Genomic DNA, 57671 nt, shown 5'->3' with positions numbered 1-57671 from the left:
CCTCATGGCCTCCCGCGCCCTGGCCGCCGCCGCCCGCGGGCCGGACGACTACCTCGCGGTCTACGGCGACCTGCTGCGCCAGGCCGCGCGCCCCGTCATCGTCCACTGGCTGGGCCCGATGTTCGACCCGGCGCTCACCGGCTATTGGGGAAGCGAGGACCTCGATGCCGCGACCCGTACGTTCACGGAACTCGTCGCCGCCCACCCCGGCCGGGTCGACGGCGTCAAGGTCTCGCTGCTCGACGCCGGCCGCGAAGCCGCGCTGCGCCGCCTGCTGCCGGACGGCGTCCGCGTCCACACCGGCGACGACTTCCACTACCCCGAGCTGATCGAGGGCGACCACCGCGGCTTCAGCCACGCACTGCTCGGCATCTTCGACCCGCTTGCGCCGCTCGCCGCCGAGGCCGTCCGCGTTCTGGACACCGGGGACGCCAAGGGCTTCCGTGCCCTGCTGGACCCCACCGTGCCGCTGTCCCGGCACCTGTTCGGTCCCCCGACCCGCTTCTACAAGACGGGAGTTGTGCTGCTGGCCTGGCTGGCGGGCCATCAGTCCCACTTCACCCTGGTGGGCGGTATGCAGTCGGCCCGCTCCCTGCCCCACCTCGCGCGGGCGTACGAACTGGCCGACGGGCTCGGCCTGTTCCCGGACCCGCGGCTGGCCGAGGCCCGTATGCGGTCCCTTCTCGTGCTGTACGGAGTCGACGCGTGAGCGCCGCCCCCCGCCGCGAACTGGAGCGGCTGAGCCTCAATCAGGAGACCGTCCGCCAGTGGTCCCTCCCCGAACTCGCCGACGGCTGCGCGAGGGCCGGCGTCCCGGGCGTCGGGCTGTGGCGCGCACCGGTGGCGGAATACGGGGCCGGGCGTGCGGCCCGGCTCGTACGGGACGCGGGCCTGGCCGTGACGAGCCTGTGCCGCGGAGGGTTCTTCACCGCCGAGGACCCGGCCGCGCGGGCGGCCGCCCTGGAGGACAACCGGGCCGCCGTCGACGAGGCCGCCACGCTCGGCACCGGAACCCTGGTCCTGGTGTCGGGCGGCCTGCCCCGGGGGAGCCGCGATCTGGCGGGCGCCCGGCAGCGGATCGCCGACGCACTGGGCGAGTTGGCGCCGTACGCGGCGGTGCGGGGGGTCCGGCTGGCGATCGAACCGCTGCATCCGATGTACGCGGCCGACCGCTGCGTCGTGTCGACCTTGGCACAGGCCCTGGACCTCGCCGAGCGCTTCCCGGCGGAACAGGTCGGCGTGGTCGTGGACACGTACCACTTGTGGTGGGACGACACGGTGGCCGGCCAGATCGAACGTGCCGGGCGCGGCGGCCGGATCGCGTCCCTCCAGCTCGCGGACTGGGTGACGCCGCTGCCCGAGGGGGTGCTTCTGGGGCGGGGCCAACTGGGGGACGGCTGCGTGGATCTGCGCTGGTTCCGGGAGCGGACCGATGCGGCCGGGTACGACGGTCCGATCGAGGTCGAGATCTTCAACCCGGGGCTGTGGGCACGCGACGGGAGTGAGGTCCTCACCGAGGTCGCGGAGCGCTACGTACGGCACGTCCTGCGGACGCCCGCCGATGCGTCGGTGCCTGCCGACGCGCGCGGCGACGCCGTGGAACCGGGACCCGCCGACGGGTGAGGAGCCGCCGTGGAACCGGGACCCGTCGACGGGTGAAGAGCCGCCGTCACTTCCGGGCCCTGCGGTGGTCGGCGATGACCGACAGGACGACGGGGAGCAGGAGTTCGAGGGCGCGGGACACGGACTCGACCGGGAACCCGGTCCGTTCCGCCACGGCGTCGGCGGTGGAGGCGGAGATCCTGCTGATGACTCCGGCCAGCGTGTCCTCCCCGGTCGAGGCGGGCACGGCCGAGACGGTGGCCTCGACGGCCGTCTGCGCGCCGCGGACGTCGGTGCCGAGCTCCCCGGCGAGCTCGCGGAGGCGGTCGTCGCCGAGCTCGGCCAGAATATCCCCCAGCAGAGATTCGTCCCTCATGGGACAAACGCTACGGGGCGCGCCTGCTGTCAGCACGTCGGGTGACAAAACAGTAACTGCCGGAAACCGTGCAACCCTTCCCGCCCCTCGTGGGTCGTACTCGGAGTCAGGCCTCCTGTGGAGGGCCCGGGGGGGAAATCTCGGGAGGCCTGGGGGTGGGGAATCACGAGGGGGCCCGGCTGACGAGCCGGGCCCCCTCGATGCTTGTCCCGGTGAGCGAGCGATGCATTTCCCGGTGTGCGAGCGTCCGCCGTCACAGGGAGACGCTGCGGCCTCGCAGAGGACCGCGCGGCTGCCCGCGTCCACTGGCCCGGGTCTACTGGCTTGCGTCCACCGGCTTGCGATGACCGGCCCCGCGTTCAGGGCGCCGACGCTGCCGGGACCTCGTCCGCCGTCGGGAACGACTCCTGCGCCCCGGCCCTCATGACCGCCGCCGCACCGACCCGTACGGCGAATCGCACGGCCGTCTCCAGGTCCTCACCGGACCCCAGCCGCCACGCGAGCGCGCCCGTGAAGGCATCGCCCGCGCCCGTGGTGTCCACGGCTTCCACGGGCGGGCTCGGCACCCGTACGGACGACCCGTCCCCGTGGGCCACGAGGGCGCCGTCCGCGCCCAGGGTGACGACGACGGAGCGGGGGCCGAGAGCCGTCAGTCCGGACGCCCACGACTCCGGCTCGCGCGAGTCGGCCTCGGGCCGACCGGCCAGCAGGACGCGCGCCTCGTGCTCGTTGACGACCAGAGGGTCGCAGGCGGCCAGGACGTCGGCGGGCAGGGGTGCGGGAGGCGAAGGATTGAGGACCACTCGGCTGCCGGCGGCCACGGCCGCACGTACCGTCGCCGTGACCGTCTCCAGCGGGATCTCGAGCTGGAGCGACACCACGGCGGCTGCCCTGAGCCTGACGGGGTCCGTCACGTCGGCCGCTGCGAGAGCGGCGTTGGCCCCGGGGGAGACCACGATGCTGTTGTCACCCGCGGGGTCCACCGTGATCAGCGCGACCCCGGTGGGCGCTCCGCCGATCATGACGGCGGCGGTGTCGACGCCCGCCGCGCGCAGCGACTCCAGCAGCAACCGGCCGTGTACGTCCTCGCCCACGCGCGCGAGCAGGGCCGTACGGGCACCGAGACGGGCGGCGGCGACGGCCTGGTTGGCCCCTTTGCCCCCCGGGTGGACGGCGAGGTCCGAGCCGAGCACGGTCTCGCCCGCGGCGGGGCGGTGGTCGACCCGGACCACCAGGTCGGCGTTGGCCGAGCCGACCACCAGCAGGTCGTACGTCTGCATCGCTGTGTCTCTCTCCGGTTGTGTCCGTCGTCCTGCACGTCGGTCCCGCGCCCGCGTCCGCGCCTATCGTCCGCGCCTCCGTCCGCGCTCATCCCGGTCGGTCGCCGTGGCCCGCTTCAGCGTTCCCGCGGAGCATCGTCGTCCGGGTTGTCCACAGGGTGGCCGCCCTGGTCGTCCACAGGGCTGACGGGCTGTCGGTGTGCGGCGATAACGTCAGGGCCATGGTGCAGCTTGCCGTGGTCGAAGGGGTCCTGGAGCGGATCACCTACGCCAACGAGGAGAACGGTTACACCGTGGCCCGTGTCGACACCGGCAGGGGCGGCGGTGATCTGCTGACCGTCGTCGGCTCGCTCCTCGGCGCGCAGCCGGGCGAGTCGCTGCGGATGGAGGGTCACTGGGGCTCCCACCCGCAGTACGGCCGCCAGTTCACGATCGACAACTACACGACGGTGCTGCCCGCCACCGTCCAGGGCATCCGCCGCTATCTGGGCTCCGGGCTCATCAAGGGGATCGGGCCGCGCATCGCCGAGCGGATCGTCGAGCACTTCGGCATCGACACGCTCGATGTCATCGAGAAGGAGCCGAAGCGGCTCATCGAGGTCCCGGGCCTCGGCCCGAAGCGGACCAAGCTGATCGGGGCGGCCTGGGAGGAGCAGAAGGCCATCAAGGAGGTCATGGTCTTCCTCCAGGGAGTGGGCGTCTCCACCTCCATCGCCGTCCGGATCTACAAGAGTTACGGCGACGCCTCCATCTCGGTCGTGCGGAACGAGCCGTACCGCCTGGCCGCGGACGTCTGGGGCATCGGCTTTCTGACCGCCGACCGGATCGCGCAGGCGGTCGGCATTCCGCACGACAGCCCCGACCGCGTCAAGGCGGGCCTGCAGTACGCCCTTTCGCAGTCGGCCGACCAGGGGAACTGCTATCTGCCCGAGGAGCAGCTCATCGCGGACGCGGTCAAGCTGCTCCAGGTCGACACAGGTCTCGTCATCGACTGCCTCGGCGAACTTGCCGAGGGGGACGAGGGCGTGGTCCGCGAGACCGTCCCGGGGCAGGGGGCCGGAGGGTCGTCCGGGGACGAGGGGGAGTGGGTGGGCGAGCCGGTCACCGCGGTCTATCTGGTGCCGTTCCACAGGGCGGAGATCTCCCTGGCGGGGCAGCTCATGCGGCTGCTGCGCACGGACGAGGACCGGCTGCCCGCGTTCCGCGACGCGGACTGGGAGAAGGCGCTGGACTGGCTGGCGCGCCGCACGGGCGCCGACCTGGCGCCGGAGCAGCAGGAGGCCGTCAAGCTGGCGCTGACGCACAAGGTCGCGGTGCTGACGGGCGGCCCGGGGTGCGGCAAGTCCTTCACGGTGCGGTCGGTGGTCGAACTGGCCCGCGCCAAGAAGGCCAAGGTGATCCTGGCGGCCCCGACGGGCCGGGCGGCCAAGCGGCTCTCGGAGCTGACGGGTGCCGAGGCGTCCACCGTCCACCGGCTGCTGGAGCTGAGGCCGGGCGGGGACGCGGCCTACGACAAGGACCGGCCGCTGGACGCCGACCTGGTGGTCGTCGACGAGGCGTCGATGCTCGATCTGCTGCTCGCCAACAAGCTGGTGAAGGCGGTGCCGCCGGGCGCCCATCTGCTGCTGGTGGGCGATGTGGACCAACTCCCGTCCGTGGGCGCGGGGGAGGTGCTGCGGGATCTGCTCGCGCCGGACAGCCCGGTGCCCGCCGTCCGGCTCACCCGCATCTTCCGGCAGTCCCAGCAGTCGGGGGTGGTCACCAACGCCCACCGCATCAACTCCGGTGTCCCGCCGATCACTCAGGGACTGCCGGACTTCTTCCTGTTCGCCGAGGACGACACGGAGGAGGCCGGCCGGCTGACCGTCGACGTGGTCGCCCGCCGGATCCCGGCGAAGTTCGGGCTCGACCCGCGCCGGGACGTCCAGGTGCTGACCCCGATGCACCGGGGACCGGCCGGGGCCGGGACGCTCAACGGGCTGCTGCAGCAGGCCGTCACCCCCGCCCGCCCGGATCTGCCGGAGCGGCGTTTCGGCGGCCGGGTGTTCCGCGTCGGCGACAAGGTCACCCAGATCCGTAACAACTATGAAAAAGGCACCAATGGCGTTTTCAACGGCACGGTCGGCGTTGTGACGTCACTCAACACGGTGGACCAGAGATTGACGGTGATGACGGACGAGGACGAGGAGGTTCCGTACGAATTCGACGAGCTGGACGAGCTCTCCCACGCCTACGCCGTGACGATCCACAGGTCGCAGGGAAGCGAATATCCCGCCGTGGTGATCCCCGTCACCACGAGTGCATGGATGATGCTGCAGCGCAACCTTCTCTACACGGCGGTGACGCGGGCGAAACGCCTGGTCGTGCTGGTCGGCTCGCGCAAAGCGCTCGGGCAGGCGGTGCGCACGGTCTCGGCCGGACGGCGCTGGACGGCTCTCGATCACCGGCTCGGCGGAGCGATAAGGATGGGGAACCGCGGCGCACGCGTTTCCTAAAACAGGCGAAGAGGAGCAGGATAGGCCCGCACGCGCGGCACTGCGTGCCATCCGTGGGCCTTGCGGCCGACCCCGAGTGCACGACCCCGTGCCAAATGGGGGAAGGTAGAGATAGTCAGGGCACCTCGAAGAAGAGGCACAACGTCGGTGAGGGATGACGTGAGCGACAACTCTGTAGTACTGCGGTACGGGGACGGCGAATACAGCTACCCGGTGGTCGACAGCACAGTCGGCGACAAGGGTTTCGACATCGGCAAGCTCCGCGCCCAGACCGGTCTGGTGACCCTGGACAGCGGTTACGGCAACACCGCTGCATACAAATCGGGTGTGACCTACCTCGACGGTGAGCAGGGCATCCTGCGCTACCGCGGCTACCCGATCGAGCAACTCGCGGAGCGCAGCACCTTTCTCGAGACCGCCTTCCTGCTGATCAACGGCGAGCTGCCGACGGTCGACGAGCTGGCGACCTTCCGCGAGGAGATCACCACCCACACGCTGCTGCACGAGGACGTCAAGCGGTTCTACGACGGCTTCCCGCGCGACGCGCACCCGATGGCGATGCTGTCCTCGGTGGTCAGCGCCCTGTCCACCTTCTACCAGGACAGCCACAACCCGTTCGACGAGACGCAGCGCCACCTCTCGACCGTCCGTCTGCTCGCCAAGCTGCCCACCATCGCCGCGTATGCCTTCAAGAAGTCGGTCGGCCACCCGTTCGTCTATCCGCGCAACGACCTCGGCTACGTCGAGAACTTCCTGCGGATGACCTTCTCCGTGCCGGCCGCCGAGTACGACCTGGACCCGGTCGTCGTCAGCGCCCTCGACAAGCTGTTCATCCTGCACGCCGACCATGAGCAGAACTGCTCCACGTCCACCGTGCGTCTCGTCGGCTCCTCGCAGGCGAACATGTTCGCCTCCATCTCCGCGGGCATCAGCGCGCTGTGGGGCCCGCTCCACGGCGGCGCCAACCAGTCGGTGCTGGAGATGCTCGAGGGGATCCGCAACTCGGGCAGCGACGTCGACACCTTCATCCGCAAGGTGAAGAACCGCGAGGACGGCGTGAAGCTCATGGGCTTCGGTCACCGCGTCTACAAGAACTTCGACCCCCGTGCGCAGATCATCAAGGCGGCGGCGCACGACGTCCTCTCGGCGCTCGGCAAGTCCGACGAGCTGCTCGACATCGCGCTCAAGCTCGAGGAGCACGCGCTGGCCGACGACTACTTCGTCGAGCGCAAGCTCTACCCGAACGTCGACTTCTACACGGGTCTGATCTACCGCGCGATGGGCTTCCCGACCGAGATGTTCACCGTGCTGTTCGCGCTCGGCCGGCTGCCCGGCTGGATCGCCCAGTGGCACGAAATGATCAAGGAGCCGGGTTCCCGGATCGGCCGCCCGCGGCAGATCTACACCGGTGTGGTCGAGCGCGACTTCGTGCCGGTGGAGAAGCGCTGACCCGTGTCCGCACCACGCGGCTGAACACGGCTCAATCCGGCTGAGCGACGGCTGAGGCCCGCCCGACGACGGGCGGGCCTCAGCCGTCGCTTCACGACCGATCACCACCGTGGGGCTCGACGGCAGGGCAACGGCGACCGCGTGATCGCCGAGGCGGCCGGAGCCGGAGATGGTTGGCCGAAGAAGGTCGGAAGGCGCCCCGCCCGATCGATCCCCCCACGGGTCGATCAGCGGGGCGCCTCCCATTCCCGGTTCGGATTCCCCCCACGGGATCCGGCCGGGCGTCTCATTCCCCCGAGCACACCATGCGGTGCGCCGTGTGCGATCTGCCGGGACCCGTACGGACGGGAGGGCCGCTCAAAGCTCCCCGCGCACGTGGCCCCGGCCACGCTGACCCGGTTCGTCCCCCAAGACTTACCTGGTCGATATCGATGCCTCACCCCGCCGGGAGTGTGGCATCGCACTGGTTAGACTCGCGACCCCCCCAGATGGTTACGTTCTATCCTCTGTGATCTGGGTCTCTTGCCATAACCGCACTAAAACGGGCAAGAGCCTCGACCTGGAGATCGAGGCCCCCTCGTAAGAGTGCTGTGACCCATGTGGGGATTATGTAAAAGTCCAAGGCCGTTGTGAAGGCGCTGGACTCATCTGAAATTTCTGAGTCTCAGACTATTGGTCACGACGAAGATCGACGAGAAGGCCATCGCGGCCCCGGCGATCATCGGATTGAGGAGCCCGGCAGCCGCCAGCGGCAGCGCGGCGATGTTGTAGCCGAAGGCCCAGAAGAGGTTCCCCCTGATCGTGGCCAGCGTCCGGCGGGAGAGCCGGATCGCGTCCGGCGCCACCCGCAGATCGCCCCGTACGAGCGTGAGGTCGCTCGCCTCGATCGCGGCGTCCGTGCCCGTCCCCATGGCCAGGCCCAGATCGGCGGCGGCCAGTGCGGCCGCGTCGTTGACCCCGTCGCCGACCATGGCGACCACGCGGCCCTCGCCCTGCATACGCCGTACGACGTCCACCTTCTCCTCGGGCAGCACCTCGGCCATGACCTGGTCGATACCCACCTCGCGCGCCACCGACTCCGCCACGGCCCGGTTGTCGCCGGTCAGCAGCACCGGGGTCAGTCCCAGTCGGCGCAGCTCGGCCACGGCATCCGCGCTCGACTCCTTCACGGCGTCCGCCACGGTGAGCACCCCCCGTGCGCGGCCGTCCCAGGCCACGGCCACCGCCGTACGGCCCCGGGCCTCGGCCTCGGCCAAGGCGGCCGACAACCGCTGGGGAATCTCGACGGCCCTCTCCTCGAGGAGCCGCACACGGCCCACGAGGACCTTCCGGCCTTCGACGAGGCCTTGGACGCCGAGTCCGGCCACGTTCTCGAAGGTCTCGGGCGCGGGCAGCGTCCCCTCCCGTTCGAGGGCGGCCGCGGCGATCGCCCGGGCGACCGGGTGCTCCGAGGCGTGCTCCAAGGAGCCCGCCAGCCGCAGCAGTTCGCGCTCCGCGGCCTCGGCCCTCTTCACCGCCTCGGCGTCACCGTCCGCGGTGACGGCGCTCGCGTCCGTGGTGACGGCGTCACCGTCCGCGGTGACGATGTCCCGCACCGCCATCCGCCCGGTGGTCACCGTGCCTGTCTTGTCCAGGACGACGGTGTCCGCGCGGCGGGTGGACTCCAGCACCTCCGGACCCTTGATCAGGATCCCGAGCTGCGCGCCACGACCCGTACCGACCATGAGCGCGGTCGGAGTCGCCAGGCCGAGGGCGCACGGGCAGGCGATGATCAGTACGGCCACGGCGGCGGTGAAGGCCGCGGTGACGCTGTCGGTGACCAGCAGCCAGGTCACCAGCGTGCCCAGCGCGACGACCAGCACGGCCGGCACGAACACTCCGGAGATGCGGTCCGCGAGACGCTGGACCTCCGCCTTGCCGTTCTGGGCGTCCTCGACGAGCCGCGCCATCCGCGCGAGCTGGGTGTCCGATCCGACGCGGGCGGCTTCGACGACCAGCCGGCCCGAGGCATTGACCGTGCCGCCGGTGACGATTCCGCCCACAGTGACGTCCACCGGCACCGATTCGCCGGTCAGCATCGAGGCGTCCACCGCCGAGGCGCCCTCGGTGACCCGGCCGTCCGCGGCGATCTTCTCGCCGGGCCGTACGACGAACCGGTCCCCGACGGCCAGTCGCGCGACGGGAATCCGCTCCTCCCGGCCATCCGTGCGGAGCAACGCCACGTCCTTGGCGCCCAGTTCGAGCAGCGCGCGCAGCGCCGCACCGGCCCGGCGCTTGGACTTCGCCTCCAAGTAGCGGCCGAGCAGCAGGAACACGGTCACCCCGGCCGCGACCTCGAGGTAGAGGGACGAGGACCCGTCCGTGCGGGCGATCGTCAGGTCGAAGCCGTGCCGCATCCCCGGCATGCCCGCATGGCCGAAGAACAGCGCCCAGAGCGACCACCCGAAGGCGGCCAGCGTCCCGACGGAGACGAGGGTGTCCATGGTGGCCGCGCCGTGCCGGGCGTTGGTCCAGGCGGCACGGTGGAACGGCAACCCGCCCCACACCACGACCGGCGCGGCCAGGGTCAGGGACAGCCACTGCCAGTTGTCGAACTGCAGGGCCGGTGCCATCGACATGAGGACGACGGGCAGCCCCAGCAGCAGTGAGACCAGGAACCGCTGCCGCAGAGCGGCCGTTTGATGGCTCCCGTCCCCGCCACCCTCGCCCCGTACGGGGGTCTCAGCGCCCGCGTACGCCCCTGGGGCGCCCCCGTTGGAGGGCGGGGGCTCCGGCTCGAGCGGAGGGGGCGGTACGGCCGTGTAGCCGGTGTTCTCCACGGTGGCGACGAGATCCGCGACCCCGAGCCCGCCGCCGTACGTCACGACGGCCTTCTCCGTGGCGAAGTTGACCGTGGCCGTGACGCCGTCCATGCGGTTGAGCTTCTTCTCCACACGCGCCGCGCAGGCCGCGCACGTCATGCCGCCGATGGCGAGCTCGACGCGCGCCGTGCCGTCGGTCTCCGGAGCGGTCCTGGGCCCAGGGGCGGGGAGGCTGGGGGAGGCGGGTGCTGTCCTGGTCATGCGCGCTCCCTTACGAGGCCGGGCCCACGAGCTCGTACCCGGCCTCGTCCACCGCCGCGCGGACGGCCTCCTCGGCGAGCGGGGCCGCGGAGACGACGGTGACCGCACCGGTGGCGGCGACGGCCTCGACCGAGGCGACGCCGTCGAGGGCGGAGAGCTCCTCGGTCACGGCTCCTTCGCAGTGGCCGCAGCTCATGCCCTTGACCTGGTATGTGGCGGTGACGGTGCCGGTCGTCGTCTCGGTGGCCATGGAAGCTCTCCTTGCTCGTGCGTGTGGTACGGGTGGTACGCGTTCCGGGTCCACTGTACCCCTAGGGGGTATCTGTCTCCGCGGGCCCCTCCGCTCTTTCCCGAGTAGTCTTTGTCCTGACTGGACTGGATCTGTCGGATTTGTCCCTCCTTGAGGCTCGGGGCAGATGCTGCGGTTCCTGCTTGAGGGGCGACCGACATGGAAGTGCTCTGGATCTACGGACTCCTCGCGCTCACCACTGCCCCGCCTCTCCTGCCCAACTCGGGCCTCCTGGTGACCGCGGGGGTTCTGGCGTCCCGCGGAAATCTGGATCTCGCGATCGTGCTCCTCGTGGTGGCGGGCAGTGCGGTGCTCGGTGATCTGCTCATGCACGCGACCGGGAGGCGGTACAGCGATCCCGTGCGGGGCTGGATGGGGCGCAGTCACCGGCGTAAGGCGCTGCTGGATTGGCTGGCCGTCCGGCTCGAACGGCGCGGAGTGCCCTTCGTGGCGGCCGTGCGATTCCTGCCCAGCGGGCGGCTGGTCGGCGGGCTGGCGGCCGGTGTGGTCGGCTACCCGGCGCGGCGCTATCTGATCGGCGCGGGCATCGCCGAGGGGATCTGGGCCACGTACTCGGTGGGGCTCGGCTATCTGGGCAGCGCGGCCTCGGGCAATCCGCTGTACGCCGCCGCCATCGGGATCGGGGTCTCGGCGGTGGTGGCCGCGGTGGGCGGTCTGGTGCAGGCGGGCGTCCGGCGGCGCCGCGTGCCGGAGCCGTCCTCGGGGCCGGGCTCCCGGGACGCGGAGCCGGTGGTGGGTGAGAGGCCGGTGCGGGGCGGGGGCCCGGCGCCGGGAGGCGGTCCGGTGGGCGAGGGCGGGGCGGCGCGGCCTCCCGGGCCTGCGGGCCCGTCCGGGGCGGCGGGTCCGTGCCGCCCGGTGGGGCCGTACCGTCCGGGGTGTGGGCCGCTGCCGGGCACGGCGCCCGGGGCGGTGCTGGGGCGTGCGACCGAACGGGGTCAGGGATGCAGGGCGGCGGGTGCGTCCGCCGTCCCTCCCGCCGGACCGCGGCATCCGGCTCCCAGGACGGGCTCCAGGTAGCGGAACATGGATGCCTTCAACTCCAGGACGTAGGCGTCCCGTTCGGCCCCCTCGTGTCCCACCACCAGCTCCAGCCCCGCCTTGAACAGGGCGAACGCCATCGCGGCCGTACGGGTCCGCTGGTCCGCGGGCATGGCCGGGACATAGACGGAGATCAGCTCGCCGACACGGGTGAGCAGGGACTCGTGCAGCGCGTCGTGATCCTCGAGGAGTCTGCCGGGGATGTCGGAACTCTTGATCAGGGCCAGCAGTGCGGGGTTGCGGCAGTTGAACTCGATGAGTGGATCGAGGACCGTCTCCAGCATCTCGGCGAGCGGCAGCGCGGCGTTGGCCTCGGTGAAGACCTGGGTGTGGGCCTCGCGCATCCGGTGGAGGAAGCGGTCGCCCAACTCGACGGCGATGGCTTCCTTGTTGGGGAAGAACTGGTAGAGCGTGCCGGGCGAGACGCCCGCCTCGCGTGCGATGGCGTTGGTGCTCGCGGCCGTGTAGCCGACCTGGCCGAACACGCTGGCAGCGGCCTCGAGGAGCTGGGTCATGCGCCGCTCGCCACGGGCCTGCCGCCGTCGTGGCCTCGCCGGCGCCCCGTCGTCGCTCGCGCCCGCTCCGTCCTCAGCCGCTTCGGCCTTCGTCACGCGCCATCCCCAGCTCTCGGTTTCGGTTGACAAACGCGAGTGGTCGCTCGCATTCTTGGCTAACGCGAGTGAGCGCTCGTGTTTGCAGTCTACGGGCTGCCAAGGGGGAAGGGGACACCTGCGTCATGCCTGCTGTCAACCGCGAGACCGGGGGGTGGACCCGGGTGGTCACCGCCCGGCCGCGGCTCTCGCTACTGCTCGCTCTGCTGTTCACGGCGCTGGCCGTGGTCGCCGGGAGCGGCGTCGCCGACCGTATGGGCAGCGGCGGCTGGGAGGCTCCGGATTCCCGGTCCTCGTATGCGACCAAGGCGCTCGAGCGGGAGTTCCCGGCGTCGCAGCCCAACCTGATCCTTCTCGTCGACAGCGGCGGAAAGCGGGTGGACGACCCGGCCGTGGCGGCAGCGGGCAAGCGCCTCGCCGAGCGGCTCGCCGAGGAGAAGTCCGTCGCGGGTGTGACGTCCTACTGGCAGACGCGGTCCCCGGGGCTGCGCGCCGAGGACGGCCGCGAGGCGTTGATCATGGCGCGGATCGCCGGCGACGAGAACGCGACGGCGGACGTCCTGGACCGCATCGCCCCCGAATTCCGGGGCGAGCAGGGCCCGGTGGAGGTCTCCCTCGGCGGACCGGTGGCCGTGCGGCACGAGCTGCAGACCACCATCCAGGACGACCTGCTGCGCGCCGAGATGATCGCCCTGCCCGTCACCCTCGTCCTGCTGGTGATGGTCTTCGGCAGCGCGGTCGCCGCCCTGCTGCCGCTGGCCGTCGGCATCGTGGCGATCCTGGGCACCAATGCCGTACTCCGCGGCCTCACCGAGTTCACCGATGTCTCGGTCTTCGCCCAGAACCTCACGACGGCGCTCGGCCTCGGACTCGCCATCGACTACGCCCTGTTCATCGTGCGGCGTTTCCGCGAGGAGCTCGCCGCCGGAGCCCTGCCGCTGCCCGCCGTCGGCGCGACGCTGCGCACCGCGGGCCGCACCGTGCTCTTCTCCGCGCTCACCGTCGCCGTATCCCTCGCCGCGATGCTCGTATTCCCGCAGTACTTCCTGCGCTCCTTCGCCTACGCCGGGATCGCCGTCGTCCTGCTGGCCGCGGCCGCGGCCCTGGTCGTCCTGCCCGCGGCGCTGGTGCTGCTGGGGGAGCGGGTCAACGCACTGGATCTGCGCAAGCTCCTGCGGCGCGGGCGCCCGGCGCCCGACCCCGGGAAGGAGAGCGGCGCGGGCTGGGCGCGCACGGCCCGGTTGGTGATGCGCCGCGCCCCGTTCTTCGCGGCGGCCACCACCGCCGGACTCGTGCTGCTCGGACTGCCGTTCCTGGGCGTGAAGTTCGGCACTGCCGACGACCGGCAGCTGCCCGAGACGGCCGAGTCCCATGTCGTGCAGCAGCACATCCGCGACGACTTCCCCGGCCGCCCGGGCGGCGCGGTGGAGGTCCTGGCCGAGGGCAATCCTTCCGCCGCACGGCTCGCCGACTTCAGCAGCCGGATCTCCGAACTGCCGGGCGTTCTGCGGGTGGACGGGCCCACGGGACAGTACGTCCGCGGAGAGCTCACCCAGAAGCCGGGACCCGCCGAGGCGGCCCGCCGCGCGGGCGGCGCGGCGCAGATCAGCGTGGCCCCGAAGAGCCAGGCGGTGGACGCCGCGAGCCAGCAACTGGTGCGGGACATCCGGGCGGTGGACTCCTCCGTCGACGCCTCGGTCACCGGCACCGCCGCCGTGCTGGTCGACTCCAAGGACGCGATAGCGGACCGGCTTCCGTGGGCGGTCGCCATCATCGTGGTGGTCACCCTGCTGCTGGTGTTCCTCCTCACGGGCAGTGTGCTGATACCCCTTCAGGCCGTGGTGCTCAACGCCCTCAGTCTCACGGCGATGTTCGGTGCCCTGGTGTGGGTCTTCCAGGACGGCCATCTGTCCGGCCTGCTGAACTTCACGTCCACCGGGGACATCGAGACCACACTGCCGGTGCTGATGTTCTGCGTCGCCTTCGGACTGTCCATGGACTACGGCGTGTTCCTCCTGTCCCGGATCAAGGAGGAGTACGACAGAACCGGTGACCACCAGGGGGCCGTCGTCTTCGGCCTCCGGCGTACCGGTGGACTCATCACCGCGGCCGCGATCATCCTCGCCGTCGTCATGGTCGCCATCGGCACGTCCCGGGTGACCAACACCAAGATGCTCGGCCTGGGTATCGCCCTCGCCGTCCTGATGGACGCCATGGTGGTGCGGAGTCTGCTGGTGCCGGCGGTCATGCGGCTCACCGGGCGGGCCACATGGTGGGCTCCGGGTCCGTTGCGCCGGCTGCACGCCCGCATAGGCCTGAGCGAGGGCGAGAGCCCCGCCGACCGTCCCTCCTCCGGTTCCGTCGCCGGCACGGAGACCGGATCCACCCCGCCCGAGGACTCCGAGAAGCGGGACCCGGTGGGCGCGGGGCACCGGTAGCCCGGTCGCGGGGACTCAGGGACCGGCGGGGCCTGCGCCCGGCACCGTCGGAACCGGGCGGGCACCGTCGGACCCGGCCGGGCACCGTCGGACCCGTCCTCGGGGTCGACGGGCCCGATCCGGCACCGTTGGGCCCGCCGCTTTCGGGACCGGTGAGCGGTCCGCCACTGGGGCCGGTGGGTCTACTCCTGGGCCCGCCGTCCCCGGTTCCCCGGTCGCCGCGACACCCAGGCGCGAATCGTGTCGGCGAACCAGTAGGGCTTGCCGGACTCGACATGGTCGGGTGGTGGCAGCAGTCCGTGTTTGCGGTAGGAGCGCACGGTGTTGGTCTGTACGCGGATGTGTGCGGCGATCTCCCTGTAGGACCACAGCCGGCGGTCGGTCATCTGAGCACCTCCTCGCGGCCGTAGCGGCGCGGCCCTTGGGGGAGCCGGTGAGGCGCCGCGACGTAACCGCTCGTGATCAGTCAGCCTGCGCTCCGTCAACGACGCGGGTCGGGGGGAAGGGTGGGGCTGTGGTCCGGCTGTGACGGGAATCGAGTGGAGTGGTGACAACCGTGGCAAAGGCGGGACCGGGAGGAGGGGGCGAGCCGGGGCAGATGGGGTCAGACGAGGTCGGCGAGATCCTTGAGCAACTCGGCGGGGCGGACCGGCCGGTGTTCCCTCCGTGACACTTCACAGGCCTCGGCGACCAGCAGGGCGTGCAGGGCGTCCGTGCCCGAGCAGGGATTGCGGGCCTCGCCGCTCGCCGCCCGTACGAAGGCGGCCAGTTCGGCGCGGTAGGCCGGTGCGAAGCGTTCGAGGAAGCCGGTCCAGGGGCGGGCCGGCGGCTCCGGGCCGTCCGGCTCGGCGGAGGTGAACGGAGTCCGGGCGTCGAGTCCGACGACGAGCTGGTCGCGCTCGCCGGCGATCTCCATGCGCACGTCGTATCCGGCGCCGTTGTAGCGGGTGGCGGTCGTGGTGACCAGGGTGCCGTCGTCGAGGGTCAGGAGGGCGGCCGCCGTGTCGACGTCACCGGCCTCCCGGAAGAACGCCGCTCCGCCGTTGGCTCCGGCCGCGAACACCTCGACGACCTCACGACCCGTCAGCCACCGTACGGCGTCGAAGTCGTGCACCAGGCAGTCCCGGATCAGCCCACCGGAGAGGGGGAGGAAGGCGGCGGGGGGCGGGGCGGGGTCGGACGTGACGGCACGGATGGTGTGCAGGCGGCCCAGCCGTCCCGTGGCGACCGCCTCCCTGGCCGCCAGGTATCCGGCGTCGAACCGCCGCTGGAAGCCCATCTGCAGCAGAGTTCCCGCCGCCTCGACCTCCTGGAGGGCGCGTACGGTCCCGGGCAGGTCCAGGGCGATCGGCTTCTCGCAGTAGGCGGGCAGCCCCGCACGGGCGGCACGGGTGATGAGTTCGGCGTGGGACGCCGTCGCGGTGGCGATGACCACGGCGTCGACACCGGCCGCGAAGACGGCGTCCACCGACTCCGCGGCCCGCGCCCCGATGCGGTGGGCGACCTCTGCCGCCCGGGCGCTGTCCACATCACCGATCAGTACGTCGTCGACACCGGTCGTGGCCTTCAGTGCTTCGGCGTGGAAGGCACCGATCCGGCCGGCACCGAGGAATCCGATCCGCATACGTCAGCTCCCATGGCGGGGTGGGTGGTTGTCGACGGGGCTCGTCCCCGGATGTTGCGGTGGAGCGGGTCAGCGGTAGAGCGCAGGCCGCTCGGTCAGCAGTGTGGGCGTTCGTTCGCCGGTGGCCTGGGCCCGTACACCCGCCTCGCAGACCACGGCGGCGGCGTAGCCGTCCCACACGCTGGGGCCCTCCACCTCGCCGCGGCGGGTGGCATCCACCCACCGCTGCACCTGCCGGTCGTAGGCGTCCTCGAAACGGGAGACGAAGTCCATGTCGATGTCACCGCCCCACCGGCCCGCGGAGTTGGTGACCATGGCGTGTCCGTCGCCGACCCGGGCGCTGCCGGACTCGCAGACGGCCTCGCACTGCACCTGGTAGCCCCAGCCGCAGTTGACGAAGATCTCCACGTCCACGACCGCGCCGCCCGAGGTCTCGAACAGTACGAGCTGCGGGTCGCTGAGCGTGTCCGGCGCGGCGCTCGACGGGCGCGGGCGGAGCACCGTCACCGCTGTGATCTCCTGCTCCAGCAGCCAGCGGGTGGTGTCGATCTCGTGCACCACCGAGTCGTTGATCATCATCTGGCTGGTGAAGCCGGGCGGCGTGGAGGCGTTGCGGTGCCGGCAGTGCAGCATCAGTGCCCGGCCGAACTGCCCGCTGTCCAGCAGCGCCTTGAGTTCCAGGTATTCGGAGTCGTAGCGGCGCATGAAGCCGACCTGTACGCGCCGGTGTCCCAGCTTCTCCTCCGCCTCCAGGACGCGCTGCGCGGAGGCGGCGTCGGGGGTGAGCGGCTTCTCGCACAGCACCGGCAGATCGTGCGCGAACGCCTGGAGGAGGGTGGCCTCGTGCGCCGGCCCCGGCGAGGCGATGAGGAGCGCGTCGACGCCGGGGGAGGTCATGGCGGCGGCCGCGTCGGTGAAGGCGGTGCAGCCCTCGATCCCGTCGGCGAGCTGCTTGGCCCGCTCGGCGTCGATGTCGACGACAGCGGCGACCCGGGCCCCGCTCGTCACGGAGTCGATCCGGCGGACGTGGTCGGCGCCCATCCTCCCGGTGCCGATGACGGCGACGCCGAGCGTTCCCTGCTTGGTCATGATGTCCCTCGAGAAAGTCGTGGCTGATCTGCAGTGTGCGGCCCATCGGGCCGTCCCGGGTGTTCCCCCGCTTCGGCTCCCCGGCGTTTCGCCCGGCCGCCGGATCCGGAGGGTCTCCGCGGGCGGGAGGCCCGGCCCATCGGGCCGGCCCATCGGGCCGACCCATCGAGCCGTTCCCTCAGGCCCGGTCCCGATCCGTCAGCCCGTCGCTACGGGTCGGCGACCTCTCCGGCGGGCGGCCTTCTCGGGTCTCCCGGGCTCCCCGACCCTCCGGCCCAATGCCTCGGCAAGCGTCCTTCAGGCGGGCGTTGCCAGCGGCGGGCCTCGCCAGCGGCGGGCGTCCCGACCGGCGAGCGCCTCCTTCCGGCACCCACCCCTCCCGGGCGGCCTCTCCCGGCCCGTCTTCCCGGACGGCGGACCCCGCCGCCCGCCCTATCCCTGCGTCCTACGCGCCGCAGCTCCGCAGGAATCGCCGGGTGCGTTCGGCGATCGGGTACGGCTGGTCCGGTGGGCACGGGTACATGTCCTGCTCGACGATCGCGAAGAGGTCGACCCCCAGAGCCTGCGCGGCCGTGAGGACGGGTTCCAACTCCGGTACGCCCCTGGGCGGCTCGCACATCACCCCGCGCTGGACGGCCGGCCCGAACGGGATCTCGTTGGCGACGACATCGGCGAGGATCTCCGGGTCGACCTGTTTGAGGTGCAGATAGCCGAGCCGTTCCCCGTACGTCTCGATGAGCTTGACGCTGTCGCCGCCGCAGTAGGCGTAGTGCCCGGTGTCCAGGCACAAGCCGACCGCGTCGGGGTCCGTCCCGTCCAGGAAGCGGGCGACGTTCTCCTCGCCGTCGATATGGGTGTCGGCATGCGGGTGGACCACGATGTCCAGCCCGTAGCGTTCGCGCACCTCGCGCCCCAGCCGCTCCATGCCCGTGGTCAGAGCGCGCCACTGCCCGGCGTCGAGCACCGGGCTCTCGATGATCTCGGCGGTCTTGTCGTCGCGCCAGAAGGACGGGATGACCACCAGGTGCCCGGCGCCCATGGCGCGGGTCAGCTCGGCCACCTGCGCGACGTGCTCCCAGGTCGCGTCCCAGACTTCCGGACCGCGGTGCAGCGAGGTGAAGACCGTCCCGGCCGAGACCTTCAGCCCGCGGCGGCCCGTCTCGTCGGTGAGCCGGGCGGGATCGGTGGGCAGATAGCCGTACGGCCCGAGTTCGATCCAGGAGTATCCGGCCTGCGCGACCTCGTCCAGGAAGCGCTGCCAGGGGACTTGCTGCTCGTCGTCGGGGAACCACACCCCCCACGAGTCGGGAGCGGAGCCGACCCGGATCCGGTCGAGGCTCGGAGCGGGGGACAGGGGCTGGCTGGCTGTCATGCCGCGTAGCCTCCACCCCGCTCCGACGCGTGTCAAGAGTTCGTCCTGACATAAGGACGTAACGTCAATCGGGATCGGAGGGCCGCTGCTCGCCGGGGGGCTTCCACTCGGCAGGTCAGTATGTAAGGACAAACTATTGACAGTGTCCGACGGTCAGGGCTAGACCTGTCATCGGGCCAGCCCAGCCCAGCCCGGCCGAGCGAGTGAAGGGGCGCGCATGCCTGAGCCAGACGAGCCGTACGACCCGTGCAGGCCCTACGACCTGATCACCATGGGACGCATCGGGGTGGATGTCTACCCGCTGCAGACCGGTGTGTCCCTGGCACAGGTCGAGACGTTCGGGAAGTTCCTCGGTGGTTCGCCGACCAACGTCGCCGTCGCCGCGGCCCGCCTCGGCCGCCGCACCGCGGTCATCAGCCGCACGGGTGACGATCCGTTCGGCCGGTACATCCACCAGGCGCTGCGCGACTTCGGCGTGGACGACCGCTGGGTGAGTGCCGTGGACCGGTACCCCACCCCCGTCACCTTCTGCGAGATCTTCCCGCCCGACGACTTCCCGCTGTACTTCTACCGGGAGCCCAAGGCGCCCGACCTGGAGATCGCCGCGGACGAACTCGACCTGGACGCCGTCCGGGCGGCGCGGGTGTTCTGGATGACGGGCACCGGGCTGTGCGAGGAGCCGAGCCGCTCCGCGACGCTCATCGCGCTGGAGGCCCGCAGCGCGGCACGCGGCACACCGCAGCCCGCCGAGGCCGCCGCCACCCGCCACGAACCGGCCCCCGTCACCCGCCACGAACCGGTCCCCGTCACCCGCCACGAACCGGTCCCCGTCACCCGCCACGAACCGGTCCCCGTCACCCGCCACGAACCGGCCGCCGCCATCACCGTGTTCGACCTCGACTGGCGCCCGATGTTCTGGCCCGACGCCGAGAACGCCCGCTCGTACTACGTCGAGGCCCTGGCCCACGCCACCGTCGCCGTCGGCAATCTCGACGAGTGCGAGGTCGCCACCGGCGAGCGCGAACCCCGCCTCGCCGCCGAGGCGCTCATCGACGGCGGAGTCGAACTCGCCGTCGTCAAGCAGGGGCCGAAGGGCGTCCTCGCCGTCCACCGCGACGGCACCTCCGCCGAAGTCCCGCCCGTCCCCGTCGAGGTGGTCAACGGCCTCGGTGCGGGCGACGCGTTCGGCGGCTCCCTGTGCCACGGACTGCTCGCGGGCTGGGACCTGAAGCGCACCATGCGCCACGCCAACGCCGCAGGCGCGATCGTCGCCTCCCGCCTCGCCTGCTCCTCCGCGATGCCCACCGAGGCCGAGGTCGAGGACCTCCTGGCCCGCTCCTGACGCACCAACGACCCCAGAGAAGGCATCCCTTGAGCATCCGTCTCGCCGACATCGTGAAGGTGCGGACCCGGCACCCGGAGGCCATCGCCGAGGCCGCGGCCCGCCGCATCCGCCGCCCCCTGATCGGGGACAGCGGGCGGCTGATGATCATCGCTGCCGACCACCCCGCGCGCGGCGCCCTCGCCATCGGCGACCACGACCTGGCCATGGCCAACCGCACCGATCTGCTGGAGCGGTTGTGCCTGGCCCTGTCGAGACCGGGCGTGGACGGGGTCCTCGCCACCGCCGACATCCTCGACGACCTGCTCCTCCTCGGCGCCCTCGACCACAAGGTCGTCATCGGCTCCATGAACCGGGGCGGACTCGCCGGCGCCGTCTTCGAGATGGACGACCGCTTCACCGGGCACCGTGCCGAGGACATCCACCGCCTCGGCTTCGACGCGGGCAAGCTCCTGCTGCGCATCGACTACGACGACCCGGGCTCGCTCACCACCCTGCTCTCCACCGCCCGCGCCATCGACGCCATGGCCGCCCACCGGCTGCCGGTCTTCGTCGAGCCGTTCATATCCCGCCGGGTGGGCGGCAAGGTGCGCAACGACCTGAGCGCCGAGGCCGTCACCAAGTCCATCGCCATCGCCTCCGGGCTCGCGGGAACCTCCGCGTACACCTGGCTGAAGGTGCCGGTCACCGAGGACCCGGACGAGATGGCGAGCGTCATGGAGGCCTCCACGCTGCCCGCCGTCCTGCTCGGCGGCGAGGCCGGCACCGACCAGGACGAGATCTACGAGAAGTGGCGCAAGGCGCTGCGGCTGCCGACCGTGCAGGGTCTGGTGGTCGGCCGCTCCCTGCTGTACCCGGCCGACGGGGACGTCGCCGGGGCCGTCGACACCGCCGTCGGCCTGCTGTGAACCGTCGCACCCCCGCAGGAGACTTGACCTCATGACCTCCACCAGCTTCCACCTCCCGGCCGGGAGCGCGGCGAGAAGCCCGTATGCCGTGGACATCGACCCGAAGAGGGCCGGCTGGGGCTATTCCGCCCTCCGCGTTCTCGAACTGGCGCCGGGTGCCTCGCACCCCTTCGACGCCGGTGACAGCGAGTGGATCGTGCTGCCGCTCAGCGGCGGCTGCACGGTCGCCGTCGACGGCGAGACCTTTGAACTGCACGGCCGGGAGAGCGTGTTCAGCGGCGTCAGCGACTTCGCGTACGTGCCGCGCGACGCAGCAGCCCGCATCACCTCGGCCGCCGGCGGACGGTTCGCGCTCACCGGCGCCCGCTGCGAGCGCCGTCTGCCCGCCCGCTACGGTCCGGCCTCCGGCGTCCCGGTCGAACTGCGCGGCTCGGGGAACTGTTCCCGCCAGGTCAACAACTTCGCCGCCGCAGGGGTCTTCGAGGCCGACCGGCTCATCGCGGTCGAGGTGCTGACCCCCGGCGGCAACTGGTCCTCCTACCCGCCGCACAAGCACGACGAGTGCCGCCCGGGGAAGGAGTCGGAGCTGGAGGAGATCTACTACTTCGAGATCGCCGCGGCCCACGGCACCGAGGGTCTGGGCTACCAGCGCGTGTCCCCCTCCGGCCCCGGCAAGGACACCGACGTGCTCGCCGAAGTCCGCGCAGGTGACGTCGTCCTCATCCCCGACGGTTGGCACGGCCCGTCCATCGCCGCCCCCGGCCACGCCATGTACTACCTCAACGTCATGGCGGGCCCCGGCGACGAGCGGGCCTGGCTGATCTGCGACCACCCCGACCACGCCTGGATCCGCGGCATCTGGGACGACCAGGCCGTCGACCCGCGGCTGCCGCTCTACGACGCCCCCGCTGGAGGAAAGCGATGACCATCCGACGGCTCACCGTCGCGCAGGCGCTGGTCGAGTTCCTGTCCCGGCAGTACACCGAGCGGGACGGTCGGCGCCACCGGCTGATCGGCGCCTGCTGGGGCATCTTCGGCCACGGCAACGTCGCCGGCATCGGGCAGGCGCTCCTGGAGTCCGGGCCCGAGCGCCTGCCGTACCTCCAGGGCCGCAACGAGCAGGCGATGGTCCACGCGGCCGTCGGCTACGCCCGCCAGTCCGGCCGGCTGTCCACCCACGCCGTCACCACCTCCATCGGCCCGGGCGCCACCAACCTGGTCACCGGCGCCGCGCTCGCCACCATCAACCGGCTGCCCGTACTGCTGCTGCCGGGCGACGTCTTCGCGACACGGCCCGCCGACCCCGTCCTCCAGCAGCTCGAAGTCCCGTACGCGGGCGATGTGTCGGTCAACGACTGCCTGCGCCCGGTGTCGAAGTACTTCGACCGCATCGTGCGGCCCGAGGCGCTCATCCCGGCCGCGCTCCAGGCCATGCGGGTCCTTGCCGACCCCGTCGACACCGGCGCCGTCACCCTCGCCCTCCCGCAGGACGTGCAGGCCGAGGCCTTCGACTGGCCCGAGGAGTTCTTCGCCGAACGGGTCTGGCACATCCGCCGCCCCGCGCCCGACGCCGACGCACTCGCCGAGGCCGCACAGCTCGTACGGGCCGCCGCCCGCCCCCTGATCGTGGCGGGCGGAGGCATCCACCACAGCGAGGCCGAGGACGCGCTGAAGGCCCTGGCCGACGCCACCGGCATCCCGGTCGCCTCCACCCAGGCCGGCAAGGGCTCGCTGCGCCACGACCACCCGGCGGACGTGGGCGGCATCGGGCACACCGGTACGGCCGTGGCCGACGATCTCGCCCGTACCGCGGACCTCGTCATCGGCGCCGGCACCCGCTGGACGGACTTCACCACGGCCTCCAACACCCTGTTCGCCGCCCCCGGTGTCCGCTTCCTCAACCTCAACATCGCGTCCTTCGACGCCCACAAGATGGCCGGTCTCTCGCTCGTCGCCGATGCCCGCGCCGGCCTCGAAGCCTTGACCGCCGCCCTGGACGGCCACCGCGTCGACCCGGCCTACGTCGCTGAGTGCACCGCGGGCAAGCAGCGCTGGGAGGAAGCCGTCGACCGCGCGTACGCGGCTCCGGACGAGGGGGCGCGGCCGACCCAGACGCAGGTGCTCGGCGCGCTGGACGCGGTCGTCGGCGACGAGGACGTGGTGATCAACGCGGCCGGGTCCCTGCCCGGCGACCTGCACAAGCTCTGGCGGGCCCGTTCCCCGCGGCAGTACCACCTCGAGTACGGCTACTCGTGCATGGGATACGAGATCCCCGGCGCCATCGGCGTACGCCTGGCCGCGCCCGACCGCCCCGTATGGGCCTTGGTAGGCGACGGCACGTACCTGATGATGCCGACGGAGATCGTCACCGCCGTGCAGGAGGGGATCAACATCAATGTGGTGCTGATCCAGAACCACGGCTACGCCTCCATCGGGGGCCTCTCCGAGCTGACCGGCGGCGAGCGCTTCGGCACCGCCTACCGCTTCCGCGCCGCCGACAGCACCTACACCGGCGACCCGCTGCCCGTCGACCTGGCCGCCAACGCCGCCAGCCTCGGCATGGATGTGATCCGCGCGAAGACCGTCGGTGAGCTGCGTGAAGCGCTGGCCGCCGCTGGGGCCTCGGACCGTCCCACATGTGTCTATGTGGAGACCGAAACAGCAGACACTCTGTCCGGCGCGCCTGCCGCCCAGGCGTGGTGGGATGTTCCTGTGGCCGAGGCCGCCACCCGCCCGGCGGCCGTGAAGGCCCGGGAGGAGTACGAACGGCACATCGCCGGCCGGCGCCGGCACCTGTAGCGCTCCGTCACGGGAGCCGTCCGGCCGTGAGCGCCGAACGACCGGCCGGTCGTCGGTCCGCGCACCATCGCCCACCCGTCGCCCACCGCCTCGCAAAGGATGACCATGAAGACCATCGACCACTGGATCAGCGGGAAGTCCGTCGAAGGCGCTTCCGGCAACTACGGCCCGGTGACCGACCCGGCGACCGGCGCGCAGACCACCCGGGTCGCGCTGGCCTCGGTCGAGGAGGTCGACACCGCGGTGGCCGCGGCCAAGGACGCGTTCGGGACGTGGGGCACCGCCTCGCTCGCGGCCCGTACGGCGGTGCTCTTCAAGTACCGCGCGCTGCTGGACGCCCACCGTGACGAGATCGCGGAGCTGATCACCGCGGAGCACGGCAAGGTGCACTCCGACGCGCTGGGCGAGGTCGCGCGCGGCCTGGAGATCGTCGAGCTGGCCTGCGGGATCACCACCCAGCTCAAGGGCGAGCTGTCCACCCAGGTGTCCAGCCGCGTGGACGTGTCCTCGATCCGGCAGCCGCTCGGCGTCGTCGCGGGCATCACCCCGTTCAACTTCCCGGCCATGGTGCCGATGTGGATGTTCCCGCTCGCCATCGCCTGCGGCAACACCTTCGTCCTCAAGCCCAGTGAGAAGGACCCGTCCGCGGCGCTCCTCCTCGCGGAGCTGGCCGCCCAGGCCGGTCTGCCGGAGGGCGTCCTCAACGTCGTCAACGGCGACAAGGTCGCCGTCGACCGTCTCCTTGAGCACCCGGACGTGGAGGCCGTCTCCTTCGTCGGCTCCACCCCGATCGCCCGCTACATCCACACCACCGCGTCCGCCAACGGCAAGCGCGTCCAGGCCCTCGGCGGCGCCAAGAACCACATGCTGGTCCTCCCCGACGCCGACCTCGACGCGGCCGCCGACGCCGCGGTCTCCGCCGCGTACGGCTCGGCCGGCGAGCGCTGCATGGCCATCTCCGCGGTCGTCGCGGTCGGCGGCATCGGCGACGAGCTGGTGGCGAAGATCCGCGACCGCGCCGAGAAGATCAAGATCGGTCCCGGCAACGACCCGACCTCCGAGATGGGCCCGCTCATCACCAAGGCCCACCGCGACAAGGTCGCCTCCTATGTCACGGGCGCCGCGGCCCAGGGCGCCGACGTCGTCCTGGACGGCACCGGCTTCACCGTCGAGGGCCACGAGGACGGCCACTGGATCGGCCTCTCGCTGCTCGACAAGGTCGCCACGGACTCCGACGCGTACAAGGACGAGATCTTCGGCCCGGTGCTGTGCGTGCTCCGCGCCGACACCTACGAGGACGGCCTCGCGCTCGTCAACGCCTCGCCGTTCGGCAACGGCACCGCCATCTTCACCCGCGACGGCGGCGCCGCCCGCCGCTTCCAGATGGAGGTCCAGGCGGGCATGGTCGGCGTGAACGTGCCGATCCCGGTGCCCGTCGGCTACCACTCCTTCGGTGGCTGGAAGGACTCGCTCTTCGGCGACCACCACATTTACGGCAACGACGGTGTGCACTTCTACACGCGCGGCAAGGTCGTCACCACCCGCTGGCCGAACCCGGAGGACGGCGGCGTGGACCTCGGCTTCCCGAAGAACCACTGATTCCCGGAGAACCACCGCTCCCGGGGAGTCCCTGACCTCCGACCGGCGGATCACGTCACACGGCCCGGCGTCATGCCGGGCCGTGTCGCGTCCCGGGACCCCGAACGCCGTGGTGAGCTGAGCGGCCGGGGGCGACCCGAGGAGGACACCCGTGACCGCATCCGCCGCATCCGGAGGCGCCGCCGCCCCGACCGCGTACGACGACCTGAAGGCCCTGTTCATCAACTGCACCCTCAAGCCGTCCCCGGCGGTGAGCAACACCCAGGGCCTGGTCGACATCAGCCGCTCGATCATGGAGCGCGAGGGCGTGCAGGTGGACGAGGTCCGCGCTGCCGACCACGACATCGCGACCGGCACCTGGCCCGACATGACCGAGCACGGCGCCGCGAGCGACGCCTGGCCCCAGCTCTACGAACGGGTGCTGGCCGCCGACATCCTCGTCCTGGCCGGTCCCATCTGGCTCGGCGACAACGGCTCGGTGACCAAGCGCGTGGTCGAGCGTCTCTACAGCTGCTCGTCCTTGCTCAACGACCGCGGCCAGTACGCGTACTACGGGCGCGTCGGAGGCTGCCTGATCACCGGGAACGAGGACGGCGTCAAGCACTGCGCCATGAACCTGCTCTACAGCCTGCAGCACCTCGGCTACGCCATCCCGCCGCAGTCCGACGCGGGCTGGATCGGGGAGGTCGGCCCCGGACCGTCCTACCTCGACGACGGATCGGGCGGTCCGCAGAACGAGTTCACCAACCGCAACACCACCTTCATGACCTGGAACCTGATGCACCTCGCACGGCTGCTGAAGGACGCGGGCGGTTTCCCGGCCTACGGCAACCAGCGCTCCGAGTGGGACGCGGGCTGCCGCTTCGACTTCGAGAACCCCGAGCACCGCTGAGTGCCCCTGATACGCCGGGCCGCCGAGTTGTGAGATCCGGTACACCGACGGGCGGGGAATTCCATACGGTTTTTACGGACTTGTGCACCATCTGGCTGACAGCGGCCGTTTCTTCCCCGAGGAACGCTGTAAGGGCCACACAGACGCTCCGTACCGCCGTTGCGGTAGGCACCGGCTCCGGCCTACCGCAACGGGATACACCTCGATTCCGTCCACCGGCCCCCCGGCATGTCCGAGAGCGTCCGTAGGATCCGGGACATGGATCTCCGACTGCCCGGACGCGTACCCCGGCCCCGGACGCCCCAGCGGCGGGGTTGGTGGATCGCGCTCCTTGCCGTGCTCGCCGTCCTTGCGGGGGGCCTGACCTGGAGCGCGGCGGCCGGGGGCGAGGAGCCCGTGCACAGCGAGGACCGGATCCTCGCTCTGCCCGAGACACCGGGTGCTTCCGAGGACGTCAGGATCGACACCACCTTCTACACGGCCGGGCCCGCCTCCGCCCGCCGTCCCGCCGTCCTCCTCGGCCACGGCTTCGGGGGCAGCAAGGAGCAGCTCCGCACCCAGGCCGAGAAGCTGGCCCGGGACGGATACGCCGTCCTGATCTGGTCCGCGCGCGGCTTCGGCAAGTCCACAGGCCGCATCGGGATCAACGACCGGGACCGCGAAGTCGCCGACGTCCGCGGGATGATCGACTGGCTGGCGAAGCGGCCGGAGGTGCGGCTGGACGCGTCCGGCGACCCGCGCGTCGGTGTCACCGGTGCCTCGTACGGGGGCGCGATCTCGCTGCTCGCCGCCGGGTACGACAAGCGCGTCGACGCGATCGCGCCGCAGAACACGTACTGGAACCTGGCCGACGCGCTGTTTCCCCACGGGGTGTTCAAGAGCCTGTGGGCCGGCATCTTCTTCTCCACCGGCTCCGCCCCGATCCCGACCGGCGGCGGCGAGGACGGCGGAACCCCCGGCGACGACGCCCAGGCCGCCGCCTCCGGCCAGGAACCGGCGGCCGGCCAGAGCCTGGGCGGAGCCGCGGGCGCCGCGCCCGGCGCGGTCCCGCCGCCCGGGCAGGAGCCGGGCTGCGGCCGGTTCGAGAAGGAGCTGTGCGCGATGTACGAACGCGTGGCGGTCGCGGGCAAGCCCGACGCCGCGGCGCGCGAACTCCTCGCCGAGCGCAGCCCGTCCGCCGTCGGCGACCGCATCAAGGTCCCCACCCTGATCCTGCAGGGCCAGACCGACTCGCTGTTCCCGCTGGACAACGCCGACCGGATCGCCCGCGCGGTCCGGGGCAACGGCGCCCCTGTCTCGGTCGACTGGCTCGCCGGCGGCCACGACGGCGGCGACCAGGAGACCGACCGGGTCAGGAGCCGCGTCACCGCGTGGTTCGACCGCTATCTGAAGGACGAGAAGGCCACCGACACCGGACCGGGCTTCCGCGTCTCCCGTACCGGAGGCATCGACTCCACGGACGGCCGCTCGCAGCTCCGCGGTGCGACCGGCGCGCGCTACCCGGGCCTGGACGGCACCGAGCGCCGAACTGTCGCCCTCGCCGGCCGTGAGCAGCGGATCGCCAACCCGGCCGGCGCCACCCCGCCCGCGATCTCCGGGCTGCCCGGCGTCGGCGGCCTGTCCCAGCTGTCCGGCCTCGGCGTCGGTGTGTCCGTCGACTTCCCCGGCCAGTACGCGAGTTTCCAGTCCCGGCCGCTGGAGTCCGGCACCCGTGTCACCGGCTCCTCGTCGGTCCGCGTGAAGGTCAGGTCCGACGCGGACGAGGCCGTGCTGTTCGCCAAGCTCTATGACGTCGGCCCGAGCGGCAGCAGGGTGCTGCCCTCGCAGCTCGTCACTCCCGTCCGCGTCACCGGCGCCGAGGACGGGAAGACGGTCCGGCTGCGGCTGCCGCCTGTCGACCACAACTTCCAGGCCGGGCACCGGATGCGGCTCGTCCTCTCCTCGACCGACCTGGCGTACGCGTCCCCGGCCGAGCCCGCGACCCACTCCGTCGCGCTCGACGGGCCCGGCGCCCTGACCGTGCCGACCGCGCCCGAGGTGCAGACCGGCTACGAGTCCCTGCCCTGGTGGACCTGGGGCCTGCCCCTCGCCGGAGCCGTCGCGGCGGCCGCCCTGCTGCTGACCGGCCGCCGCCGTACCGCCGTTGCGGCACCGGACGCGCAACTGGCCGACGTACCGCTGCAGATCACGGACCTGAGCAAGCGGTACGCCAAGTCGGCCGACCGGTACGCCGTCCGGGACCTGTCCTTCCGCGTCGAACGCGGCCAGGTGCTGGGGCTGCTCGGCCCCAACGGCGCGGGCAAGACCACCACGCTGCGGATGCTCATGGGCCTGATCCGGCCCGACGCCGGCGGGATCCGCATCTTCGGGCACGCGGTCGCCCCGGGCGCGCCCGTGCTGTCGCGGGTCGGCTCCTTCGTCGAGGGTGCCGGATTCCTGCCGCACCTGTCCGGGCGCGCCAACCTGGACCTCTACTGGCGGGCCACCGGACGCCCGGCAGCGGACGCGCACCTCGACGAGGCCCTGGAGATCGCCGGTCTCGGCGACGCCCTGGAGCGCGCCGTCCGCACGTACTCCCAGGGCATGCGGCAGCGCCTCGCCATCGCCCAGGCCATGCTCGGCCTGCCGGACCTGCTCATCCTCGACGAGCCGACCAACGGCCTGGACCCGCCGCAGATCCGCGAGATGCGCGAGGTCCTGATCCGGTACGCGGCCGCCGGGCGGACCGTCATCGTCTCCAGCCATCTGCTGGCGGAGGTCGAGCAGAGCTGCACGCACCTGGTCGTGATGGACCGCGGAGCGCTGGTCACCGCCGGCCCCGTAGCCGAGATCACGGGCAGCGGGGACACGCTCCTGGTCGGTGTCGCGGGCGGCCCGCCGTCCGGCACCGTGGCGGACCGCGTGGCCGCCCTGCCGGGGGTCGTCTCCGCCGTGCGCACCGACGAGGGCCTGCTGGTACGGCTGGACGGGCTGACCACCCCGCAACTGCTCGTCGAACTGGTCCGGTTGGAGATCCCGGTGGACCGGGTCGGGCCGCACCGCCGCCTGGAGGACGCGTTCCTCACCCTGATCGGAGGAGGCACCCCGTGACCGCGACGGACCGTCACCGCACGCTGGTGGACTCGGCGCCCGGCTACCGGGCACGGCACACGCTGCCCCTGCGCGTGGAGGCCATGCGCCAGTTGCGCCGCCGCCGCACGTTCGTGGTGGCCGGAGTGCTGGCCGCCCTGCCGTTCGTACTGATCGCCGCCTTCGCCATCGGCGGCGGCTCGGACAACGGGAACGGCCGGGTGACGCTCGTCGACACGGCCACGGCCTCGGGCGCGAACTTCGCCGCGACCTGCCTCTTCGTCTCGGCCGGCTTTCTGCTGGTCGTGCCGGTCGCGCTGTTCTGCGGCGACACGGTCGCCTCGGAGGCGAGCTGGTCATCGCTGCGCTATCTGCTGGCCGCGCCGGTGCCCCGCACCCGGCTGCTGACCGCCAAGCTGGCGGTGGGGCTGGCCTTCAGCGCGGTGGCGATGGCGCTGCTGCCGGTGGTCGCGCTCGCCGCGGGCACGGCGGCGTACGGCTGGGGTGCCCTGCAGCTCCCCACCGGTGGCTTCCTTCCACCCGGCACGGCCCTGCCGCGGCTGGCGCTCGTCGTCGCCTACATCTTCGTCGGACAGCTCGTCACCGCGGCTCTGGCCTTCTGGCTCTCGACGGTGACCGACGCCCCGCTGGGCGCGGTCGGCGGTGCGGTGGGCCTGACGATCGTGGGCAATGTGCTCGACCAGGTCACGGCGCTCGGCTCGTGGCGCGACTTCCTGCCCGCGCACTGGCAGTTCGCGTGGGCGGACGCGTTGCAGCCGCAGGTGGAGTGGGCCGGGATGATCAAGGGCACGGCGGTCTCGGTGGCGTACGCGCTGGTCCTGGCGGCGCTCGCGTTCCGCGGCTTCCGCACCAAGGACGTGGTGTCCTGACGGCGCGTCGTGTCCGGCGCTCGCCTCCGGGCGCTGCGTCGTTCCGGCGCTCCGTCGTCCGGTCGCTCGACCGTTCCGGCGCTCGCCCGTCCCGTCGCCCTGCCGTCCGGCCGCGCCGCTTCGCGGCGTCCCCTCTGCGGGCCGCGCGCTCGCCGGGCGGCCGGACCCGGGGCGCCGTACGGTGGTCGGTGCGGCGTCCGTCACGACCGAGGGAGCGAGCCCGATGACCGGTGAACCGGCCTTCTTCGAGATCGGTGTGGAGGACCCCGAGCGGGGCCGCGCCTTCTACGGAGCCCTCTTCGGCTGGACCTTCGAGCCGGGCCCCTCGGGCAGTGGGTTCGCCATCGGCACGCCGGGTCTGCCCGGCGGTATGCACGGAGGCGACCGGGACGCCTCGCCGTATCTGTTCTTCCAGGTCGAGAACATGGACGCCGCGCTCACCCGTGTCCGGGAGCTCGGCGGCACGATCGAGGAGGCGGATGTCGAGGGCGATGACGACTCCGTCCGCGCCTTCGGCCGCTTCCGGCTCTGCCGCGACGACCAGGGCTCGCCCTTCGGGCTGCACCAGCGGCCCGCCGCGTCCTGAGCGGGCGGCGGCACGCCATGGAGCTCGAACCGGCCGAGGCGCGGCGGCGCTTCGCGGCGGCCCCCGTCGCCCGGCTCGCCACCGTGAGCGGTGACGGCCGGCCGCACCTCGTGCCCGTCACCTTCGCGCTGGACGGCGACACGCTCTTCTCCGCCGTCGACCACAAGCCCAAGCGCACCCAGGACCTGCGGCGGCTGCGCAACATCCGGGCGGACGTACGCGTCGCGCTGCTGGCCGACCACTACGCGGAGGACTGGGCCGCCCTCTGGTGGGCGCGCGCCGACGGCACCGCCGAGATCGTGGAGGACGAGGCGGGCCGGGCCCGTCCGGTGGCGCTGCTGCGGGAGAAGTACGCGCAGTACCGCGAACGCCCGCCCCGCGGCCCGGTGGTGGCGATCACGGTGGAGCGCTGGTCGGGCTGGTCGTACGCCTCCTGACCGGCCCGGCCCGGCCTCGCCTGCGGCACCCGCGGGGCGGGGTGCAAAACGGGCGAATGCCTCCACGGTGAACGCCCGCCGCGCGGGTAGGGTGACGCACCGCCGGGAAGCCGGCACACCAGCGCGGCCCGAACGGCGCCGCCGGGTGCGGGAGGCCGGGGCAGCGTGGCGCGCCCGGCGGAAGGGGCGGTGCGATGGCCACGGTCACGCCTCGGACCCGGTGGTCCCGCCCGGTCACCCATCCGGCGAAAGTCGTGGTGCTGTCCTTCGCCGCAGCCATCGTCCTGGGCACCGGCCTGCTCGCCCTCCCGGTCGCCGCCCGCAGCGGCCGTGCCACCGACCCGCTGACCGCCCTGTTCACCGCCACCGGCGCGGTCACCGGCGGCCTGTCCATCGTGGGGACGGGCTCCTGGTTCGGCCCGTTCGGCGAGTGGGTCGTCCTCGCCCTCATCCAGGTCGGCGGACTGGGCATCATGACACTCGCCTCCGTGCTCGGCCTGCTGGTGTCCGGACGGCTCCGGATGCCCCTGCAGCTCACCGCCCAGGAGGAGACGGGAAGTTCGGCCGCCGGCCATCTGAGGAGCGTGCTGCTGGGCGTCGCGGCCACCACGTTCGTCATCGAACTCCTCACCGGCGCCGTGCTGTTCCTCCGGTTCCGGCTCGGCTACGGGCAGCAGGCAGGGGAAGCGCTGTTCTACGGCTGCTTCCACGCGGTCTCGGCGTTCAACAACGCCGGTTTCGGACTGCGCGACGACAACCTCGTCGGCTATGCGAACGACCCCTGGATCCTCGTCCCCGTCGCCGTGGCCTGCATCCTCGGCGGCCTCGGCTTCCCCGTGCTGCTCGAACTGCTGCGTCGCGCCCGCGCCCACCACCGCGGCGTCCTCGCGCGGCGCTGGTCGCTGCACACCCGGCTCACGCTCATCACGTACGGGATCCTGCTGGCCGCCGGGACCGTGTACATCTGCCTGCTGGAGTGGGGCAATCCGGCCACATTCGGCCCCATGTCCTGGGGCGACAAGCTGCTGAACGGCTTCTTCCTCTCCACCAGTGCCCGTACCGCGGGCTTCAACTCCGTCGACATCGGCGCCATGGAACCCGCAACGCTGCTGGGCATCAGTGTGCTGATGTTCATCGGTGCCGGCAGTGCGGGAACGGCCGGAGGCATCAAGGTGACCACCTTCGCCCTGCTGGGCGCCGCGATCGTGGCCGAGGTCCGCGGGGACTCCCAGGTGAATGTCCTGGGCCGCCGGGTCCCCGCGTCCGCCGTCCGCCAGGCCCTCACCGTCGCCCTCTTGGGCCTCGGCCTGATCCTCGCCGGGATGCTCGTGCTGCTCACGGTCACCGAGGCGTCCGTCGAGGCCGTCCTCGTCGAGACCGTCTCGGCCTTCGGCACGGTCGGCTTCACCACCGGCATCACCGGGTCCCTGCCCGCGGTGTGCCAACTGGTCGTCATCGCGCTCATGTTCGTCGGGCGGCTCGGGCCGATCACCCTCGCCTCCGCCCTGGCCCTGCGCGAGCGCGGCCGCCGCTACGAACTCCCCGAGGAGCGACCCGTCATTGGCTAGCCATCCGAAGGACCGCCGCGAACGCCGCCGCCGGCGCCTGGAGACCGTTCACGGGCGCCGGTCCGCCGAGGCCCGGGTCGCCGTCGTCGGCCTGGGACGCTTCGGCTCCTCCCTGGCCCTGGAACTCATGCGGCGCGGCTGGGACGTGCTGGGCATCGACGCCGACCCGCGCAGGGTGCAGAAGCTCAGCGACGACCTCACGCATGCGGCGGCCGCGGACTGCACCGACCCCGAGGCACTGGTCCAGCTCGGGGTCGCCGAGTTCGCCACTGTCGTGGTCGGCATCGGTACCGACCTGGAGTCCAGCATCCTGATCACCTCCAACCTCGCGGACGCCGGCGTGCCCGCCATCTGGTCGCGTGCCTCCAGCCGCCAGCACGGGGAGATCCTGCGGCGCGTCGGCGCGCACCATGTCGTGCTGCCCGAGCACGAGATGGGGGAGCGCGTCGCCCATCTCGTCACCGGCCGGATGCTGGACTTCATCGAGTTCGACGACGACTACGCCCTGGCCAAGGCGATCGCCCCGGCGGTGCTCGACGGCGTGACGCTCGGTGAGAGCCGGGTGCGCAGTCGCTACGGCGTCACCGTGGTCGGGATCAAGCGCCCCGGAGCCGACTTCACGTACGCAACGGCCGAAACAATCGTCCATTCCGGGGACGTCGTCATCGTCACCGGGCAGACCCGGGCAGTGGAGAGTTTTGCCGAATTGGCTTGATCCATGACCTCGTTGGGGTCGAGCAGGCATGCTCTACATGTGCCCTCCCTGCCGTTTCAGCTGCCCTTTCCGCGCCGGACACCGCGCGCCGGCCACATGGTCGTCTGCGGGGACAACGCGCTCGCGCACCGGCTCGTCACCGAACTGGCCACGGTCTACGGCGAGCGGGTCACGGTCGTCCTGCCGTCCGTACGCCACCGCCACGGACCCCAGATCGCCGCCCTCGCCCGCCGCTCCGAGCTGGAGGTTTCGATCGTCGAGGCGGCGGAGCCGGACGACGGCGCGCTGATCGAGGCGGGTGTGGAGGGCGCCGCGGCGCTCGCGCTGACCATCGGCAACGACCAGGACAACATCCACGCCGCGCTGCGCGCCCGCCGCCTCAACCCCGAACTGCGGATCGTCGTACGTCTCTTCAATCGCAAACTCGGTCGGCATCTGGAGGCGCTCCTGGAGCGGGCCTCGGCAGTGCGGGCGCCCATGACGGACGCCCAGACGATCGAGGCGTCGACGACCGTGCTGTCCGACGCGGACACCGCGGCCCACTCGCTCGCCGCGGCCGCCGTCACCGGCACCACCAAGATCGTCCAGGCCGACGGGCTGATGCTGCGTGCCTCCGACCGCACCGCGGGCGAACGCGACAGCCGGGGCGCGCTGTGCACCCTCGCCCTGCACGCCACCTCCGACGACGAAGAGCCCCAACTCCTGCCGGACGACGAGACCCTGGCCCGTACGCACGCGGCGCATCCCGCCGTCGTCCTGGAGGCGCTCAGCCACCGCACGGACCGGACCCCGCCCGTATCGCGGCTGGCCGGATCCCTTCCGCTGGCCTCCTTCTTCTCCCGCAGGCTGCGCATCGCGACCGCCGGGCTCACAGGGCTGGTGGCGCTGCTCGCCATCCTCACCTGGCTGGTCACCCCCGCCGACCCGCTGAGCGCGTTCTACCTGTCACTCCTCGACGTCTTCGGCATCGGCGATCCGGCCGTGGGGGATTCCACGGGCCGTCAGATCCTGCAACTCCTCGCCGGACTGGCCGGGTTGATGATGCTGCCGCTGCTCTTCGCCGTCGTGCTGGAGAGCTACGGGTCCTTCCGCGCCGCCTCCTCCGTCCGCAGACCGCCGAGCGGTCTGTCCGGGCACGTCGTCCTGCTCGGCCTCGGCAAGGTCGGGGCCCGTGTCCTGGACCGGCTCTGCGAACTCGACGTGCCCGTGGTCTGCGTCGAGCGCGACCAGAACGCCCGCGGGCTGGCCATAGCGCGCAGCCGGAGGGTGCCGGTCGTCATCGGCGACGTCACCGAGGAGGGTGTCCTGGAGGCGGCCAAGATCCGGCGCAGCCGCGTTCTGCTCGCCCTCACCAGCAGCGACAGCACCAACCTCGAAGCGGTGCTCTACGCGCGGGAGATACGGCCCGATCTGCGGGTCGTCCTGCGGCTGTACGACGACAAGTTCTCCACGACCGTCTACCGCACGCTGCGGGACTCCTACCCGGGTGCCCTCACCCGCAGCCGCAGCGTGTCGGCGCTGGCCGGGCCCTCGTTCGCGGGGGCGATGATGGGGCGCCAGATCCTCGGCGCCATCCCGGTGCAACGCCGGGTGCTGCTCTTCGCGGCGATCGAGGTCGGCGGCCATCCCGAACTCGCGGGCCGCACGGTTGCCGAAGCGTTTCGCCCCGGTGCCTGGCGGGTTCTCGCGCTCGATGTGGCCGCCCCCGAGGACCGCACCCCCGACCTCTCGCTGCCGCTCCGGATCGACGCGGTACGCCGCGGGCCGGAGCTCGAATGGGACCTGCACCCCGGTTACGTCCTGCGGCCCGAGGACCGCGTCGTCATCGCCGCCACCCGGCACGGTCTGGGCCATCTGCTGCACCGCGGCCCGGCACCGGACGCGTCGCCGGGCCGGACCTCGCGGCGTGCTGCGGATCCCTTCCGCGCGGCGGATCCGGGACGGGACCCGGAGCGCGGGCGGAACGGGCGGCGTGACGCGTCCCCGGGCGCGGGCCCGGAGCCGGACCCGGGCCCGGAGCCGGGCGGGGCGCAACCGGACAGGAACGCGGATCCCGGATCGCGCTGAACGGCGTCGCCCGGCGCGGGAGGTCCCCGGCCGGGCGGTCCGTGAGGCGGTCGGCGCGATGTCCGATGATGCGGTGGATCAGCGGCGTTCGCGCGAGTGGCCGAAGAGGATCCGGTAGCCGATCAGCAGCACCAGGGCACCGCCGATGGCCGCGACCCAGGTCTCGGGATCGTAGAAGTCCTTCGACACCTTGCGGTCGAGGAACTGCAATGACAGCCATCCGCCGACGAAGGATCCGACGATCCCGATGAGGGTCGTGCCGATCAGCCCACCCGGGTCACGGCCGGGGAGAAGGACTTTGGCGATGACTCCGGCGATGAGTCCCAGGATGATCCAGCTGACGATGCTCATGTCGGCGTCCTCTCCATACAAACGCTGTTCCTTGCCCGGAGGTCTGTCCCGAACTCTGCCCCGAGTTCATGTCCGGACACTGAAAGGACGCTTTCTGTCGTCTCTATGGTTCGCCCGGTCAAGAAACGTACGCCTCAGCGCAAAAGTTGTGACACGTGGTGGCGTGCGATGACGCCGAGTAGCGTCATATGCGGATTGCGGTTTCCTCCGCAGCGCACCGTTGCGGCTTGTCCTGGACGAGGTCGAGGTGGCGAGGCCATGAAGGCGCATGTGGCGGACTTGCGGCGGGAGCGGTTGCTGGAGCTGCTCTTCGCGGCCGAGGACGTGCCCATACTGCGGCGGCGACTCACGGAGTGCGCGGCGCGCGCCGGTCTCGGGGAGCCCCGTCGCAGTGACTTCGTCCTCGCCGTTCACGAGGTGGCGTGCAATGCCGTCGAGCACGGCGGCGGGGCTGGACGTCTCCTCCTCTACCGCTGCGACGGCACCCTGCACTGCAGGGTCTCCGACCATGGGCCCGGCTTCACCGAGGAGGCCATCCCGCCCGATCCGCCCGGGCTGTGCGGCGGGGAGGGCGGCCGCGGACTGTGGCTGACGCAGCAGCTCACCGATCGCCTGGAGATCGCGGCCGGGGCGGTCGGCGCCGTGGTCACCCTGGCCATGGGCCTGCGCTGATCGCGGGAACCGTCCCCGCACTGCCGGCGCCACCCGCGCCCACCCCCGCCCCCGCTCACCGGCTACGGAGCGTGCTGCAGCGTGCCGACCGAATGTGTCCACGTACGGGACACGGGTTGGCGCTTGCTTGTACGGATCGACGCGCTCGCGCATGACCGAACGCCCCTTCGCAGTAAGGGGGTTGACTCTGCATCGCCGTCTCCAGGAGGGGAATCAGGAGGGGGAATGTCAGCCCCGGCTGCCAGAGTGGGCCCATGGAAGGAAACCGAGCGGACCGGATGCTGCGCGCCCGCGCCCAGCTTCTCGGCGGAGGGATCAGGGAGACGACCGTCGCCGGCGTGCTCGCACGCGTCCTCGCCGTGCAGGCCCAGGACCTCACCGCCGCCGGCCTCGGGCTGCGGGTCCGCGCCCGGGGCCTGACCGCGGCGGACGTCGCGCGGGCGACCGATGCCGAGCGGACCGCCGTACGCGGCTGGTACCTGCGCGGCACGCTCCAGCTCGTCCCGGCCGCCGACGCCCGCTGGCTGCTCGCCCTGTTCGGCCCCGTCTTCCTGCGGCTCGCCGCACGCCGGTTCCGCGAACTCGGCCTGGACGAGGCCCTGTGCGAACGCGCCGAGCGGCTCATCGCCACGGCCGTCGACGCCGAGGGGCCGCTGACCCGCGCTGAGCTCACCGACCGGCTGACCACCCTCGGCGTCGACCCCACGGGCCAGTCGGCGTACCACCTCATCCGCCGCGCCGCGTTGTCCGGCCGCATCTGCCACGGCCCGGAGAGAGCGGGGGAGGCCACCTTCGTCCTGCTCGACGACTGGCTCCCGGCCACCGGCCCGCTGCCCTGGCAGGGCGAGGCCGCGGAGGCCGAGCTTGCACGGCGCTATCTGGCCGCCTACGCACCCGCCTCCGTGCAGGACTTCGCCCACTGGTCGGGGCTGCGGCTCGCCGTGTGCAGACGGGCCTGGGAGTCCGTGACGGCGCGGGAGCCGGAGCCGGGTCCGCCGGGTCGCCCGGGGGACACGGATCCCGGCGCCACGGAGCTGCGCGGTGCGGGGCCGGACGTCCGGCTGATCCCGGCGTTCGACAACTACCTGGTGGGCTACCGCAGTCGGGAGCTGTCCGTTCCGGCCGAGCACGAACGCACGGTCCGACCGGGTGGCGGACTGATCCGCCCCACGGTTCTGGCCGACGGCTGGGCGGTCGGCACCTGGACTGCGCCGACCGCCCGACACTCCGCGGTGCGGGTCGAACCGTTCGGTGGAGACACCGGTGAATCCGCTCTCCCTCCGGAGGCGTTGAAGGGCATGGAGGCCGAAGTGGCGGATATCGCGCGCTACTTCGGGACGGAGGAGTCCTAGTCCGGGCGTTTAGGCGCAGAGCTGCCGGCCGGGACGAGCCGTCATAGCGAGGGCGGGGCGACGCGGGTGTACGTCCGTGCTGCGCTGCCTCCCGGTGTGGTCACCGTGACGGTGACCGAACCCGGCGTGCCCGCTGGGGCGATGGCGGTGATGTACGCGTCGGAGACGACCGTGAAGGCCGCGGGCGTACCGCCGAAGGTGACGGACTGCGCCAGTGTCAGTCCGGTCCCGCTCAGGGTGACCGTGTTGCCGCCCGTGGCGGGTCCGGAGGATGGCGCGATGGAGGCGAGGGTGGGGACGGCGGCGTAGATGTAGATGACCGTGGGCGCGCTGGTACCGCCCGGGGTGACGACCGTGACGGCGACGGCACCCGCGGGCGCCGCGGGCACGGTGGCGGTGATCTGGGTGTCGGAGACCACCGTGAACGACGGGGCGGGCAGGGTCCCGAACCTCACCGTCGTGGCACCGAGGAGGTTGCTTCCGGTGAGCGTGACCGTCGTACCGCCGGACACCGGACCCTTGTCCGGAGAGATCTGCGTGACGGCGGGAGTGCCGCGGTAGAAGTAGAAGACCGTGGGCGGGCTCGTACCGGCCGGGGTGGTGACGGTGACCGCGGCGGCGCCCGGGCATGCGGCGGGCGTCACGGCACTGATCTGGGTGTCGGACACGACCGTGAACGATGTCGCGGGTAAGGCGCCGAAACTCACCTGGGTGGCGCCGGTGAAGCCACTGCCCGCCAGGGTGACGGTCGTACCTCCGGTGGCTGGGCCCTGGGCGGGCGTGACGCCCGTGACGCTGGGGGCCGAAACGTAGGCGTACGGGAGGCCGTTGCTGGTGCCGCTGGGTGTGGTGACGGTGACTTGGACGGTTCCGGTTCCGGCGGGGGCGGTGGCGGTGATTTGGGTGGCGGAGATGACGGTGAAGGAAGAAGCCGTTGTCGTGCCGAATTTGACGGATGTTGCTCCGGTGAGGTCGGTGCCGGTGAGGGTGACGGTGGTGCCGCCGGTGGTGGGTCCTGAGGTGGGGCTGAGGGAGTTGAGTACGGGCGCGGGGACGGTGACGTAGGTGTAGGGGAGGCCGTTGCTGGTGCCGCTGGGTGTGGTGACGGTGACTTGGACGGTTCCGGTACCGGCGGGGGCGGTGGCGGTGATTTGGGTGGCGGAGATGACGGTGAAGGAAGAAGCCGCCGTCGTACCGAATTTGACCGATGTTGCCCCGGTGAAGCCGGTGCCGGTGAGGGTGACGACGGTGCCGCCTGCGGCCGGACCCGAGCTGGGGCTGAGGGAGTTGAGCACCGGGGCGGGGACGGCGACGTAGGTGTACGGCACGAACTGAGGGCTGACGCCGCCGGGTGTGGTGACGGTGACGGCGACCGTTCCGGAGCCGGGCGGGGCGGTGGCGTTGATCTGGGTGGGGGAGACGAGAGTGAAGGTCGGCGACAGTGCCGTACCGAACTTGACCGCGGTGGCGCCCGTGAAGCCGCTGCCGGTGAGGGTGACGACGGTGCCGCCTGCGGCCGGACCCGAACTGGGGCTGAGGGAGTTGAGCACCGGGGCGGGGACGGCGACGTAGGTGTACGGCACGAACTGGGAGCTGATGCCCCCGGGTGTGGTGACCGTGACGCCCACCGTTCCCGAGCCCGGCGGGGACACCGCCGTGATCTGGGTGTCGGAGTTGACCGTGAACGAACTCGCCGACGTGGCGCCGAACCGCACCTGCGTGGCGCCGGTGAAACCGTTGCCATTCACGGTGACGGCGCTTCCTCCGCCCGTCGAACCCGAGGACGGACTGATCGAGGTGACCACGGGCGCGGCCAGGGCGGCCGCGGCCGGTATCGGGTGCTTCGCGTCGCGTGACGGTTCGGACCTGCTCATGGCTGCTCTCCTAGGGGCGTGATGGCGCGGGCCCCGGCCGTCCGTGGCGGAGAACCGGCCGGAGCCCGCCGACGTGAGGGACCTTGTGGCGCCCCCGCTCGTGCGGAGAGATCCGGGGTGGTCCGCGCAGCGGTGCTCGGAGCGGTCGTGCGCGGTGCGGGGAGAGCCGTCAGCGGCCCGTGGTGCGACTGTGGGGCGATCCGCAGGCCGCCCGCGGTGACAGCGCGGGCGGCCTGCGGATCTGCGGCTGCCGATCTGCGGTGTGCGGACCGGATCAGATCCCGGGGCCGGCGACGTAGGTGAAGCCGTCGGTCTCGGTGTCGCTCCCGGCGGCGTTGGTGACGACGACGTCGACCGTTCCCGTCCCGGGGGGTGAAACGGCGGAGAGCGTGGTCGAGTTGATCACCGAGAACGGCGCCGCCACCGCGTCGAACGTGACCGACGAGGTGCTTCCCAGGTTGGTGCCGGTGATGGTCACCGCGGTGCCACCGGTCTCCGGGCCCTCGTCCGGCGCCACCGTGGTGATGGTGGGTACCCCGACGAAGGTGTACGACAGACCGTTGTTGCTGCCACCCGCGGTGGTGACGGTGACGCTCACCGGTCCGGCCGCGTGTGCCGGTGCGGTCACGGTGATGACGCTGTCCGAGACCACAGTCGGGGTGGCGTTGGTGCCGCCGAAGGACACATTGGTCGCGGTGCTCAGGCCCGTCCCGTTGAGGGTGACGGTGTTGCCGCCGGCCGTGGAGCCCGCCGCGGGGTTCAGCGACGACTTGAACGGCGACCCGACGTAGAAGAAGGGTATGGGGTTGCTGGTGCCGCCGGGGGTGGTCAGGGTGACGTCGACGGTGCCGCTGCCCGAGGGCGATGTGGCGGTGACCGTCGTGGGGTTGACGACGACGACGTCGGTGGCGAGCTTGGAGCCGAACCGGACGGCGGATGTGCCGGTGAGGTTGGTTCCGTTGATCGTGACCGCGGTGCCTCCGCCGGTCGATCCCTGGTTGGGTGTGATGGGCATGGGATACCTCCTGGTTGCCTGTGGATGGAGCGTGGAGCGGGCGGGGGAACCCGTCCGCCGAGTGAGGCCCGCCCGGGAGCGGGACGCGGGCAGTCGGGTGGTCAGCCCGAGCAGAAGGGCACGCTGCCGGCGGGGGCGCAGCTGTTCGGCGCGTTGTCCCTGACCGGCGTGCCGACGAGGTTCACCGAGCCGGACAGCTCGTAGATCCCCCCGCCTCCGACCGGATCGGTGGCCGTATTGCCCACCACGACACTTCCGTTGAGCGTCGAGGTGCCGGTGTCGTTGTAGAGGCCGCCGCCGACCCTGGCCCGGTTGTCGCGCAGGGTGCTGCTCGCCAGCGTCACCTCACCGGCGACGTTGGCGATGGCTCCCCCCGCCTCGATCCCGGGGGCGTCCCTGCCCCGGAAGGTGACCGTGACGAGATGCAGCTCACCGTTCTTCGTCCCGGTCCCGTCGACCTTGGCGATCCGGAACTCGGGAGAACCCGGGGCGCGGACGATGTCGGTGACCGATCCCCTGAGGGTGATCGGCGCGGTGATGTCCGGCAGCCCTGACGCCCCGTCGGCGCTGTGTGCCTGCGTGAGGGTGCAGGTGCAGAACGGGGAGAGGAACAGACCGTCCCCACCTGCGGTGTTGGCCGTCTCGATCGCGTCGGCCAGGGCGTCCTCGCTGCAGCCCACGAACTGTACGGCCCCGGCCCGGCCGGGGACGAGCGCAAGACCCGCCGCCAGGGCCATGGCCCCGAGGAGTGCGGGGAGTCTACGGGTGGCGCGCATGGGACTCCTTCGTGCCTGGAGGTACGAGCCGCACCAGTCGGTGCCGTGCTGGACGGCACCGACTGCTGGATCCAACGTCCTCCGCGGGGGAGCCTGCCCAGCGACGCGGCGGCTGGGAAGCCGGGCCGGCTCGGAAAGCCGGCGACGGGACCGCCGTGTCGTCACTCCTCCGGGAGGGTGGGCGGCCCGCCGGTGTGGATGAATTCAGCGAAGCACCGGCGGCGGGGGCCCACAAGAAAGGAACAATTAGTCATACCGGGTTTCCGAGGTGCGAGGTGAACGTCCGACGGGGTGTACCACCACGCGTACCACCGCGTGATTCCGCGTGCGCTCCCGAACCGAATCAGTGAGCGGTTCTCTCAGCGGTTCCTTCGGTGGTTCCTTCGGTGGTTCCTCGACCGATTCCCGGCGGGGAATTCCTCTCATCTCCCGGATGCGTACGGCGAGTTATGGCTGACTCTGCAGATGGTGCGCGGTGACTTCGGTGGCGAGTTCGACGCGGGAGCCGAGACTGAGCTTGGACAGAATATTGGAGACGTGCGTCTGCACCGTGCGGCGGGAGATGCGCAGGCGCGCCCCCACATCCGGGTTCGACAGGCCCTGGGCGACGAGCGAGGCGACCGCCACCTCGGTGTCGGTGAGGCTCTCCCAGCCGCTGGTGGGACGCCCGCGCAGGCCGCGGTGGCCTCTGCGGACCCCGAGGGCGCGCAGCCGCGACGCCGCGCGTGTGGCGTCCCAGGTGGCGTCCAGCCCGGCGTAGATGTCCATGGCCCGGTTCAGCGCCGACCGGGCATCGGGGAGCCGCCCCGCCTCGGCCAGGGCGGCGGCGACGTCCTCGTAGTACAGCGCCTGGAAGAGCACCCAGGGGAAACGGTCGTAGAAGTGCGAGGCGTCGAGCAGTGCGTCCGGGTCGTTGTCCAGCAGTCCGCGGCAATGGGTCGCGAATGCGGAAATGCCGTCCGGTACGCCGGTGGCCGCCCGGGATTCGACCGCTGCTGTCAACTCCCGTGCGAATTCCGTGTTTCCGGCATTGAGTGCGAGGCCCACCACCCTCGGCGCGAAGAATGCGAGCACCGAACTCATCACGGAGACAAAACCTTCGCCGACCAAGGCGAGACACCGGTCGAGTGCGCGCGCGGAGTCGCCCTCGGCCTCCTCCAACTGGCAGGCCGCCCACACGGCGAGATGGTCGAAGAAGAATTTCTGCGGGGCGGAGTCGGTCGCGTTCTCCGCCTCGTCCAGATGCGCTTTCGCGGTGACGAAGTCGTTGCGGTGCACCGCGATGACGGCCGCCAGGCTGTGCAGCGGCTTCGGCAGGGACTCGTTCGACGGCTCCAGTCCCGCCTGGATCTCGACCAGCGCGTCGTCCCACCGCCCGTCGGCGAACATCACCTGCGCCCGGGACAGGTCGCACAGCGGTACGTGGTCCCAGAGCTGCTTGGCGACCTGCTGGCTGAAGCCCATGGCCTCGTCCGCCTCCCGCGCGCGGGCGCGGGCCAGCAGGCAGTAGCCGCGGATGAGATGCAGCGGAATCTGCTTGTCCACGGGCGCGTTCTCGTCCCGGGCCATCCGCAGGGCGCGGTCGGCCCAGTCGAGGGCCACCAGGGTCTCGCCCCGCAGCAGATGCAGCAGGGCCAGCGTCTGGTACGCGTCCGACAGCGCGTTGATGTCCCCCAGGCCGAGCGCCTCCCGCTCCGCCTCCCGCGCCAGCTTCTCGGCCCGGTCCAGTTCGCCGAGGGCCAGCAGCACGACGGAACCGAACGCCTGCAGGCGTACGCTCTCGACCTCCGAGAGCGCGACCGAGTTCCGTGCGTGCTCGATCTCGGCCCACGCCAGCGCCGGATCCCCGGACACGTACGGGGCACGCGCCAGGATCCACCAGATGGTGCCCTCCGAGGCCAGGTCGTGGTGGTGGGCCAGGGCCCGGCGCGCCTGGTCCTCGGCCTCGACGGCCCGGCCCGAGCGCATCAGGGCGGCGGCGAGCAGGATGTGGAGGCGGCCGCGGCGGGGTTCTGTCGCGTCCGCGCAGTCCAGGGCGGGGCGCAGCAGTTCGACCGCCAGTCTCGGGACGCCGACCATGAGCTGTTCGCCGTTCTCGGCCAGCCAGTCGATCACCCGCGGGCTGCCCGAGGGCGTGCCCAGCGTCAGATGCTCGGCTATCAGCTCGGGCGGGGCGGAGGTTCCCGCGAGTGCGAGGCCGGCTTCCAGGTGGAAGGCAGCGCGCAGCGGACCGGGCAGGTCGTCGTAGAGGGCCTGGCGCACCACGGTGCGGCGGAAGGAGAAGCGTCCGCCCTTCTCGGCCAGTACGCCCGCGTCACGCGCGTCCATGAGGACACCCAGCACATCGTGCACAGGGCGGGCGGCGACGACGGCGAGGTCCTCCACCGTGATCCCCGAGCCGAGGACGGAGGCCACCCGCAGTACGGACAGGGACTCGGGGGAGAGGAAGTTCAGCCGCTGCAGCACCGCCGCTCGCAGGGACGGGGTCGTGGTCGGCACGCTCGCCTGCACCGTCCCGTCGGTGACCCGGATCGCGCCGCTCGCGGTGAACGTCTCGACGAGCTGCGTGACGTAGAGCGGGTTGCCCCCGGCGTCCTTCATCAGCCGCAGCAGGTCGTCCTCGGGGCGCGCGCCCAGCATGCGGGCCACCAGCTCCCGTACGGTGCCCTCGTCCAGGGGTTCCAGCGTCAGCACGGTCGCCCCCCGGGCCGGCAGTGTGCGGCGCAGCCGGTCGAGTTCCGGGCCGCCCGGTGGAGCGGTCCGGCACGCCCCCACCAGCAGGACGGGAAGCTGGGCGAGTGAGCGGCTCAGCTCGGCCAGCACCCGCAGGCTCGCCCCGTCCGCCCACTGCAGGTCGTCCAGCACCAGGGCCAGCGGCCCCGTCGCGCACAACTGGTCGACCTGGGCGAGGAAGGATTCTGTGAACGCGGCGTCCGCGGCCTCGACCCCGAGCGGCGTGCTGGTCCAGCCCGCACCGCGGATGAGGGCGTCCATCCCGGCGTCGCGGGTGTCGCTGGCGGTGGCCCGCGCACCCAGGCAGGTGGAGATGGCGGCGAAGGGGAGACGCTGGTCGATCTCGTCCGCCGCGCCGCTGAAGACGCGCAGGCCGAAGCGGTGCGCCTGGTCCTCGGCGTGCGAAAGCAGCGCCGTTTTGCCGATGCCCGGCTCTCCCTCGATGAGCAGGGCCCGGCCCACGCCGGTGGCGACCTCACGGGCGAGCCGTTCGACGGTGGCCGTCTCGGCCTCCCGGCCCACGAGACCCACGGGGACAACGACCACCCTGGTCTCCCTCCCTCCGGAGGCTGACCCGTCAAGTGTGCGATACCGCGCATTCACAGGCAAAACCGGAAACAACTCCTGTTACGGACCTCTCTGTGCCCGGAGTGTCACCTTCCGTGAAGAGTGCCCAGGTATCGGCGAAAACATCTGAAAAGTGGGAGTCTTATGATGATTCAGGGGGTGCCGGGACGACGCTCGGTCGGTGAGAGGGCGGCGGCTGCCCGGTATCGGGGCACAGATCGGTGGGCGACGCATGAGTGTGGCAACAACCGCGTTGGCAGGACGTTCCCAGGAGATGCGGGAACTCGACACCGCCGTCACGCGGGCCTCCTCCGGGCTCGGCCAGGCCGTCCTCCTGGAGGGCGAACCGGGCATCGGCAAGACCGCGCTGCTCCAGGCGGCCGCCGCCGACGCCCGCGAGAGCGGGATGCGCGTCCTCCACGGCGCGGCGGAGCAGCTCGAGCAACGCGTGCCGTTCGCCGCCATCGGGCGGTGTCTGGGCATCGACACCGCGTGGGCCGACCCCCAACTGCGCGCCCTGGCCGGGCAGATACGCGGAGAGGGCCGGCCCGACGTCATCCCCGGACTCGAAGCGGACTTCGCCACCGTGGAGGCGATCCTCGCCCTGCTCGACGACTGGTCGTCCACGGGCCCCGTCGCCCTGCTGCTCGATGACCTCCAGTGGGCGGACAACGGGACGCTCGTCCTGCTGCACCAGCTCGGCAAGTCCCTGCACAGCCTCCCCCTGGCACTGATCACGGCGTCCCGTCCCGCCGCTGCGGGCGACGAACTGGACCAGCTCCGTCACAGCCTGATCGGTCGCGGCGCGGTCCTGGTGGAGGTCGGGCCACTGGGCGAGCACGCCGTCTCCCAGATCGTGCGCGGTCTGCTCGGCGCGCCCGCCGGTCCGACGCTGCGCCGTCTGCTGCACGACGCGACGGGCAACCCGCTGTTCGTCACCGAGATTGTCGGAGCGCTGGAGCGGGAGCGGGCCATCCGTATCGCCCAGGGCACGGTGGAAGCCGACACGGCCGACGTACCCGCCTCGCTGGCCTCCGCCATCGTCGGCCGGCTGGACTGGGTGTCGCCGGAAGGGCTGGAGGTCCTGCGGACGGCTTCCCTGCTCGGCTCGGGCTTCACGGTGCCGGAGCTGTCGACCGTGACCGGCAAACCGGCGGCGGACCTGGTGGACTCGGTCATGGAGGTCGTCCGGTACGGCCTGCTGCGGGAGCAGGGGGAACGGCTCGTCTTCCGCCACGACTTGATCCGCCAGGCCCTGTACGAGGCGATCCCCGCGCGGGCCGCCTCCCACAGCGCCGTGGGCCGGGCACTGGCCCGAAGCGGTGCCCCGGTGGAACGCGTCGCCGAACACCTGCTGATGGGCGCGGGCACCGACGGGGCCGGCGGCGCGGCGACCGGCGGTGACGCGGTGGTCGACTGGGTCGCCGACCACGCCGCCGCGCTCACCCTGCGTGCGCCCTCCCTGTCCGTCGAACTGCTGCAGCAGACACTGAACGGCACCGCTGCGGACAACGAGCGGGCCGGCCGTCTGGACATCCTGCTGGCCTCGGCCCTGTTGTGGTCCGGGCGCGCCCCCGAGGTGCAGCCGCAGGCCGAAGAGGCCCTCCCGCATCTGTCCGACCCGGGGCAGAGGAGCGAACTGCTCTGGATCCTCGCTCAGGCGGACGTCGCGTGCGGCCGGCCGGACCTCGCCGTCCAGAGGGCCAGGGACGCGCTCGACTCCGGGACGCTGTCGCCCCCCGAGACCCGCCGGTACCAGGCGTTCCTGTCCACCTGCCTGTTCCGCTTCGGCCAGCTCGACCGGGCGCTGAACATCGCGGAGAAGGTACGGGTCGACGCGGTGCTGCACGGGGAGTACCACGCGATGGTCGACTCCCTACTGACGGTCGCGATCGTGAGGATGTTCCACGGCAACTACCGGGAGGCGATCGAAGCGGCCGATCAGGCCCTGCGGAACGCACCGGGACAAGCCGTGCCCGCCCACAGCCTGGTCGGCCTCTACATCATCCGCGGACGGAGCCTGTTCGAACTCGACCGGACCGCCGAGGCCCACCAGTCGATCGCCGCGGCCCTCCAACTCGGCGAGACCAGCGGGGGCATGCTGCTGACGCTGTGCCACGCCAGCCGCGCCTCCTTCATGTTCCACGCCGGCCGCTGGGACGACGCGCTGGCCGAGGCCCAGGTCGGCATCGAACTGCCGGACCACCTCAGCACGCCTCGCGCGATCCACGGCCTGATGGCCCTGATCGCCGGATTCCGGGGGGACTTCGCGACCGCCGACGAGCGGCTCGCCGCGGCCGATGCCGCGACCTCGTCCTCCACCACCACCCCGTACGTGGAGTATCTGCCGCGCTGGGCACGGGAGTTGCGGCTGGAGTCGCAGGGCCGCAAGGAAGAGGCGCTCGCCGATCTGCTGGAGGGATGGCGGCGCGGCTTCGGTCCGGTCCAGGGAGTCGGACTGCTCTTCCGGGCCGCCGACCTCGTACGGCTCGCCCTGGACCTCGGCGACACCGGTACGGTGCGCGAGGTCATCGAGGAAGCGGAGCGGATCGACGACACGGAGCGCACCACCCGGCGCGCCCGCGCGATCATCGCCCACTGCCGCGGGCTGGCCGACCGCGACCCCGAGACCCTCGCCACGGCCGCCGACTACTACCGCGAGACGCCCTGGCTGCTCTCGCGCGGGCAGTACTACGAGGACGTCGCCGCCGTACTCGCGGGCGCCGGGCGCCTCGATGAGGCCCGAACCGAACTCGGCCAGGCGATCGACGTCTACGTCCAGATGCGCGCCGACTGGTGCATCTCCTGCGCGGAGGAACGACTGGAGGCGGCGGGCCTGCCCAGACGGCGCACCGACCGCAGGCGGCGCCCGGCCAGCGGCTGGGAGGCCCTCACGGACACCGAGCACAAGATCGCGGCGCTGGTCGCCGAAGGGCTGTCCAACCCGGCGATCGCGGCCCGGATGTTCATCTCGCGGAGAACCGTGCAGTCGCACGTCTCCAGCATCCTCGGGAAGCTCGGCCTCACCTCGCGCGTCGAACTGGCGACGGCCGTCACCCGGCAGCGCTGACCGTACGGCGGGCCCGCGCGTTGCCGGGCCACCCCGGCGCCGTACGGTGCGGGGCCCACCCCGCGGCATACCGTGCCGGACCACCCGGCGCCGTACGGTGGTCCATGCCGAACCCTCAGACGTGGCGGGCGATTTCGACCGCGATCTCCACGCGTGAGGTCAGGGCGAGCTTGCGCAGGATGATCGACACATGGGACTGCACGGTCCTGCGCGAGATGAAGAGCTGCGAGCCGATCGCCGTGTTCGACAGCCCCTCGCCCACGAGCGCGGCGACATTGCGCTCCGTCTCGGTCAGAGCGCCCCAGCCGCTGCTGGGGCGGTGCGCGCGGCCGCGCCGGCCGCGCACCACGCCCGCGGCGCCGAGCCGCGCCTCGGCCTGCGCCATGCACCGGTCGGCCTGGAGGAGGGAGTAGAGGTCCGCCGCACGGTCGAGTTCCGTACGCGCCTCGTTCGCCCGTCCGGCTCCGGCCAGTACGGCCGCGCAGTCCTCGTGGTACTGGGCGCGCGACAGCAGGCGCGGCGAACGCTCGTAGTGGCCGGAAGCCTCGGCCATCAGCAGGGGGTCGCCGTCCACCAGTCCCTGGCAGTGCAGCGCGATCGCACGGGTTCCCGGGGCCGAGCCGTCCGTGCCGGCGAGCCGCTGCTCGAAGGCCACGACGTCACGCGCCACGTCCCTTTCGCCGAGCGAGAGCGCCAGCCGCACCAAGTCGGCCGCCCGGAAGGGCAGTCCGGCGCCGGTCATCGCCCCGAAGCCCTGCTCCCAGCCCTTCAGCAGATCATCGAGCGCCTCCCGGGGACGGCCGTCCGCCTCATGCATGATCTGGGCGGCCCAGCGCGGCAGATACTCGTGGACCGGCGTGGTGGGCGTCCTCGGCGCACGGTCCGCCGCCTCCAGGCGCTCCCGCGCCGTGTCGAGATCGCCGCGGAGCGCGGCGATCAGCGCGGCCAGCCCGTCCACCGCCCGCGGTACGCCCAGGAAGCCGGGGAGGTCCCGCCCCGAGTCGAGCACCGCCAGCGCGTCGTCCCACCGTCCCGTGTGGAACATGAACAGGCTCCGGCCGACGTCGCAGAAGCCGAGCAGCACACTGCCGTTCCGCTCCGCGAGCCGCCGTGCGGACTCCATGGCCTCCTCCGCCTCCCCGGAGCGGTCGAGGCCCATGAGACTGAAGGCACGCGTCGTGTGGAGGGCGATCACCCGGTCGCTGTGCACATGCTCGGCACGGGCGATCCTCAGCCCCTGGTCCGAGTCCTCCAGGGCGGTGCGGGGCAGTCCGCGCAACTGGGCGACGGCCGCCAGCGGGTGCAGGGCGTCCACGAGCGGGGCCGTCAGCTGCAACTCCCCGGCCTCGGCCCGTACCCGTTCCGCCAGATCGACGGCCCGGTCCATGTCGCGGACGTGGAGCAGGGAGATGGCGAGGAGCGCCTCCAGCCCGAGTGTCTCGGCGGTGCTCAGCCCGCCCGTCGCGAGCGCCTCGCGCACCCGCTCCGCGCCGAGGTCGGGCCGCCCCCGGGCCATGCACGCCCGGCCGAGCAGCCCCAGCAACTCCCGTTTCCGCGCCGCGTCATGGGCCTCCGCGAGCGCCTCCTCGGCACGCTGCTCGGCCTCGGAGGCACGCCCCGTCCACAGCAGGCTGGACGCCAGCAGGACCCGGAGCCGGGCGGTACGCGGATCGTGCGGAGCCATCACGGCCAGGGTGGCCTCGAGCAGTTCGACCGCGAGGCCCGGGGCGCGCAGCGTGAGGGCCCGGGCGTTGCCGAAAACCCAGTCCGGCAGGGTGTCCTCGCCCGAAGGCGCCCCCAGCAGCAGGTGCTCGGCCACCCGCTCCACGGCCGTACCGCTGCGGGCCAGGGCGCGGCCGACCGCCGCGTGGGAGGCGGCGCGCGCCGGGATGCCGTCGTACAGGGCCTGCCGGATCAAGTCGTGGCGGAAGACGAGCCGTTCGCCCTGTTCGGTCAGGACGCCGTAGCGCACGAACTCCAGAATGGGCTCGATCAGCCGGGCCGGCGCAAGACCCGTGACCGCCGAGAGTTCGACGACGGTGAATCCGGATCCGAGGATCGAACCGGCCCGCAGGATCTCCTGGCCCTTGGGGGAGACCCAGTCCAGCCGGCCCACGATGGCGGAGAGCAGCGAGGCGGGTGCGTCACCGCCGCGCACCTCCGCCGTGCCTCCGGACGCAACGATCGCCTCGTCCCGCTGCAGCGCGGCGAGGAGCTCGGTGACGAAGAGGGGATTGCCCGCTGCGCCGCCGAGCAGCCGGCGCAGGCCCGGACCGGCGGGAGCGCCGAGCAGCCCCTCCGCCAGCTCGCCCACGGCCGTCTCGTCCAGCGGGCCGACGGTGACGCCGTGCGCGCCGCTCGTCGCCAGACTGCGCCGCAGCCGGTCCAGCTCCCCGCCCGGCACGGGGCGGCTGGCGCACACGACCAGCAGGGGTACGGTGCCCAGCGACTTTCCGAGGCGGTGCAGCAGCAGGAGCGTCCCGCTGTCCGCCCAGTGGAGATCGTCCACGACCAGGGCCACCGGGCCGGCCGTGCACCACTCGTCCAGCAGACCGAGGACGGCCTCGGCCGTCGCGAAGTCCGCACCGGGGGACCGGTCGGCGACGGACCCGCCCTCGGGGCGGACGAGCCGGGCGAGCGCGGCCGCCTGCCCGTCCGCGCGCCCGGACGTCCCCGTATCGAGGCTGCGGGTCGGCGTCCCCGTATCGAGGCTGCGGGCGATGGCGGCGAACGGTACGCGGCGCGACAACTCCTCGCCCGCACCCTCCAGGACGCGGAAGCCGGTCTCCCGCGCGCGGGAGACCGCCGCGTCGAGCAGGGCGGTCTTGCCGATGCCCGGCTCTCCCTCCACCAGCACGGCCTGTCCGAGCCCCGCCGCGGCAGCGGTGATCGCCGTCTCCAGGAACTGCAGCTCCTCGGAACGCCCCGGCAACCCGGCCTCGCGCATCCGCACCTTCGCCATCGCTCCGCCGCCCCTTCGCGCACCGTGGCCGTGTGCCGCGGCAGCCCCTCCATCCACGCTAGACCGGAGCCGTCGGGCGCGACGGAACACCGGGGAGTAGCCCGGCATCCTCACACTTCGTGTCGTACGTGGCACGGAAAGCGAGGAGGGCGCTCGTGGAACACCTCGCCGGCGGCCCTCGTCCGGGCGGAGACGAGGACCACCGGGAGGGGTACGAAACCCCCGGGGTTCCGCGCTCCTGCTATCCGCGCTCCACCACACCTCGGGGGATGGCCGGGATGCAGTCGGGGCCGTCACCCGGCGCGAGCCCGACCTGCCAGATGGCCAGGCCCTTGTCCGGTTCCGTCTTCGCGAGCGGGAACCCGAGGGTCAGGGTCGTGTCCTCCGGAATCAGGTGCGGCCGGATGTAGGCGACGAGCTTCCCGTGCTCCTCCGTGATCCGGTACTCGCGGCCGTCGGTCAGGTCGTCGAGCTTCTTGTCCGTGGAGGCGGACGGCGTTGGCTCTCCGCTCGGCTCTTCCGTCGGTTCACCGCTCGGCTCACCCGTGGGCTCTTCCGTCGGCTCTCCGGTCGGTTCACCCGTCGGGTCCGGATCCCCGCTCCCCGAGGGATCGGGCCGCCCGGTCGGGCAGTCGGGATCGCCCGCGTACACGCGAGCGGGCACGCCCATGCTCTCCAGGTCCTTCCGCATCCCGTCGATGTCCGGCCTGCCGGAGGGGTCCTCGATCGTCAGCTTGACGACGCCGGTCTCCTTGCGCTCCACCGTGTAGGCGGCGTTGACGATCCGCGCCCGTGAACCGCCGTCCTCCGCACGGGAGTCGGCGGCGGTACCACCCGAACCGCCCGGCCCGGTCTGCCCGATGAGGACCGCCGTGCCCACCATGGCCACCGCCACGCCCGCGGCCAGCCCGACCCGGAGTACGCGCCCCCGTGCGCTCGGTTCCGCGGGAGCGAAGGCCGCACTCTTCGCGGCGTCCGCTTGCGCGGGCTGCTGCGCGATACGGGTCTTGAGTTCCTGGAGCAGCCGCTCCTCGAAGCGTCCGGTGTTCATGAGGCCTCCAACAGCGACCGAAGGGATGGGGCGGTGTCCCCGTCGATGGACGGGGCGGGGGCACGGCGTACGGCCTGGCGGGCCCGGTGCAGCCGTACGCGCGCCGCCACCGGATTGATGCCGAGCACGCGGGCGGCCTCGGCGACGGACAGCCCGTCGACCGCCACCAGTTCGAGCAGGTCGCGGTGGCCGGAGGGCAGGGCGGCGATCTGCTCGAGCAGGCCGCGGCAGGCCCGTTCCGCGTCGATCCGCTCCTCCAGCCGCGCGATGTCCTCGCTCTCCAGCAGCCGGTGTCCGGCGACACGGCTCTCGGCGGACCAGGCACGCGCGGCACGCCGGTTCTCGGACGCGACGACGTTGCGGGCGATGCCGTGCAGCCATGCCGACGGGCTGCCCCATTCGGCCCGGTAGCCGGAGGCCGCGGATATCGCCGCGACGAAGACATCGGCCACCAGGTCGGCGGCAGCGTGGGGATCCCGGGTGCGCCGGGTCGCGTAGCGGAGCACCGCCTGCACATGTTCGCGATAGAACGCCTCGAAGGCCTCCGGATCCTCCCCGATCCGCGCCGTGTCGTAGTCGCCCGGCGGATGTCGCATCTCGACTCCCTTGTCTGTCGGCAGCTTTCACCGGTCCTTGGCGCGGGGCGGCCGAGGCGTTACACGGGGCAGCCAACAAGGCGGAGATGCGCGCCGCATCGGGCGGGCGTACTCAGTTCGGGCGGGAGGGGGCCGGGTTCAGCGCACGGTGCTCGACGCCGCGAGGGCTTCGAGGCAGGCGGCGACGGCGGGGCGGTCGCCCGTACCGCGCCGTACGGCGGCTTCGATGGCGCGGGTCAGCCCGGGGATGTCGACGGTGCGCGCGACGAGGCCGGGCGGCAGGGCAGCGGCGGCCAGGCCGGGGACGAGGACCGCCCCGGCGCCGGTGGCGGCGAGCGTGAGCATGGCGGCGAAGCCGGAGCACGTATGCCGCACCTGCGGTGTGAAGCCGGCGTGGCGGCAGGCGAAGAGGGTCGCGTCGTGGCAGGCGGTGCCCTCGGACGCGGTGATCCACGGGGTGTCCGCCAGCGAGGCGAGGGCCAGCGGTTCGCCGCCGTCCCCTTCCGTGCGGTGCCCCTCCGCGGCGGCCGGATGCGCCGCGGGCAGGACCACCAGGAGGGGATCGGTGAGCAGGTGGTGGGTGTCGAACCCCTGGGGGGCGGGCGTGCCGAGATGGGTGTAGCGGTAGACGACGGCGAGGTCGGCGCGCCGCTGCCGCAGCGCGGGAAGGCTGCTCTCCGGCTCGGCTTCGGTGATGTGCGGCGTCAGCCCGGGGTGGCGGCGGGCGAGGGTCTCCAGCAGGGGCGCGATCAGCGGTGCCACGCCACTGGTGAAGCAGGAGACGCGTACGGGCCCGACGGCTTCCGCGGCAGGTCGCGTAAGCCGGGCATGGGCGCGCTCCAGGGCGGCCAGGACGGCTTCGGAGTCCTCCACCAGCCCCTGACCCGCGGAGGTGAGGCGGATCCCGCGTCCCTCGCGGAGCACCAGGGCGACACCGGTCTCGGCCTCGAGCTGCTTGAGCTGCTGGGAGACGGCCGAGGCGGTCACGCCGTGCAGCTCCGCGACGGCGGTGACCGTCCCGTACTCCGCCAGATCGCGCAGCAGGACCAGGCGCCGGACATCAAGCATTAGCACAGCTTAAACGCTGTTGAAGTTCATGTAGCTGGACGCGAGGTCGGGGGCCGAGGCAGGCTGCGCGGGTACTGCCCGAACTGGTATTCCCCGGGAGAATGCGTGCGCGCCACCGTCATCCATGGCCCCAAGGACCTGCGGGTCGAGCAGGTCCCCGACCCGCGGATCGAGCAGCCGACCGACGCCGTCGTGCGCGTGACGCACGCCTGCATCTGCGGCAGCGACCTGTGGGCGTACCGCGGTGTTGCGGAGCGGCAGCCGGGCCAGCGCATCGGGCACGAATTCCTCGGCGTCGTCGACGAGGTGGGCGCCGGGGTGACCGGACTGCGCGCCGGCGACCGCGTCCTGGCGCCCTTCGTCTGGTCGGACGGGTCCTGCGAGTTCTGCGCCGAAGGACTCCACACCTCCTGCCCGGAGGGCGGCTTCTGGGGCGAGCCGGGTTCGGACGGCGGTCAGGGTGAGGCGGTGCGGGTGCCGTACGCGGACGGCACGCTCGTCACGCTGCCCCGCGATCTCGACGAGCCGCTGCTGCCCGCCGTACTGGCCCTGACGGACGTGATGTCGACCGGGCACCACGCGGCGGTCGCCGCGCGGGTCCGGCCGGGCGCGACCGTCGCCGTCGTCGGCGACGGAGCGGTCGGGCTGTGCGGTGTGCTCGCCGCCCGCCGCCTGGGCGCCGAGCGGATCATCGCCCTCGGCCGGCACACCGAACGGACCACGATCGCCCGCGAGTTCGGCGCCACGGACGTCGTGCCCGAACGCGGCGAGGAGGCGGTGGCGGCCGTACGGGACCTGACCGGTGGCACCGGTGCGCACGCCGTGCTGGAAGCCGTCGGCACCGAGGAGTCGATGCGCACGGCGATATCCATCGCCCGCGACGGTGGCGCGGTCGGTTTCGTCGGCGTCCCGCACGGCGGCAGCGCGGGCGTCGACATCGGGCAGATGTTCGGCCGCAACGTCGCGCTGTGCGGCGGGGTGGCCCCGGCGCGCGCGTACATCCCCGAACTGCTCCCGGACGTCCTCGCCGGACGCCTGGACGCCTCGCCGGTCTTCGACCTCACGATCGGCCTGGACGAGGTGCCGGAGGGCTACGCGGCGATGGACGAACGGCGCGCGCTGAAGGCCATGGTCCGCCCGTGACGCCCGGATGACGCCTCATGGCGCGTTTCATGGCGCCGTTCCATGGCGCGTTCCATAGCGCCCTCGTGACGTCCACGGGGGCCATGACAACGGACAATTGCCCCACGACATCGACCCTTTGGAGGACGACCGGTGTGTGAGATCCAGGAGTACCCGTGCGCGTCGTGATCGCGGGAGGCCACGGACAGATCGCCCTGCGTCTGGGCCGGCTGCTGAGCGGACGGGGTGACGCGGCCGTCGGCCTGATCCGCAACGCCGCCCACGCGGCCGACCTGCGCGAGGCGGGTGTGGAGCCGGTGCTCTGCGATCTGGAGACGGCCACGCCCGGGGAACTCGCGGCCCATCTGCGGGGCACGGACCCGGCGCACCGCGCGGACGCCGTCGTCTTCGCGGCGGGCGCGGGACCGGGCAGCGGTGCCCGGCGCAAGGACACCGTGGACCGCGCGGCCGCCGTCCTGCTGGCCGACGCCGCGGTACAGGCGGGCGTCCGCCGCTACGTGATGGTCTCCACGCGGGGCGCGGGGAGCGAACCGCGCCCCGGGCTGGACGAGACCGGCGTCGCGTACGTCCGCGCCAAGACGGCGGCGGACGCGTACGTGATGTCCCAGGACCTCGACTGGACGATCCTCCGCCCGGCGGCCCTGACGAACGCCCCGGCCACGGGCACGGTCCGCCTCACAGCGGAACGCGGCCCGGGCGACGTCACCCGCGACGACACGGCCTCGGCCCTCCTCGCCCTCCTGGACACCCCGTCGACCCGGGGGCTGACCCTCGAACTGGCCCAGGGCGAGACCCCGTTGGCGGAAGCGGTGTCCGCCTGTGCGAGGGACAGGACGGGAGCACGGCAGGAGTAGACCGGGACCCGGTCGAGCGGGTCCGGCGCGCGATGGGTGGGCGCCCTCTCTCCAGTGGACAGAGGGCGCCCACCCTCGGAGAATTGGAAGTGTCGGCGAGCAGTGACTCGGCGGCGCCTGACCCGTCGGCCGCGTGCATACTGCGCCGCATGAGGAGGCGCCATGACACTCCGCATCGCCACCTTCAACGCAGAGAACCTCTTCCGCCGGCCCCGTGTCTTCGGGCTGGAGGACCAGGCGGAGCGGCGCGAGATCCTGGAGGACTTCTCCGCCCTCGTCTCCGTCCTCGACCACGAGACGTACACGGCCGAGGACAAGGACGCCATCGTCGGGATTCTCGAGAAGTACGACGTCCACAACTCCCAGTCCAGGACACGCCCCTTCGTGGTGAACGAGACGCGCGGAGGCGCCAAGCTCTTCAAGGTCAAGCAGGGCGGCGCCATCGAGATCGTCGCCAAGGGACGGCCGAACTGGGTCGGCTGGGCGGAAATGGTCCGCGACGACCTCAACTGGGAAGCCGTACAGAACACCGGCCGTCTGATCGCCGAGATCGACGCGGACATCCTGCTCACGGTCGAGGTCGAGGACCGGCTCACCCTGGACCGGTTCAACGAGCAGGTGCTCAATGACCAGATGGGCGCCAAGCGCTACCCGTTCAACATGCTGATCGACGGCAACGACAGCCGCGGCATCGACGTCGGTCTGTTCAGCCGCAGGCCCATCGACTGCATACGTTCGCACATCTTCGACACGGCATCGGGCCGTACGGTCTTCAGCCGCGACTGCCCGGAGTTCGAGGTCGAACTCCCGGACGGAAAGCCGCTGTGGATTCTCGGCAATCACTTCAAGAGCAAGGGCTTCGGCAAGGCGGCGGACAGCGCGAACAAGCGCAAGATGCAGGCCAAACAGGTCAGAAAGATCTACGAAGCCGCCCTTGAGCGCTCGGCGCGCGTCGTGGTCGCCGGAGATCTCAACGACACCCCGGACAGCGACCCGATCGAACTCCTCCTGTCCGCGGGCCTGCAGGACGCCATGAGCCACTCCAGCTACACGGGAGCCCCCGGCACGTACGGAACGGGCCAGTCGCTCAGGCAGAAGATCGACTACCTGATGCTCTCCCCGGACCTCTTCGACCGGGTGCAGGCGGTGGACGTGGAACGCCGCGGGATCTGGGCGCCCCACACGTTCAAGTCCTTCGAAACGGTCACGTCGAAGGCCACTCAGGCCTCCGACCACGGCGCGCTGTTCGCAGACCTGGAGATGTGAGCCGCAGGCGTCACTCGTTCTCCGGGCTGTGGCCGGATGCCCTCCCTGGCTGAAGGTCGCCCGGCCGGGTGCCGACCGGGGCGCCCTTCAGCCATGCCGCGCCTCTCCGGGGGTCAGCCCCAGTCGCAGCCTGTGCCGTCGCCGTCGCGGTCCAAGTGCCGGCCGTACCCCGGATCGCCGACATGGACGGGGGCGGCACCGGCGGCCCGGGCCGCAGAACAGTTCAGGTAGTACACGGACGAGCCGCCGGTGCTGCTGCCGCCGCTGCCGTAGGCGGGTTCGGCTGTGGGGGTGGTCCGTACGGTCCTGGAGGCCCTGACGGTGACCGTCGTGGCCGGCTCCGGCTCCGGTGTCGCCGTGGCGGTCTCGGTGACTGTCGCGGTGACCGTGGCTTTGGGCAGGGGACTGTCGGTCACCGGCGCGGTGTCCGTCCGGGTGTTACCGCTCGCTCCCGCCCCGATCCCGATGAAGAAGGCGAGACAGAGCCCGGGCAGGACGAACCGCTTGCGTGCCCATTTCGGCGCCGTCCGTGGTGTTGCCGGTATTTGGTACGGATTACTCATGGTCCCCCCTGGATTTCAGGTGAGAAGAAGGTAGTTCCCTCCTGTAGGGCTTTGTGATGCTTCTGGAGGTAGTGACTTGTCCGTGACCCTCCGTCGGATTCATGCGTCGGAACGCGCCCACCGCATGCCTGAGGATCCGT

The 57671-nt window shown here is 72.0% G+C and carries 44 protein-coding genes (1 of these 44 only partly in view); 25 read left to right on the top strand and 19 right to left on the bottom strand.

What is annotated here, in order from left to right:
* Both ACGFNH_RS04310 and ACGFNH_RS04305 read left to right on the top strand, forming a co-directional pair.
* Window positions 1-709 carry the 3' portion of a dihydrodipicolinate synthase family protein gene (locus tag ACGFNH_RS04310; RefSeq protein ID WP_393651436.1) on the top strand. 497 nt of this gene lie to the left of the window's left edge, so 709 of the gene's 1206 nt are visible here — the last part of the coding sequence; its start codon lies off the left edge, out of view; the stop codon is at window positions 707-709.
* A complete protein-coding gene (locus tag ACGFNH_RS04305) occupies window positions 706-1623 on the top strand; it encodes a sugar phosphate isomerase/epimerase family protein (protein ID WP_393651435.1) in 918 nt (305 codons plus the stop codon). The genes ACGFNH_RS04310 and ACGFNH_RS04305 overlap by 4 nt, the downstream gene beginning before the upstream one ends.
* Before the next feature lie 46 nt (window positions 1624-1669).
* On the opposite strand, the gene ACGFNH_RS04300 is transcribed toward ACGFNH_RS04305, so the two are convergent.
* Together ACGFNH_RS04300 and ACGFNH_RS04295 are read right to left on the bottom strand one after the other, a co-directional pair.
* Window positions 1670-1978, bottom strand: coding sequence for a hypothetical protein (locus ACGFNH_RS04300; RefSeq protein ID WP_393651434.1), 309 nt, complete (start codon window positions 1976-1978; stop codon window positions 1670-1672).
* 359 nt (window positions 1979-2337) lie between these two features.
* Window positions 2338-3258, bottom strand: a complete 921-nt coding sequence (locus ACGFNH_RS04295; RefSeq protein ID WP_393651433.1) for a ribokinase — start codon at window positions 3256-3258, stop codon at window positions 2338-2340.
* Window positions 3259-3479: 221 nt separating this feature from the next.
* On the opposite strand from ACGFNH_RS04295, the gene ACGFNH_RS04290 reads away from it, so the two are divergent.
* Both ACGFNH_RS04290 and ACGFNH_RS04285 read left to right on the top strand, forming a co-directional pair.
* On the top strand, window positions 3480-5753 hold the full coding sequence (locus ACGFNH_RS04290; RefSeq protein ID WP_393651432.1) for an ATP-dependent RecD-like DNA helicase: 2274 nt from the start codon (window positions 3480-3482) through the stop codon (window positions 5751-5753).
* A gap of 159 nt (window positions 5754-5912) precedes the next feature.
* On the top strand, window positions 5913-7202 hold the full coding sequence (locus ACGFNH_RS04285) for a citrate synthase (RefSeq protein WP_393651431.1): 1290 nt from the start codon (window positions 5913-5915) through the stop codon (window positions 7200-7202).
* Window positions 7203-7846: 644 nt separating this feature from the next.
* Here the strand turns inward: ACGFNH_RS04285 and ACGFNH_RS04280 are convergent.
* Both ACGFNH_RS04280 and ACGFNH_RS04275 read right to left on the bottom strand, forming a co-directional pair.
* Window positions 7847-10264: a heavy metal translocating P-type ATPase gene (locus ACGFNH_RS04280; RefSeq protein ID WP_393651430.1), complete on the bottom strand. Its 2418-nt coding sequence runs from the start codon at window positions 10262-10264 to the stop codon at window positions 7847-7849.
* Window positions 10265-10274: 10 nt separating this feature from the next.
* The gene (locus tag ACGFNH_RS04275) at window positions 10275-10514 is read right to left on the bottom strand and encodes a heavy-metal-associated domain-containing protein (protein ID WP_393651429.1); all 240 of its coding nucleotides are present in this window, start codon (window positions 10512-10514) and stop codon (window positions 10275-10277) included.
* Window positions 10515-10712: 198 nt separating this feature from the next.
* Here ACGFNH_RS04275 and ACGFNH_RS04270 point away from each other — a divergent pair, with 198 nt between their 5' ends.
* On the top strand, window positions 10713-11591 hold the full coding sequence (locus ACGFNH_RS04270; RefSeq protein ID WP_393651428.1) for a DedA family protein: 879 nt from the start codon (window positions 10713-10715) through the stop codon (window positions 11589-11591).
* Here the strand turns inward: ACGFNH_RS04270 and ACGFNH_RS04265 are convergent.
* Window positions 11510-12127, bottom strand: coding sequence for a TetR/AcrR family transcriptional regulator (locus ACGFNH_RS04265; RefSeq protein WP_393651427.1), 618 nt, complete (start codon window positions 12125-12127; stop codon window positions 11510-11512). The two genes, ACGFNH_RS04270 and ACGFNH_RS04265, sit on opposite strands and share 82 nt — an antisense overlap.
* Before the next feature lie 221 nt (window positions 12128-12348).
* On the opposite strand from ACGFNH_RS04265, the gene ACGFNH_RS04260 reads away from it, so the two are divergent.
* Entirely contained in the window at window positions 12349-14661 is a 2313-nt protein-coding gene (locus tag ACGFNH_RS04260; protein WP_393651426.1) for an MMPL family transporter, read from the top strand.
* A gap of 182 nt (window positions 14662-14843) precedes the next feature.
* Here ACGFNH_RS04260 and ACGFNH_RS04255 read toward each other — a convergent pair whose 3' ends face one another.
* The 4 genes from ACGFNH_RS04255 to ACGFNH_RS04240 form a co-directional block, all read right to left on the bottom strand.
* Window positions 14844-15047: a helix-turn-helix transcriptional regulator gene (locus ACGFNH_RS04255; RefSeq protein ID WP_393651425.1), complete on the bottom strand. Its 204-nt coding sequence runs from the start codon at window positions 15045-15047 to the stop codon at window positions 14844-14846.
* 218 nt (window positions 15048-15265) lie between these two features.
* Window positions 15266-16285 (bottom strand): Gfo/Idh/MocA family oxidoreductase, encoded by a 1020-nt coding sequence (locus tag ACGFNH_RS04250; protein ID WP_393651424.1) that lies wholly within the window; start codon window positions 16283-16285, stop codon window positions 15266-15268.
* A 69-nt stretch (window positions 16286-16354) separates the two neighbouring features.
* Window positions 16355-17374: a Gfo/Idh/MocA family protein gene (locus ACGFNH_RS04245; protein WP_393651423.1), complete on the bottom strand. Its 1020-nt coding sequence runs from the start codon at window positions 17372-17374 to the stop codon at window positions 16355-16357.
* Between the two features lie 445 nt (window positions 17375-17819).
* Window positions 17820-18746: a sugar phosphate isomerase/epimerase family protein gene (locus ACGFNH_RS04240; protein ID WP_393651422.1), complete on the bottom strand. Its 927-nt coding sequence runs from the start codon at window positions 18744-18746 to the stop codon at window positions 17820-17822.
* 217 nt (window positions 18747-18963) lie between these two features.
* On the opposite strand from ACGFNH_RS04240, the gene iolC reads away from it, so the two are divergent.
* From iolC to ACGFNH_RS04175, 13 genes are all read left to right on the top strand, one after another.
* Complete coding sequence (gene iolC, locus ACGFNH_RS04235; protein WP_393651421.1) at window positions 18964-20088, top strand: 5-dehydro-2-deoxygluconokinase; 1125 nt, start codon at window positions 18964-18966, stop codon at window positions 20086-20088.
* A 29-nt stretch (window positions 20089-20117) separates the two neighbouring features.
* Window positions 20118-20996, top strand: coding sequence for a deoxyribose-phosphate aldolase (locus ACGFNH_RS04230; protein ID WP_393651420.1), 879 nt, complete (start codon window positions 20118-20120; stop codon window positions 20994-20996).
* Between the two features lie 31 nt (window positions 20997-21027).
* The gene (gene iolB / locus ACGFNH_RS04225) at window positions 21028-21921 is read left to right on the top strand and encodes a 5-deoxy-glucuronate isomerase (protein ID WP_393651419.1); all 894 of its coding nucleotides are present in this window, start codon (window positions 21028-21030) and stop codon (window positions 21919-21921) included.
* Window positions 21918-23795: a 3D-(3,5/4)-trihydroxycyclohexane-1,2-dione acylhydrolase (decyclizing) gene (iolD, locus tag ACGFNH_RS04220; protein WP_393651418.1), complete on the top strand. Its 1878-nt coding sequence runs from the start codon at window positions 21918-21920 to the stop codon at window positions 23793-23795. Before iolB ends, iolD begins: the two co-directional genes overlap by 4 nt.
* A gap of 105 nt (window positions 23796-23900) precedes the next feature.
* A complete protein-coding gene (locus ACGFNH_RS04215; RefSeq protein ID WP_393651417.1) occupies window positions 23901-25394 on the top strand; it encodes a CoA-acylating methylmalonate-semialdehyde dehydrogenase in 1494 nt (497 codons plus the stop codon).
* A 151-nt stretch (window positions 25395-25545) separates the two neighbouring features.
* Window positions 25546-26286, top strand: coding sequence for a flavodoxin family protein (locus tag ACGFNH_RS04210; RefSeq protein WP_393651416.1), 741 nt, complete (start codon window positions 25546-25548; stop codon window positions 26284-26286).
* A gap of 258 nt (window positions 26287-26544) precedes the next feature.
* Window positions 26545-29376 (top strand): alpha/beta fold hydrolase, encoded by a 2832-nt coding sequence (locus tag ACGFNH_RS04205; protein WP_393651415.1) that lies wholly within the window; start codon window positions 26545-26547, stop codon window positions 29374-29376.
* The gene (locus tag ACGFNH_RS04200; RefSeq protein ID WP_393651414.1) at window positions 29373-30245 is read left to right on the top strand and encodes an ABC transporter permease; all 873 of its coding nucleotides are present in this window, start codon (window positions 29373-29375) and stop codon (window positions 30243-30245) included. Before ACGFNH_RS04205 ends, ACGFNH_RS04200 begins: the two co-directional genes overlap by 4 nt.
* A 223-nt stretch (window positions 30246-30468) precedes the next feature.
* Complete coding sequence (locus ACGFNH_RS04195; RefSeq protein ID WP_393651413.1) at window positions 30469-30831, top strand: VOC family protein; 363 nt, start codon at window positions 30469-30471, stop codon at window positions 30829-30831.
* 17 nt (window positions 30832-30848) lie between these two features.
* On the top strand, window positions 30849-31268 hold the full coding sequence (locus tag ACGFNH_RS04190) for a TIGR03668 family PPOX class F420-dependent oxidoreductase (RefSeq protein ID WP_393651412.1): 420 nt from the start codon (window positions 30849-30851) through the stop codon (window positions 31266-31268).
* Window positions 31269-31462: 194 nt separating this feature from the next.
* A complete protein-coding gene (locus tag ACGFNH_RS04185) occupies window positions 31463-32836 on the top strand; it encodes a TrkH family potassium uptake protein (protein ID WP_393651411.1) in 1374 nt (457 codons plus the stop codon).
* Window positions 32829-33551: a potassium channel family protein gene (locus tag ACGFNH_RS04180; RefSeq protein WP_393651410.1), complete on the top strand. Its 723-nt coding sequence runs from the start codon at window positions 32829-32831 to the stop codon at window positions 33549-33551. The genes ACGFNH_RS04185 and ACGFNH_RS04180 overlap by 8 nt, the downstream gene beginning before the upstream one ends.
* 96 nt (window positions 33552-33647) lie before the next feature.
* Entirely contained in the window at window positions 33648-35618 is a 1971-nt protein-coding gene (locus tag ACGFNH_RS04175) for an NAD-binding protein (protein ID WP_393651506.1), read from the top strand.
* A 78-nt stretch (window positions 35619-35696) separates the two neighbouring features.
* Here the strand turns inward: ACGFNH_RS04175 and ACGFNH_RS04170 are convergent, their stop codons facing one another.
* Window positions 35697-35969 (bottom strand): GlsB/YeaQ/YmgE family stress response membrane protein, encoded by a 273-nt coding sequence (locus ACGFNH_RS04170; RefSeq protein WP_393651409.1) that lies wholly within the window; start codon window positions 35967-35969, stop codon window positions 35697-35699.
* A 258-nt stretch (window positions 35970-36227) separates the two neighbouring features.
* On the opposite strand from ACGFNH_RS04170, the gene ACGFNH_RS04165 reads away from it, so the two are divergent.
* A complete protein-coding gene (locus tag ACGFNH_RS04165; RefSeq protein WP_393651408.1) occupies window positions 36228-36641 on the top strand; it encodes an ATP-binding protein in 414 nt (137 codons plus the stop codon).
* A 254-nt stretch (window positions 36642-36895) separates the two neighbouring features.
* On the top strand, window positions 36896-37993 hold the full coding sequence (locus tag ACGFNH_RS04160) for a winged helix DNA-binding domain-containing protein (protein ID WP_393651407.1): 1098 nt from the start codon (window positions 36896-36898) through the stop codon (window positions 37991-37993).
* Between the two features lie 41 nt (window positions 37994-38034).
* Here the strand turns inward: ACGFNH_RS04160 and ACGFNH_RS04155 are convergent, their stop codons facing one another.
* From ACGFNH_RS04155 to ACGFNH_RS04140, 4 genes are all read right to left on the bottom strand, one after another.
* Window positions 38035-39867 (bottom strand): IPT/TIG domain-containing protein, encoded by a 1833-nt coding sequence (locus tag ACGFNH_RS04155; RefSeq protein WP_393651406.1) that lies wholly within the window; start codon window positions 39865-39867, stop codon window positions 38035-38037.
* A gap of 274 nt (window positions 39868-40141) precedes the next feature.
* Window positions 40142-40882: an IPT/TIG domain-containing protein gene (locus ACGFNH_RS04150; protein ID WP_393651405.1), complete on the bottom strand. Its 741-nt coding sequence runs from the start codon at window positions 40880-40882 to the stop codon at window positions 40142-40144.
* A 101-nt stretch (window positions 40883-40983) separates the two neighbouring features.
* Window positions 40984-41658, bottom strand: coding sequence for a hypothetical protein (locus ACGFNH_RS04145; protein ID WP_393651404.1), 675 nt, complete (start codon window positions 41656-41658; stop codon window positions 40984-40986).
* Between the two features lie 447 nt (window positions 41659-42105).
* The gene (locus ACGFNH_RS04140; RefSeq protein WP_393651403.1) at window positions 42106-44937 is read right to left on the bottom strand and encodes an ATP-binding protein; all 2832 of its coding nucleotides are present in this window, start codon (window positions 44935-44937) and stop codon (window positions 42106-42108) included.
* A 253-nt stretch (window positions 44938-45190) separates the two neighbouring features.
* Here ACGFNH_RS04140 and ACGFNH_RS04135 point away from each other — a divergent pair, with 253 nt between their 5' ends.
* Window positions 45191-48028 (top strand): ATP-binding protein, encoded by a 2838-nt coding sequence (locus ACGFNH_RS04135; protein WP_393651402.1) that lies wholly within the window; start codon window positions 45191-45193, stop codon window positions 48026-48028.
* A gap of 115 nt (window positions 48029-48143) precedes the next feature.
* Here the strand turns inward: ACGFNH_RS04135 and ACGFNH_RS04130 are convergent, their stop codons facing one another.
* The 4 genes from ACGFNH_RS04130 to ACGFNH_RS04115 all read right to left on the bottom strand — a co-directional run bounded on the left by ACGFNH_RS04130 (window position 48144) and on the right by ACGFNH_RS04115 (window position 53705).
* Window positions 48144-50990, bottom strand: coding sequence for an AAA family ATPase (locus ACGFNH_RS04130; protein WP_393651401.1), 2847 nt, complete (start codon window positions 50988-50990; stop codon window positions 48144-48146).
* Window positions 50991-51231: 241 nt separating this feature from the next.
* Complete coding sequence (locus ACGFNH_RS04125; protein WP_393651400.1) at window positions 51232-52041, bottom strand: PT domain-containing protein; 810 nt, start codon at window positions 52039-52041, stop codon at window positions 51232-51234.
* Window positions 52038-52637 (bottom strand): RNA polymerase sigma factor, encoded by a 600-nt coding sequence (locus ACGFNH_RS04120; RefSeq protein ID WP_393651399.1) that lies wholly within the window; start codon window positions 52635-52637, stop codon window positions 52038-52040. The genes ACGFNH_RS04125 and ACGFNH_RS04120 overlap by 4 nt, the downstream gene beginning before the upstream one ends.
* Before the next feature lie 138 nt (window positions 52638-52775).
* Window positions 52776-53705 (bottom strand): LysR family transcriptional regulator, encoded by a 930-nt coding sequence (locus tag ACGFNH_RS04115; RefSeq protein ID WP_393651398.1) that lies wholly within the window; start codon window positions 53703-53705, stop codon window positions 52776-52778.
* 105 nt (window positions 53706-53810) lie between these two features.
* On the opposite strand from ACGFNH_RS04115, the gene ACGFNH_RS04110 reads away from it, so the two are divergent.
* The 3 genes from ACGFNH_RS04110 (at window position 53811) to ACGFNH_RS04100 (ending at window position 56968) form a co-directional block, all read left to right on the top strand.
* Window positions 53811-54848 (top strand): zinc-dependent alcohol dehydrogenase family protein, encoded by a 1038-nt coding sequence (locus ACGFNH_RS04110; RefSeq protein WP_393651397.1) that lies wholly within the window; start codon window positions 53811-53813, stop codon window positions 54846-54848.
* 155 nt (window positions 54849-55003) lie between these two features.
* Entirely contained in the window at window positions 55004-55702 is a 699-nt protein-coding gene (locus ACGFNH_RS04105) for an NAD(P)H-binding protein (RefSeq protein ID WP_393651396.1), read from the top strand.
* Between the two features lie 162 nt (window positions 55703-55864).
* Window positions 55865-56968 (top strand): endonuclease/exonuclease/phosphatase family protein, encoded by a 1104-nt coding sequence (locus tag ACGFNH_RS04100; RefSeq protein WP_393651395.1) that lies wholly within the window; start codon window positions 55865-55867, stop codon window positions 56966-56968.
* Window positions 56969-57081: 113 nt separating this feature from the next.
* Here the strand turns inward: ACGFNH_RS04100 and ACGFNH_RS04095 are convergent, their stop codons facing one another.
* The gene (locus ACGFNH_RS04095; RefSeq protein ID WP_393651394.1) at window positions 57082-57531 is read right to left on the bottom strand and encodes an excalibur calcium-binding domain-containing protein; all 450 of its coding nucleotides are present in this window, start codon (window positions 57529-57531) and stop codon (window positions 57082-57084) included.
* Window positions 57532-57671 lie beyond the last annotated feature (140 nt).

Source organism: Streptomyces sp. NPDC048639 (assembly GCF_043199075.1).
Taxonomy (GTDB): domain Bacteria; phylum Actinomycetota; class Actinomycetes; order Streptomycetales; family Streptomycetaceae; genus Streptomyces.
This window is presented reverse-complemented; position numbering and strand designations above follow the sequence as displayed.

Coding starts and splice junctions, on each gene's coding strand:
- iolD (WP_393651418.1), top strand. CDS start 21,918: ATGACCATCCGACGGCTCACCGTCGCGCAGGCGCTGGTCGAGTTCCTG.
- iolB (WP_393651419.1), top strand. CDS start 21,028: ATGACCTCCACCAGCTTCCACCTCCCGGCCGGGAGCGCGGCGAGAAGC.
- ACGFNH_RS04095 (WP_393651394.1), bottom strand. CDS start 57,531: ATGAGTAATCCGTACCAAATACCGGCAACACCACGGACGGCGCCGAAA.
- ACGFNH_RS04125 (WP_393651400.1), bottom strand. CDS start 52,041: ATGAACACCGGACGCTTCGAGGAGCGGCTGCTCCAGGAACTCAAGACC.
- ACGFNH_RS04115 (WP_393651398.1), bottom strand. CDS start 53,705: ATGCTTGATGTCCGGCGCCTGGTCCTGCTGCGCGATCTGGCGGAGTAC.
- ACGFNH_RS04120 (WP_393651399.1), bottom strand. CDS start 52,637: ATGCGACATCCGCCGGGCGACTACGACACGGCGCGGATCGGGGAGGAT.
- ACGFNH_RS04145 (WP_393651404.1), bottom strand. CDS start 41,658: ATGCGCGCCACCCGTAGACTCCCCGCACTCCTCGGGGCCATGGCCCTG.
- ACGFNH_RS04100 (WP_393651395.1), top strand. CDS start 55,865: ATGACACTCCGCATCGCCACCTTCAACGCAGAGAACCTCTTCCGCCGG.
- ACGFNH_RS04215 (WP_393651417.1), top strand. CDS start 23,901: ATGAAGACCATCGACCACTGGATCAGCGGGAAGTCCGTCGAAGGCGCT.
- ACGFNH_RS04275 (WP_393651429.1), bottom strand. CDS start 10,514: ATGGCCACCGAGACGACGACCGGCACCGTCACCGCCACATACCAGGTC.
- ACGFNH_RS04295 (WP_393651433.1), bottom strand. CDS start 3,258: ATGCAGACGTACGACCTGCTGGTGGTCGGCTCGGCCAACGCCGACCTG.
- ACGFNH_RS04160 (WP_393651407.1), top strand. CDS start 36,896: ATGGAAGGAAACCGAGCGGACCGGATGCTGCGCGCCCGCGCCCAGCTT.
- ACGFNH_RS04250 (WP_393651424.1), bottom strand. CDS start 16,285: ATGCGGATCGGATTCCTCGGTGCCGGCCGGATCGGTGCCTTCCACGCC.
- ACGFNH_RS04255 (WP_393651425.1), bottom strand. CDS start 15,047: ATGACCGACCGCCGGCTGTGGTCCTACAGGGAGATCGCCGCACACATC.
- ACGFNH_RS04280 (WP_393651430.1), bottom strand. CDS start 10,264: ATGACCAGGACAGCACCCGCCTCCCCCAGCCTCCCCGCCCCTGGGCCC.
- ACGFNH_RS04195 (WP_393651413.1), top strand. CDS start 30,469: ATGACCGGTGAACCGGCCTTCTTCGAGATCGGTGTGGAGGACCCCGAG.
- ACGFNH_RS04170 (WP_393651409.1), bottom strand. CDS start 35,969: ATGAGCATCGTCAGCTGGATCATCCTGGGACTCATCGCCGGAGTCATC.
- ACGFNH_RS04300 (WP_393651434.1), bottom strand. CDS start 1,978: ATGAGGGACGAATCTCTGCTGGGGGATATTCTGGCCGAGCTCGGCGAC.
- ACGFNH_RS04175 (WP_393651506.1), top strand. CDS start 33,648: ATGGTCGTCTGCGGGGACAACGCGCTCGCGCACCGGCTCGTCACCGAA.
- ACGFNH_RS04130 (WP_393651401.1), bottom strand. CDS start 50,990: ATGGCGAAGGTGCGGATGCGCGAGGCCGGGTTGCCGGGGCGTTCCGAG.
- ACGFNH_RS04245 (WP_393651423.1), bottom strand. CDS start 17,374: ATGACCAAGCAGGGAACGCTCGGCGTCGCCGTCATCGGCACCGGGAGG.
- iolC (WP_393651421.1), top strand. CDS start 18,964: ATGCCTGAGCCAGACGAGCCGTACGACCCGTGCAGGCCCTACGACCTG.
- ACGFNH_RS04190 (WP_393651412.1), top strand. CDS start 30,849: ATGGAGCTCGAACCGGCCGAGGCGCGGCGGCGCTTCGCGGCGGCCCCC.
- ACGFNH_RS04185 (WP_393651411.1), top strand. CDS start 31,463: ATGGCCACGGTCACGCCTCGGACCCGGTGGTCCCGCCCGGTCACCCAT.
- ACGFNH_RS04150 (WP_393651405.1), bottom strand. CDS start 40,882: ATGCCCATCACACCCAACCAGGGATCGACCGGCGGAGGCACCGCGGTC.
- ACGFNH_RS04290 (WP_393651432.1), top strand. CDS start 3,480: ATGGTGCAGCTTGCCGTGGTCGAAGGGGTCCTGGAGCGGATCACCTAC.
- ACGFNH_RS04165 (WP_393651408.1), top strand. CDS start 36,228: ATGAAGGCGCATGTGGCGGACTTGCGGCGGGAGCGGTTGCTGGAGCTG.
- ACGFNH_RS04155 (WP_393651406.1), bottom strand. CDS start 39,867: ATGAGCAGGTCCGAACCGTCACGCGACGCGAAGCACCCGATACCGGCC.
- ACGFNH_RS04270 (WP_393651428.1), top strand. CDS start 10,713: ATGGAAGTGCTCTGGATCTACGGACTCCTCGCGCTCACCACTGCCCCG.
- ACGFNH_RS04260 (WP_393651426.1), top strand. CDS start 12,349: ATGCCTGCTGTCAACCGCGAGACCGGGGGGTGGACCCGGGTGGTCACC.
- ACGFNH_RS04265 (WP_393651427.1), bottom strand. CDS start 12,127: ATGACCCAGCTCCTCGAGGCCGCTGCCAGCGTGTTCGGCCAGGTCGGC.
- ACGFNH_RS04135 (WP_393651402.1), top strand. CDS start 45,191: ATGAGTGTGGCAACAACCGCGTTGGCAGGACGTTCCCAGGAGATGCGG.
- ACGFNH_RS04205 (WP_393651415.1), top strand. CDS start 26,545: ATGGATCTCCGACTGCCCGGACGCGTACCCCGGCCCCGGACGCCCCAG.
- ACGFNH_RS04240 (WP_393651422.1), bottom strand. CDS start 18,746: ATGACAGCCAGCCAGCCCCTGTCCCCCGCTCCGAGCCTCGACCGGATC.